51 protein-coding genes (2 of these 51 only partly in view) are annotated in these 56,799 nt (G+C 71.5%); 36 read left to right on the top strand and 15 right to left on the bottom strand.

What is annotated here, in order from left to right:
* From G4G93_RS19610 to G4G93_RS19595, 4 genes are all read right to left on the bottom strand, one after another.
* Positions 1–149, bottom strand: partial view of a phage tail protein gene (locus G4G93_RS19610; protein ID WP_165086522.1) — the start only. It extends 397 nt beyond the left edge of the window; only the first 149 of its 546 coding nucleotides appear in the window; the start codon lies at positions 147–149; the stop codon falls past the left edge of the window.
* A 220-nt stretch (positions 150–369) separates the two neighbouring features.
* Positions 370–888 carry a phage tail protein gene (locus tag G4G93_RS19605; RefSeq protein WP_246736902.1) on the bottom strand — a complete coding sequence of 173 codons (519 nt, stop codon included), beginning with the start codon at positions 886–888 and terminating at the stop codon, positions 370–372.
* A 281-nt stretch (positions 889–1,169) separates the two neighbouring features.
* Entirely contained in the window at positions 1,170–1,715 is a 546-nt protein-coding gene (locus tag G4G93_RS19600; RefSeq protein WP_165086520.1) for a phage tail protein, read from the bottom strand.
* Positions 1,716–2,219: 504 nt separating this feature from the next.
* Complete coding sequence (locus G4G93_RS19595; protein WP_165086519.1) at positions 2,220–2,765, bottom strand: phage tail protein; 546 nt, start codon at positions 2,763–2,765, stop codon at positions 2,220–2,222.
* A 1,243-nt stretch (positions 2,766–4,008) separates the two neighbouring features.
* Here G4G93_RS19595 and G4G93_RS19590 point away from each other — a divergent pair.
* The 3 genes from G4G93_RS19590 to G4G93_RS19580 all read left to right on the top strand — a co-directional run bounded on the left by G4G93_RS19590 (position 4,009) and on the right by G4G93_RS19580 (position 10,640).
* Positions 4,009–6,651 carry a Hint domain-containing protein gene (locus G4G93_RS19590; protein WP_312892128.1) on the top strand — a complete coding sequence of 881 codons (2,643 nt, stop codon included), beginning with the start codon at positions 4,009–4,011 and terminating at the stop codon, positions 6,649–6,651.
* 265 nt (positions 6,652–6,916) lie between these two features.
* Positions 6,917–9,925 carry an FkbM family methyltransferase gene (locus G4G93_RS19585; protein ID WP_165086517.1) on the top strand — a complete coding sequence of 1,003 codons (3,009 nt, stop codon included), beginning with the start codon at positions 6,917–6,919 and terminating at the stop codon, positions 9,923–9,925.
* Positions 9,926–9,965: 40 nt separating this feature from the next.
* On the top strand, positions 9,966–10,640 hold the full coding sequence (locus tag G4G93_RS19580; RefSeq protein WP_165086515.1) for a hypothetical protein: 675 nt from the start codon (positions 9,966–9,968) through the stop codon (positions 10,638–10,640).
* Positions 10,641–10,903: 263 nt separating this feature from the next.
* Here G4G93_RS19580 and G4G93_RS19575 read toward each other — a convergent pair whose 3' ends face one another.
* The 3 genes from G4G93_RS19575 to crtD are packed head-to-tail and all read right to left on the bottom strand — an operon-like array spanning position 10,904 to position 13,873.
* Complete coding sequence (locus G4G93_RS19575) at positions 10,904–11,431, bottom strand: phosphate-starvation-inducible PsiE family protein (RefSeq protein WP_165086513.1); 528 nt, start codon at positions 11,429–11,431, stop codon at positions 10,904–10,906.
* 49 nt (positions 11,432–11,480) lie between these two features.
* On the bottom strand, positions 11,481–12,374 hold the full coding sequence (locus tag G4G93_RS19570) for a carotenoid 1,2-hydratase (protein WP_165086511.1): 894 nt from the start codon (positions 12,372–12,374) through the stop codon (positions 11,481–11,483).
* Positions 12,375–12,376: 2 nt separating this feature from the next.
* The gene (gene crtD, locus G4G93_RS19565) at positions 12,377–13,873 is read right to left on the bottom strand and encodes a 1-hydroxycarotenoid 3,4-desaturase CrtD (protein WP_165086509.1); all 1,497 of its coding nucleotides are present in this window, start codon (positions 13,871–13,873) and stop codon (positions 12,377–12,379) included.
* Positions 13,874–13,971: 98 nt separating this feature from the next.
* Here crtD and G4G93_RS19560 point away from each other — a divergent pair, with 98 nt between their 5' ends.
* From G4G93_RS19560 to G4G93_RS19500, 13 genes are all read left to right on the top strand, one after another.
* On the top strand, positions 13,972–14,844 hold the full coding sequence (locus tag G4G93_RS19560) for a polyprenyl synthetase family protein (protein ID WP_165086612.1): 873 nt from the start codon (positions 13,972–13,974) through the stop codon (positions 14,842–14,844).
* Positions 14,845–15,044: 200 nt separating this feature from the next.
* A complete protein-coding gene (locus tag G4G93_RS19555) occupies positions 15,045–16,199 on the top strand; it encodes a methyltransferase (RefSeq protein ID WP_165086508.1) in 1,155 nt (384 codons plus the stop codon).
* Positions 16,200–16,314: 115 nt separating this feature from the next.
* Positions 16,315–17,250, top strand: coding sequence for a chlorophyll synthesis pathway protein BchC (gene bchC / locus G4G93_RS19550; protein ID WP_165086506.1), 936 nt, complete (start codon positions 16,315–16,317; stop codon positions 17,248–17,250).
* Entirely contained in the window at positions 17,247–18,248 is a 1,002-nt protein-coding gene (locus G4G93_RS19545; protein ID WP_165086505.1) for a chlorophyllide a reductase iron protein subunit X, read from the top strand. Before bchC ends, G4G93_RS19545 begins: the two co-directional genes overlap by 4 nt.
* Before the next feature lie 2 nt (positions 18,249–18,250).
* Entirely contained in the window at positions 18,251–19,798 is a 1,548-nt protein-coding gene (gene bchY, locus G4G93_RS19540; RefSeq protein ID WP_165086504.1) for a chlorophyllide a reductase subunit Y, read from the top strand.
* Complete coding sequence (gene bchZ / locus G4G93_RS19535) at positions 19,798–21,261, top strand: chlorophyllide a reductase subunit Z (RefSeq protein WP_165086502.1); 1,464 nt, start codon at positions 19,798–19,800, stop codon at positions 21,259–21,261. The genes bchY and bchZ overlap by 1 nt, the downstream gene beginning before the upstream one ends.
* Positions 21,262–21,354: 93 nt before the next feature.
* The gene (locus G4G93_RS19530) at positions 21,355–21,564 is read left to right on the top strand and encodes a hypothetical protein (protein WP_165086500.1); all 210 of its coding nucleotides are present in this window, start codon (positions 21,355–21,357) and stop codon (positions 21,562–21,564) included.
* 162 nt (positions 21,565–21,726) lie between these two features.
* On the top strand, positions 21,727–21,957 hold the full coding sequence (pufB, locus tag G4G93_RS19525) for a light-harvesting antenna LH1, beta subunit (RefSeq protein ID WP_165086498.1): 231 nt from the start codon (positions 21,727–21,729) through the stop codon (positions 21,955–21,957).
* Between the two features lie 16 nt (positions 21,958–21,973).
* On the top strand, positions 21,974–22,153 hold the full coding sequence (gene pufA / locus G4G93_RS19520; RefSeq protein WP_165086610.1) for a light-harvesting antenna LH1, alpha subunit: 180 nt from the start codon (positions 21,974–21,976) through the stop codon (positions 22,151–22,153).
* A gap of 120 nt (positions 22,154–22,273) precedes the next feature.
* Complete coding sequence (pufL, locus tag G4G93_RS19515) at positions 22,274–23,098, top strand: photosynthetic reaction center subunit L (RefSeq protein ID WP_165086497.1); 825 nt, start codon at positions 22,274–22,276, stop codon at positions 23,096–23,098.
* A 46-nt stretch (positions 23,099–23,144) separates the two neighbouring features.
* Positions 23,145–24,125: a photosynthetic reaction center subunit M gene (gene pufM / locus G4G93_RS19510; protein WP_165086495.1), complete on the top strand. Its 981-nt coding sequence runs from the start codon at positions 23,145–23,147 to the stop codon at positions 24,123–24,125.
* Positions 24,122–25,168, top strand: a complete 1,047-nt coding sequence (gene pufC / locus G4G93_RS19505) for a photosynthetic reaction center cytochrome PufC (protein ID WP_165086493.1) — start codon at positions 24,122–24,124, stop codon at positions 25,166–25,168. Before pufM ends, pufC begins: the two co-directional genes overlap by 4 nt.
* A gap of 299 nt (positions 25,169–25,467) precedes the next feature.
* The gene (locus tag G4G93_RS19500) at positions 25,468–25,644 is read left to right on the top strand and encodes a hypothetical protein (RefSeq protein ID WP_206289885.1); all 177 of its coding nucleotides are present in this window, start codon (positions 25,468–25,470) and stop codon (positions 25,642–25,644) included.
* A gap of 250 nt (positions 25,645–25,894) precedes the next feature.
* Here G4G93_RS19500 and G4G93_RS19495 read toward each other — a convergent pair whose 3' ends face one another.
* From G4G93_RS19495 to G4G93_RS19460, 8 genes are all read right to left on the bottom strand, one after another.
* Positions 25,895–27,436 (bottom strand): cytochrome c, encoded by a 1,542-nt coding sequence (locus G4G93_RS19495; RefSeq protein WP_165086491.1) that lies wholly within the window; start codon positions 27,434–27,436, stop codon positions 25,895–25,897.
* 35 nt (positions 27,437–27,471) lie between these two features.
* The gene (locus tag G4G93_RS19490; RefSeq protein WP_165086489.1) at positions 27,472–27,756 is read right to left on the bottom strand and encodes a hypothetical protein; all 285 of its coding nucleotides are present in this window, start codon (positions 27,754–27,756) and stop codon (positions 27,472–27,474) included.
* Between the two features lie 234 nt (positions 27,757–27,990).
* Entirely contained in the window at positions 27,991–28,479 is a 489-nt protein-coding gene (locus tag G4G93_RS19485; protein WP_395412133.1) for a TspO/MBR family protein, read from the bottom strand.
* The gene (locus tag G4G93_RS19480) at positions 28,476–29,654 is read right to left on the bottom strand and encodes a geranylgeranyl diphosphate reductase (RefSeq protein ID WP_165086487.1); all 1,179 of its coding nucleotides are present in this window, start codon (positions 29,652–29,654) and stop codon (positions 28,476–28,478) included. The genes G4G93_RS19485 and G4G93_RS19480 overlap by 4 nt, the downstream gene beginning before the upstream one ends.
* Before the next feature lie 45 nt (positions 29,655–29,699).
* On the bottom strand, positions 29,700–31,079 hold the full coding sequence (locus G4G93_RS19475; RefSeq protein ID WP_165086485.1) for a BCD family MFS transporter: 1,380 nt from the start codon (positions 31,077–31,079) through the stop codon (positions 29,700–29,702).
* On the bottom strand, positions 31,076–31,990 hold the full coding sequence (chlG, locus tag G4G93_RS19470) for a chlorophyll synthase ChlG (protein WP_165086483.1): 915 nt from the start codon (positions 31,988–31,990) through the stop codon (positions 31,076–31,078). Before chlG ends, G4G93_RS19475 begins: the two co-directional genes overlap by 4 nt.
* A gap of 93 nt (positions 31,991–32,083) precedes the next feature.
* Entirely contained in the window at positions 32,084–33,496 is a 1,413-nt protein-coding gene (gene ppsR, locus G4G93_RS19465; RefSeq protein WP_165086481.1) for a transcriptional regulator PpsR, read from the bottom strand.
* 80 nt (positions 33,497–33,576) lie between these two features.
* Complete coding sequence (locus tag G4G93_RS19460) at positions 33,577–34,293, bottom strand: B12-binding domain-containing protein (protein ID WP_165086479.1); 717 nt, start codon at positions 34,291–34,293, stop codon at positions 33,577–33,579.
* A 437-nt stretch (positions 34,294–34,730) separates the two neighbouring features.
* Between G4G93_RS19460 and bchF the strand changes: the two genes are divergently transcribed.
* The 20 genes from bchF to G4G93_RS19360 all read left to right on the top strand — a co-directional run.
* A complete protein-coding gene (gene bchF, locus G4G93_RS19455; RefSeq protein WP_165086478.1) occupies positions 34,731–35,222 on the top strand; it encodes a 2-vinyl bacteriochlorophyllide hydratase in 492 nt (163 codons plus the stop codon).
* Positions 35,219–36,517, top strand: coding sequence for a ferredoxin:protochlorophyllide reductase (ATP-dependent) subunit N (locus G4G93_RS19450; RefSeq protein WP_165086476.1), 1,299 nt, complete (start codon positions 35,219–35,221; stop codon positions 36,515–36,517). The genes bchF and G4G93_RS19450 overlap by 4 nt, the downstream gene beginning before the upstream one ends.
* Before the next feature lie 4 nt (positions 36,518–36,521).
* Positions 36,522–38,057: a ferredoxin:protochlorophyllide reductase (ATP-dependent) subunit B gene (gene bchB / locus G4G93_RS19445; RefSeq protein ID WP_165086474.1), complete on the top strand. Its 1,536-nt coding sequence runs from the start codon at positions 36,522–36,524 to the stop codon at positions 38,055–38,057.
* Entirely contained in the window at positions 38,032–41,739 is a 3,708-nt protein-coding gene (locus G4G93_RS19440) for a magnesium chelatase subunit H (protein WP_165086472.1), read from the top strand. The genes bchB and G4G93_RS19440 overlap by 26 nt, the downstream gene beginning before the upstream one ends.
* A complete protein-coding gene (gene bchL, locus G4G93_RS19435; RefSeq protein WP_165086470.1) occupies positions 41,736–42,629 on the top strand; it encodes a ferredoxin:protochlorophyllide reductase (ATP-dependent) iron-sulfur ATP-binding protein in 894 nt (297 codons plus the stop codon). Before G4G93_RS19440 ends, bchL begins: the two co-directional genes overlap by 4 nt.
* Positions 42,629–43,330 carry a magnesium protoporphyrin IX methyltransferase gene (bchM, locus tag G4G93_RS19430; protein ID WP_165086468.1) on the top strand — a complete coding sequence of 234 codons (702 nt, stop codon included), beginning with the start codon at positions 42,629–42,631 and terminating at the stop codon, positions 43,328–43,330. The genes bchL and bchM overlap by 1 nt, the downstream gene beginning before the upstream one ends.
* The gene (locus tag G4G93_RS19425) at positions 43,327–44,733 is read left to right on the top strand and encodes a BCD family MFS transporter (RefSeq protein ID WP_165086466.1); all 1,407 of its coding nucleotides are present in this window, start codon (positions 43,327–43,329) and stop codon (positions 44,731–44,733) included. Before bchM ends, G4G93_RS19425 begins: the two co-directional genes overlap by 4 nt.
* Before the next feature lie 99 nt (positions 44,734–44,832).
* Complete coding sequence (gene puhA / locus G4G93_RS19420) at positions 44,833–45,624, top strand: photosynthetic reaction center subunit H (protein ID WP_165086464.1); 792 nt, start codon at positions 44,833–44,835, stop codon at positions 45,622–45,624.
* Positions 45,621–46,244 carry a photosynthetic complex putative assembly protein PuhB gene (gene puhB, locus G4G93_RS19415; protein WP_165086463.1) on the top strand — a complete coding sequence of 208 codons (624 nt, stop codon included), beginning with the start codon at positions 45,621–45,623 and terminating at the stop codon, positions 46,242–46,244. Before puhA ends, puhB begins: the two co-directional genes overlap by 4 nt.
* Before the next feature lie 9 nt (positions 46,245–46,253).
* Positions 46,254–46,703 carry a photosynthetic complex assembly protein PuhC gene (gene puhC, locus G4G93_RS19410; protein WP_165086461.1) on the top strand — a complete coding sequence of 150 codons (450 nt, stop codon included), beginning with the start codon at positions 46,254–46,256 and terminating at the stop codon, positions 46,701–46,703.
* Positions 46,703–47,002 (top strand): hypothetical protein, encoded by a 300-nt coding sequence (locus G4G93_RS19405; RefSeq protein ID WP_165086607.1) that lies wholly within the window; start codon positions 46,703–46,705, stop codon positions 47,000–47,002. The genes puhC and G4G93_RS19405 overlap by 1 nt, the downstream gene beginning before the upstream one ends.
* Positions 46,999–48,060, top strand: a complete 1,062-nt coding sequence (gene acsF / locus G4G93_RS19400; protein ID WP_165086459.1) for a magnesium-protoporphyrin IX monomethyl ester (oxidative) cyclase — start codon at positions 46,999–47,001, stop codon at positions 48,058–48,060. The genes G4G93_RS19405 and acsF overlap by 4 nt, the downstream gene beginning before the upstream one ends.
* A 7-nt stretch (positions 48,061–48,067) precedes the next feature.
* On the top strand, positions 48,068–48,850 hold the full coding sequence (puhE, locus tag G4G93_RS19395; protein ID WP_165086458.1) for a putative photosynthetic complex assembly protein PuhE: 783 nt from the start codon (positions 48,068–48,070) through the stop codon (positions 48,848–48,850).
* A 45-nt stretch (positions 48,851–48,895) separates the two neighbouring features.
* Complete coding sequence (gene hemA, locus G4G93_RS19390; protein ID WP_165086456.1) at positions 48,896–50,107, top strand: 5-aminolevulinate synthase; 1,212 nt, start codon at positions 48,896–48,898, stop codon at positions 50,105–50,107.
* Positions 50,108–50,445: 338 nt separating this feature from the next.
* Positions 50,446–51,492: a magnesium chelatase ATPase subunit I gene (gene bchI, locus G4G93_RS19385; RefSeq protein ID WP_206289883.1), complete on the top strand. Its 1,047-nt coding sequence runs from the start codon at positions 50,446–50,448 to the stop codon at positions 51,490–51,492.
* Positions 51,489–53,225 carry a magnesium chelatase subunit D gene (locus tag G4G93_RS19380; RefSeq protein ID WP_165086452.1) on the top strand — a complete coding sequence of 579 codons (1,737 nt, stop codon included), beginning with the start codon at positions 51,489–51,491 and terminating at the stop codon, positions 53,223–53,225. The genes bchI and G4G93_RS19380 overlap by 4 nt, the downstream gene beginning before the upstream one ends.
* Before the next feature lie 3 nt (positions 53,226–53,228).
* On the top strand, positions 53,229–54,116 hold the full coding sequence (gene bchO, locus G4G93_RS19375; protein WP_165086450.1) for an alpha/beta fold hydrolase BchO: 888 nt from the start codon (positions 53,229–53,231) through the stop codon (positions 54,114–54,116).
* Positions 54,117–54,201: 85 nt separating this feature from the next.
* Positions 54,202–55,728 (top strand): phytoene desaturase, encoded by a 1,527-nt coding sequence (locus G4G93_RS19370; RefSeq protein ID WP_165086448.1) that lies wholly within the window; start codon positions 54,202–54,204, stop codon positions 55,726–55,728.
* Positions 55,709–56,788 (top strand): phytoene/squalene synthase family protein, encoded by a 1,080-nt coding sequence (locus G4G93_RS19365; RefSeq protein ID WP_165086446.1) that lies wholly within the window; start codon positions 55,709–55,711, stop codon positions 56,786–56,788. Before G4G93_RS19370 ends, G4G93_RS19365 begins: the two co-directional genes overlap by 20 nt.
* Positions 56,785–56,799, top strand: the beginning of a protein-coding gene (locus tag G4G93_RS19360; RefSeq protein ID WP_165086445.1) for a hypothetical protein. 123 nt of this gene lie beyond the right edge of the window; 15 of the gene's 138 nt are visible here — the first part of the coding sequence; its start codon is at positions 56,785–56,787; its stop codon lies beyond the right edge, outside the window. The genes G4G93_RS19365 and G4G93_RS19360 overlap by 4 nt, the downstream gene beginning before the upstream one ends.

The raw sequence follows: 56,799 nt of genomic DNA, 5'->3' as shown, positions 1-56,799 counted from the left end.
ACGCCGTCGCCGCCATATTTGGTGCCGAGGATGGCGAAAAGGGCATGGTAGGCTTGGATCTGCATGGTTTGCCCGAAGCAGAATGCCCAGTCCATCGGTGCCCAGGCGCCGGCAAACATAATGATCTGTCCGACATACGCATCAGCCATGGTCGGTGTCTCCTCCAGGTGTCGTTCATCGTCGCGCGTGGATGGCGGATGGCCCGGTGGAGCGCCGCGCCGATGGCAGGTCGGTCGCTCAGGATTTTCGTCGCGCGCATCCTCGACGAGGGGCGCCGCGCGTCACCGCCCCCGGAGCCGCTGCGGGGTGCCCGCGGGCGCAGGACCACCCGCCTCAGCCCAGGCGTCCGGTGCCCTGAGTGCGGCACCGTCAGTTCCGCATCGGATAATAGCCGTTCACGCAGATGATGTAGTTCAGGACCAGGAAGGGCTGAAGATTCAGGTGGGGCGCCGAGGCACCGGCCGCCGACACGGCGTAAGGGTTCAGGGTGACCGCCCCCGTCGCGGCGGACGGGGCGTAGCTCGGAGCGTTCGGCTGTATCCCGGACGGATCGGCCGTCTGCGCCAGGAAGGCGTTGGACGGGTTGGAGAGGGTACCGAGCACGTTCATCGCCGTGATGTCGTGGGTGTGCGACGGCATCTGGTCCGAGGACAGGGCCACGGTCTCGACCCCGCCCGTCGCCCCCATCGCGTAGGCCGAGAGGCCGGTCCCCTGGCCCTGGCCGACCGGCACCCGGCTGCGCAGGTCGGGCAATTTGAACGTTTGCACGCCGTCGCCGCCATATTTGGTGCCGATGATGGAGTAGAGGGCTGGATTGTCTTGGATGTGCATGGTTTGTCCAGCACAGAATGCCCAGTCTTTCGGGGCCCAGTCGCCGCCATACAGCATGATCTGTCCGATAAACGCTTCAGCCATGGTCGGTGTCTCCTCCAGATGTCGGTCATGCTCGCGCAGGGATAGCCGGGAACTCCAGGAGCGTTCGGCGATCAGGACGAGCGGGGCGATGGGTGAGGGGATCTCTCGGGCGTCTCGTCGCGCCCGCCCTCGACGAGGCGCGTCGCGCGGCATGCCGCCGGAGCTGTCGTCGGCCCGTGCAGGCGGAGGCGCGCGCGGATCCGCCCGGGCGCCCGGCCGCCGCAGCGCGGTCGGCGTCCCTCGGAGCGGCGTCGTCAATTCCGCCCGGGATAGAGGCCGTTCACGCAGATGATGTAGTTCAAGGCCAGGTAAGGCGGCATGTTCGTGTGGGGCGCCGAGGCGCCGGCCGTCGATACGCTGCCCTGATTCAGCGGCACCTTCCCGGTCGTGGCGCTCGGGACGTAGCTCGGCGTGTTGGGATTCATCCCGGAGGGATCGGCCGTCTGCGCCAGGAAGGCGTCGGTCGGGTCGGCCTGGGTGCCGAGCGTGTTCATCGCCGTGATGGCGTGGGTGTGCGACGGCATCTGGTCCGCGAGCAGGGTCACGGTCTCGACGCCACCCGTAGCGCCGATCGCATATGCCCCTAGACCCTCTCCCTGGCCGATGCCGACCGGCACACGGCTTCGCAGGTCGGGCAGGCCGAACGTCTCCCTCCCGTCGCCGCCAAAGCGGATGCCGAGGATGGTGTAGAGGGCAGGGTGATCATGTATCTTCATGATCTTGCCATCGCACAAAGCCCAGTTTTCCGGCGCCCAGTTGCCGCCGAACAAGATAATCTGGCCGACATACGCATCGGACATCGTTCGTTTCTCCCCGTATGGCCAGTCTTGCAGGCAGTCGGCCGACGCGCGGACGACGACGTCCCGCGTCGAAGATCGCCCGATCGATAAGAGGTAAGATCAACGAGAGCGTCATCGGCAGCGAAGTGTGATTCGCCGCGGCGATCGAGGCGTATCATGTGGAGCGACCCAAGATCAATCCTGGTGGAAAGGCTTGATATCGTGTCGTATCTTGTGGGGTCGGACGGAAAATGGTACGAATCAGGGTTGGCATGCGCTGTGGACCCTTCGATAGATCTGCTGCCGCATCAAGGGGGTCTTCCGTGAAAGCCGCCCAATCGGTTCCGAGATCGGCGAAGCGCGGGATCCCCTCTCCCGCACGTCGCAGCGATCCCCGGCAAGCCCGGAATCACCTGGAGACGGGAGGCGCGCTCCGGCTCGCTCCGGGCGATCGAGCGGACACCGTGCGAGCCGCGACCGCCCCTTTCCGTCCAGGACCGCGGCCGGTCCCCCGGGGCGGCGCCGTCAGTTCCGCTGCGGGTAGAGGCCTTGCGTGCAGATGATGTAGTTCAGGGCCTGGTACGGCTGCATGTTCGTATGGGGTGACGAGCCGCCGGCCGCGGTGATGCAGGCCGGGTTCATCGTCACGCCGTGGGTTCCGAGGCTCGCGACGTAGCTCGCGACCGAAGTGCCCATTCCACTGGTATCCGCCGGTTGCGCCAGATAGGCGTTGGCCGGGTTGGCGAGGTCGCCGACGGTGTTCGCGGCGGCCTGCGTGTGGACGTGCGCCGGCATCTGCGCCTGGGTCAGGGTCACGGCCTCGACACCGCCGGTCGCCCCGAGCCGGTAGCCCGAGAGGCCCGGCGACTGACCGGCACCGACCGGCACCCGGCTGCGCAGGTCCGGCAGCGCGAAGGTGAGCTTGCCGTCGCCACCGTAGCTGGTGCCGATCACGGCGTAGAGGGCATTGTACTGGCGGATCTGCAGCATCTGTCCGGCGCAATACATCCAGTTGGCCGGTTCGTAGGGGCCGGCGAACAGGATGATTTGACCGAGGTACGCTTCTGACATGGTATGGTTCTCCTGAATTTTGTGACATCAATATTGTATGGAATCCCCGTATATAAAAATACGCCGTGGCGCCTCGCGTGAGTCAACGTCGAGGCAATACGAAGCAGATATTGATCTATGCCGATCGTTGATTCGCCTCGGCGGATGATGATCTATCATGCAGAACGTGCAGTGATCAATCCTGCCGAGCGAGCATGAATCTTTGAAGGCCTATGGCGAGCGACCTGGGGGCGACTACGGAGAGAAACTGTTTTTCATCCTTCTTCCTCGGGCACACTGGCGTGTGGTGGTGCGTGTGCCTCGCGTGTAGCTCGACGTCCGTCAGCCTGTTGCTGACAGATGTTGCGGCATCGGTGTCGCTGTACGCTTCAATTCGCGGCGTGCCAGATCCGCAATGGGCAATCTGTTAGTTGTATTCTTAGGAATAAAAGTTGCATCAATACCTGTGATATCTCGGTCCTGCGACCCAATAAAGATAATTATATTCGTTGAATACCGGCAAATTTCCATTTGGTTATCGTGGGATCTATAAAATAATATTTCTCTATTTATTTATTTGTACATCATAAAATTACTTCTTAAAAAATTAGTATTTACAAAGTATTAGGACAAACTTATTTGTATAAGCTACAAAATAGCAAAGAATTAGTTTTCAAAAAATACTCGTATAATACTTGTGGAGATTATAAAGGTTGCCGAATTGCAACGTCTGGACGGTAAACTTCGAATTTCGTCGCGTTTGAGCGCTAACGTCCGAGGCTGCGTCGGAATTTCTCTCGACTCGCCTTGGTCGTTTGAGGCATGTCTACGAATGACCTGCGCAATTCCCGCGTTCCAGACCATTACAAAATAATAGGACAGTTACATGGCATACGGAACGATCATAATAAAAGGAAATTACACTCTTAGCACGAGCGCTTCGGCTTCTGTCCAATTTTATATTGGAAATACAGTATTTAATTCTAGTACGTTCATTGGCAATATGCTGAATGCGCGGGAGGCTTATGATCCCACAAATGGACCGGGAAATAATTGGATTTATAGCTTGACGGCCAGTGTCGACACATCGAATACAACCTTCAGTTTATTATTGGGAACCACTGCAACTGTTTCAAATTTTTCAGGTACTATCTATAACGCAAGCGGACAGCCCTACACATTTGCGTCGAACGGGTCGACTGGGACGAATCTAAACTATAGCAACAGCACGGTAACCAGCAATCCTCGATTTACTTGGAGCAATGTGGCCGTCACCACGCCGTCGGGCGCCACCGGTCCGACCGGGCCCCAGGGCGCCCAGGGCGTGACCGGTGCGACCGGTGACACGGGCGCGACCGGCATCCAGGGCGCCACCGGCGTGCAGGGCGCGACGGGTGCACAGGGCGTGACCGGTGCCCAGGGCGTCACCGGTGCGCAAGGCGAGACGGGCGTCCAGGGTACGCAGGGCGTCCAGGGTGCGACGGGCGCGCAGGGCGTAACTGGTGCCCAGGGCGTCACCGGCGTGCAGGGCGCCACGGGTGTCCAGGGTGCGCAGGGCGTCCAGGGCGCGACGGGTGCGCAGGGTGTCACCGGTGCCCAGGGCGCGACGGGCGTCCAGGGCGCCACCGGCGTGCAGGGCGCGCAGGGCGTGACCGGCGCCCAGGGTGTCACCGGTGCCCAGGGCGCGACGGGCGTCCAGGGCGCCACCGGCGTGCAGGGTGCGACGGGTGCGCAGGGCGCGACGGGTGCGCAGGGTGTCACCGGTGCCCAGGGCGCGACGGGCGTCCAGGGCGCCACCGGCGTGCAGGGTGCGACGGGTGCGCAGGGCGTGACCGGCGCCCAGGGCGTGACGGGTGTGCAGGGCGTCACCGGCGTGCAGGGGGCGACCGGCGCGCAGGGTGTCACCGGTGCCCAGGGGGTGACGGGTGCGCAGGGCGCAACCGGCGTCCAGGGAGCCACGGGCATCCAGGGTGCGACGGGTGCCCAGGGCGTGACCGGCGCCCAGGGTGTCACCGGTGCGCAAGGCGCGACGGGCGTCCAGGGTGCGCAGGGCATCCAGGGCGCGACGGGCGTGCAGGGCGTGACCGGCGCTCAGGGCACCACCGGTGCCCAGGGTGCGACGGGCGCGCAGGGTGCCACCGGCGCCCAGGGGGCGCAGGGCGCGACCGGCTCACAAGGCGCGACGGGTGCGCAGGGCGCCACCGGTGCCCAGGGTGTCACCGGCTCGCAGGGTGAGCAGGGCGTGACGGGTTCCCAGGGCACCACCGGCGCCCAAGGCGTGACGGGCGCGCAGGGCGTCACCGGCGTGCAGGGCGCGCAGGGTGTCACCGGTGCCCAGGGCGTGACCGGTGCGCAGGGTGCCACGGGCGTCCAGGGTGCGCAGGGCATCCAGGGCGCGCAAGGTCCGCAGGGCGTCACCGGGGTTACGGGCGCGCAGGGTGTCACCGGTGCCCAGGGCGTCACCGGTGCGCAAGGCGCGACCGGGGTCCAGGGTGCCGCTGGGGACACGGGCGCGCAGGGTGTCACTGGTGCCCAGGGTGTGACGGGTGCGCAGGGCGCGACCGGGGTCCAGGGTGCCGCCGGGGACACGGGCGCGCAGGGTGTCACCGGTGCCCAGGGCGTGACGGGTGCGCAGGGCGCGACCGGGGTCCAGGGTGCCGCTGGGGACACGGGCGCGCAGGGTGTCACTGGTGCCCAGGGCGTGACGGGTGCGCAGGGCGCCACCGGGGTCCAGGGTGCCGCCGGGGACACGGGCGCGCAGGGTGTCACCGGTGCCCAGGGCGTGACGGGCGCGCAGGGTGCCACCGGTGCCCAGGGTGCGACTGGCTCGCAAGGCGCGACCGGGGTTCAGGGTGCCGCCGGGGACACGGGCGCGCAGGGTGTCACCGGTGCCCAGGGTGCGACTGGCTCGCAAGGCGCGACCGGGGTTCAGGGTGCCACCGGCGACAAGGGCGCGACGGGAGCGCAGGGTGCCACCGGTGCCCAGGGTGCGACTGGCTCGCAAGGCGCGACCGGGGTCCAGGGTGCCACCGGTGCCCAGGGCGCGACGGGTTCCCAGGGGGCCACCGGCCTTCAGGGCACGACCGGCGCCACGGGCCCGACCGGCTCGCAGGGCGCGACGGGCGCCACCGGGCCGACCGGCTCGGGCCCGACCGGTGCTCAAGGTGCGACCGGCTCGCAGGGCGTGACCGGCGCCACGGGGCCGACCGGTCCCGACGGCGCGACGGGCGCCACCGGCCCGACAGGGCCGACCGGTCCCGAAGGCGCCACCGGTGCCACCGGCCCGGTCATCTGCTTCGCGTCCGGAACGATGATCCTGACGCCGGAGGGTGAACGTCCGGTCGAGGCCCTGCGGCCCGGCGATGCCGTCGTCACCGCCGCCGGGGAGACGGTCTCCGTCCGCTGGGTCGGTCACCGCCACCTCGACCTGCGGCGTCATCCGCAGCCCGAGCGGGCCCGGCCGGTCCGGATCGCCGCCCACGCCTTCGGCCCCGGCCTGCCGCACCGCGCGCTCGTCGTCTCACCCGGCCACGCGCTCTTCGTCGAGGGCGTGCTGATCCCCGCCGGGGTGCTGGTCAACGGCACGTCGGTGGTGCAGCTCGCCCTGCCGGAGGTCGTCTACCACCACGTCGAGCTGCCGGTGCACGACGTGCTGGTCGCCGACGGGATGCCGGCGGAGAGCTACCTCGATTGCGGCAACCGCGGCACCTTCGAGAACCACGACGGCCCGGTCACCCTGCATCCGGATCTGGTGGCCTCGGCGCTGAACCTGGAACTGGCCTGCGCGCCGGTCGTCCTCCACGGCCCGGTCGTCGAGCGGGTGCGCGAACGCCTCGCCGCACGGACGGTGCTCCCGGCGACCGGGGACCGGCGCTCGCTCCTCGCGCGGCTCCTGCGGCGGGCGTGAGCCGCACCGGCCTCTTGGTCGGCCTCGCGGCTGGACCTCGATCGTGATACCGGCCCGCGGCGCCCCGTCAGGAGTGCCGCGGGCCTTGCGCCGTAAGGAACCGGGCCCAGCCCGGCGGATCGATTCGTCATTACCTCAAGTTTCATCATAAAATCTCAGGTGAGGGGTTGGATCTCGTTCCCGCTCGGACATCCTGCCGGTCGCATGGAAGAGGACGGATCCGCTTCCGCGCCCCGGACGGCCCGCCCCCTCGACAGGACCTCGCATGACCCCGTCCGGCCAGACCCTCTGCCTCGCGATGATCGTCAAGAACGAGGCGGCGGTGATCCGCCGGTGCCTCGATTCGGTGCGCCCAATCATCGATCACTGGATCGTCGTCGATACCGGCTCCACCGACGGGACCCAGGACCTGGTGCGGGCGGCTCTCGCCGACCTGCCGGGGCAGCTGGTCGAGCGTCCCTGGGTCGATTTCGCCCATAACCGGTCCGAGGCCCTGGCGCTGGCGCGTCCGCACGGCACCTACACCCTGATCATCGACGCCGACGACGAGCTGCTCCTGCCCCCGGGCTACGTCCTGCTCGACCTGGATGCGGATTCCTACGAGATCGCCATCGCGGATATCGGGCTCAGCTACCGGCGGACCCAGCTGGTGCGCAGCGCCCTGCCGTGGCGCTACCGCGGGGTGCTGCACGAATTCATCGAGTGCCCGGAGCCGAGCCGGGGCGCGCCCCTCGACCTGACCATGCGGCGCAACCACGACGGCGCCCGCCGCCGCGACGGCGAGACCTACCGGCGCGACGCCGCGGTCCTGGAGGCCGCCCTGGCGACGGAGACGGACCCGTTCTTCGTCGCCCGCTACACCTTCTACCTCGCCCAGAGCTACCGCGATTGCGGCGCGTACGAGCAGGCGGTCGCCGCCTATCTGCGGCGGGCGGATCTGGGCTACTGGCAGGAGGAAGTCTACGTCGCCCTCGTCGCCGCCGCCCGGCTGATGGCCGACCTCGGGCGGCCGCTGGACGACACCCTGGCGGTCTACCGCCGGGCCATGGCCCTCGTGCCCCACCGGGCCGAGGCGTACCACTATGCCAGCCGCACCTGCCGCCTCGCCGAGCGCTACGAGGAGGGCTTCCGCCTCGCCGAGCCGGCCCTGTCCCTCGTTCCTCCGGCCGGCGCGCTGTTCATCGAGCCCTGGATCTACGCCTACGGCCTGCGGGACGAGTACGCCGTCAACGCTTACTGGGCCGGCCATTACCGGCACTGCGTCGCGGCCTGCCTCGACCTGCTGGCCTCCCCCGCGGCGCCGGAGGCCGAGCGCTCGCGCTACGCGGCCAATGCCCGCTTCGCCCTCGAGAGGCTGCCGGTTCCACCGCGCCCGCTCGCCTTCCTGCCCACGGCGCGCTCCGGACTGGCGCCGAGCCCTTTGCCGACCCTCTTGCCGGACGGCCGGCCGACGACCCGGCCGGGCCCTTCGCCGACCGGCCTGTCCCGCACCGGGACCTGGGAGCCGGCGCGGCCGCAGGGCGGCACGGAGCTGATGGCCGAGGGGCTGGTCGCGCGCCTCGGCGTGGGCTTGGGTCCCATCGACCTGCAGCTCAACGGCTACGACCCGGCTCGCGCCGACCCGCGCCCGCTGGTGATCTGGATCCATCACGCCGTCGACCAGCCGGCGGTGGCCTGGCTGCGCGACGCCGCCCGGGTCGCCCGCGTGGCGCGCTTCGTCTTCGTGTCGGAGTGGCAGCGGGCGCAGTTCCTGGCGACCTTCGGCCTGCCGCCGGAGCGCTGCGTCGTGCGGCGCAACGCCACCGACGTGCCGGCGCGCGACCGGGGCCCGGGCCGCCGCGCGCCACTCAAGGTCGCCTATACCAGCACGCCCTTCCGCGGGCTCGCGGTGCTGCTGGAGGCCTGGGCGCAGGCCGCGCCCCGGGACGCGGAGCTCCACATCTGGTCGTCGCACAAGCTCTACGGCCCGGGCGCCGACGACGCGCCCTACGCGGACCTCTACGCCCGCGCAGGCTCGCTGCCGAACGTCCATTACCACGGGCTCCTGCCCAACGCGGAGCTGCGCGCGGCCTTGGCCGACATCGACATCCTGGCCTACCCGAACACCTTCGCGGAGACCTCGTGCCTCGCCGTCATCGAGGCGATGGCCGCCGGCTGCCGGATCCTCTGCCCGAGCCACGGGGCGCTGCCGGAGACGACCGCGGGCTTCGCCCGCCTCTATCCCCACGTCGCCGATCCGGCGGAGCACGCCCGCACCTTCGCCGGCCTCCTCGCCGAGGAGATCGCCGATCCGTGGCAGGGGCAGCCGGAGCGCGCCGCCGCCCAGCAGGCCTATTGCCGCCACACCTACGACTGGCGCGTGCGCGTGCCGGAATGGCGCGCCCTGATCGACGAACTGACGGCGCCAGCGCTTCCTGCCCAGGCGGCACCCGCCCGCCGTTTCACCCCAACCTTCCGGCGGGTCGAGGCGCGGCACGGCACCTTCACGGTCGTCGCGCAGGACTTCATCGGGCAGACGATCGAGCGGACCGGCGAGTGGGAGCCGCATCTGTGCGACCTCGCCGGCCTCGTCCTCGACGAGACGGCGAACGTCGTCGATCTCGGCGCCAATCTCGGCTACCACACGGTCCGCCTCGCCGGCCTGGTGCCGCGGGGCTCGGTCCACGCCTTCGAGCCGCTGAGCCTGTGCTACTCGCAGCTGCAGCAGAACCTGCTCGCGAACCGGTGCGACCATGTCCGCACCTACAAGATGGCCGTCACCGACCGCTCCGGCGACACGATCGAGATGGAGCCGCTGGAGGCGACCCTGACGGCGGGCGGCGCGATCAATCTCGGCCATACCGGCATCGGCCAGGCCGGCGCCGGTCAGGGAGGTGATCTGGCGTTCACGGTCCGGCTCGACGACCTGCCCCTGCCGCCGATCGCCTTCATCAAGATGGACATCCAGGGCGCGGAGGCGAAGGCGCTCGCCGGCATGCGGGACCTCCTCGCGCGGGACCGCCCGGTGCTGTTCGTCGAGATCGAGGAGGAGCACCTGCGCCGGCACGGATCGAGCTCGAAGGCGGTGATCGAGCATCTGCTCGGCCTCGGCTACAGCCTGCTGCGGATCCGCAACGACTGGCCGACCGACCACCTGGCGATCCCCAACGAGCGGACCGACCTGATCGCGCGCTGCCGCGAGCAGACGCCGTACGCCACTGACTGGATCGCCGGCACGCGGGTCGAGCTGCACTTCGAGTCGCCGTACTACTACGCGTCCGTCGTCGCGTCGTGAGACGGGGCGCCCGCATCCCGCTGCGCGCACCGGGGACGCCGTGACGGTCTCCCCGGACTACCGCCTCATCGCGCGCTCGGGCCTGTTCGACCCCAACCACTACCTGCTCGAATCGCCCGACGTGGTCGCGGATGGCTGCGATCCCCTGGAGCATTTCTGCCGGTTCGGCGCCCGCGAGGGCCGCCGCCCGAACCTCTACTTCGATCCGGGCTGGTACGCGTCGCTGTATCTCGGCGGGAACCCGGACGGCGTGAACCCGGTCTGCCACTACCTGCGGACCGGCGAGCGGCAGGGGTTTCGGCCGGTTCCGTATTTCGAGCCGGCCTGGTACGCCCGGACCTACGCCTTGCGCCCCGGCACCTCGCCCTTGCGCCACTACCTGGAGCACCGTCGCAGCCAGCGATACGCGCCCAATTCCCGGTTCGACCTCGCCCACTACCTGGCGTGCTACGGCGCCGAGATCGGGGCGAACCGGGACGCCTTCGCGCATCTCCTGCGCCACGGGGCGCGGCGCGACCTCGACAGCGGGGCGGCGTTCGACGCCGCGGCCTACCGCGTACGCCACGGTCTGTCGCGCAGGCCCGCCTCGCCGCTCGTGGCGGACCAGGAGGCCTGCAACCCCCTGGTCCATTCCCTCGCGCAGCAGGCCCGCGAGGAATTCGACCGCCGGTCGCCCCGGCGGCGTCCGCCCTGGTGGCGGTGGTTCTCGCGCTGAGGCGCGGGAGCCGTCGCCTCAATAAGGTTTCGGCTTCATCAGCGAGCCGCGGCTCGCCACGACCGCCACGGCGATCCAGGGACAGACGAAAACCAGGAAGAACAGCAAGCCCATCGCGAGCCTCCTATTTCTGCGTGTCGCGTGAACCCCATCAATGCCGCGCGGCCGGCGGGGGTTGCATGACGGTCTTCCGCGGGTTCACGAAACCCGATCGATTGCTTCCGGCGATCCTGTCGGACCGCTTTCGCAATGCGGATTTCGTATCACTCCTCCCCCGCCGGCGCGTCGGTATCCTTCGCGCGGTGGAGCAGGAAGATCGACACCACCATCACCAGGATCAGCCCGGCCAGCACCCCGAGCTCGATCATCGAGGCGCGGAACAGCGCCTCCTTCTGCGGGCTCCAGTCGGTGGCGTGCATCTGCTCGGCGGTCTGGAGCGTCAGCACCAGGACGCGCCGGATCGAGGCGATCAGCCCGACGATCAGGAACGGCTCGCAGGTCAGCCTGCCGGAGCGCATCGACACCCGCACCGTGTGCAGGATCTCGACCAGCATCAGCAGGAACAGGAGCCGGTCGACCACGTCGAGGAGCTGCGAGGCGCCGCCGACCGACAGGATCGCCTTCCCGGTCATCCCCGCCGCGTCGACCAGCGCCATCACGGCGGTGAGCGCCAGGAGCACGCCCAGCGCCGCGTAGATCGCGTGCTCGGTGTGCAGGAACACGAAGGCGGAGAGCCGCGTCAGGCGGCCGCCCTCATTCTCGGCCTTCTCCAGCTCCTTGGTCTCGACCATGCTCGTCTCCGGGGGCCTGGCAGTCGCGGATCGTTCGGGGGAGGGGGCCTCAGCGCAGATCGCGCGGCATGCGGAACGGCAGCATCGCCTGCACCAGCGGGTTCCCGAACCGGTCGAGGTCGAGCGCCTCGTGCACCGGCTGCACCGCCTCGCCGCAGATCCGCGCCGAGAGCAGCGAGCGCGAGTAGAACGGCGCGTCCTCGAACCGTCGCAGCATCGCGGCCTGCCCGTCGTCGCTGCGGGTCGCCCGCCTCAGGCGCCAGAGCGTCGGCGGCAGGGCGGCGGGGACCGGCGGCTCGATCGGCTGCGGCGTGCCGTCGGGGTCGAAGCGCAGCGACAGGTCCTGCCGGCTGCCGTCGCGGCGCAGGACGTCGTAGAGGATCGCCGCGCCGCGCTTCAGGGTCGAGCGCGACCAGGTCCAGCTCCGGAACGAGTCCTCGAGGGCGACGTCGCCGTCGTTGGTGTCGAAATAGGCGTGGCCGCTCCAGCGCAGGGACGGTCGGTCGAGCGCCACCTCGATCCGCGACGAGGGTGCGAGCGGCCACCAGCGGTGGCGCCCCTCCGCGTCGAGGGTGAAGGGGCCGGGCGTGATCCCGGAGGGCCGTACCCGGATCGTGCCGGAGAGCCGCGAGGGCAGGGGAGTCGTCACCTCGTCGACCCGGATCGTCAGCACCGTGCCGTCCCAGTGCATCGCACTCGGGCCGATCGACAGCGAGGTGGCGTCGCGGCTCACGCTGCCGCGCCGCCGCTCGGTCATCGCCCAGGCCTTGGGCTTGCCGTACAGGACGACGTTGACGGCGGAATGGTCGATCGGGTCCTTGTGCCGGCTCCAGGCGTAGTAGGGCGAGAACACGCTGCCGAGGAAGGCGATGACGGTGATCCCGTGCTGCCCGTCGTCGCTCACCCCGTCGACGTACCACCAGGCATAGCCGCCGGCGGGCACGTTCAGGTCGAACCGAGGTCCAGCAAGACGCTCGCGGCCGCCAGCCGGCCCGATTGCGCCGCCATCGGCACGCCCGGCCCCGGATGGACGCTCCCCCCCGCGAGGTAGAGGCCCGGCAGCCGCGTCCGCGCCCCCGGCCGGCGGAACGACGCCATCCAGCCGTGCGAGGCTCGGCCGTACAGTGCCCCGCCCGTCGCCGGAAAAAGCCGCTCGAACTCCGCCGGCCCCGTGACCGTTCGCGCCGCCTCCGAGATCGTCAGGCCGCAGGCGGCGAGCCGCCGGCTCATCGTGTCGTGACATCGGGCGATCTCCCCAGGGTTCAGGGCGGCGCCGGAGGCCGGCGCGTTGACGAGGCAGAGCAGGGCTTCGGGAGCGAGGCTGTCCCGGGAATTCGCCGGCACGCCGTCGTCGCCCCGGTCCTGCGCGCAGACATAGACGGTGGGGTCCCGCGGCAGGCGGCCGTGACGGGCGATGTCGGCGAACTCGGCCGCGTAGTCGCCCGAGAAGAAGACGTTGTGGCGCACGAGGTCGAATCCCTCGGGGACGCCCGCCACCGCGAAGGTCACCGCCGAGAGCGAGCGCTCGCCCGCCGGCATCCGCTCGACAGTCCGGGCGGCCTCCCGCCCGAACAGCCCGTCGGCCAGAGCCGCCGCGTCGGCATTGGCCACCACCCGGGTCGCCGGCAGGTGCTCGCCGGTCTCGAGGCGCACGCCGGCGACGCGCCCGCCCTCGACCAGGATGTCGGTCACGGCGGTGCCGTAGCGAAGCTCCGCCCCGTGCTCGCCGGCGAGGTCGGCGACGGCTGCGGCGAGCCGCGACAGCCCGCCCGCCACGGTCCAGACGCCGTCGAGTTCGACATGCGCCACCAGCATCAGGGTCGCCGGCGCCGCGAAGGGCGAGGAGCCGCAATAGGTGGCGTAGCGGCCGAAGAGCTGGCGCAGCCGCGGGTCGCGGAACTGCTCGCAGAGTGCCGTCCAGAGCGTCGTGAAGGGCTGGATGCGCATCAGCCCGCCGAGGCCCGAGGGGCCGGCCCGCAGCGCGAGGTCGACCGGGCTCGGCCGCTGGCCGCGGATGAACGGCCCCTCCAGGGTGCGGTAGATCTCGGCCGCCCGGGCGCGGAAGCGCCGGAACCCCTCCGCCTCCCGCGGGCCGGCGAACTCCGCGATCGCCGCCTCGGAGCGGGCCGGGTCGGCGAACAGGTCGAGGCGCTCGGTCGTGCTCCAGGCGTGGCGGGCCAGCACCGCGGCGGGGGTGAGGGAGACGCGCTCGCCGAGATCGGCGCCGCACTCCGAAAAGATCTCCTCGAAGACCCACCGCATGGTGAAGACCGTCGGGCCGGCCTCGACTTGGCGAGGACCGGCCCGGACCCGGCGCATCTTGCCGCCCGGCGCGGCCTCCTTCTCGACCAGGGTCACCGGCAGCCCCCGGGCGGCGAGCGTCAGCGCCGCGACGAGCCCGCCGATCCCCGCCCCGATCACGACCGCCCGCTCCTGCGCCACGCCGTTGATCTCCTGCCGCGATAGTGTCAATCTAAGTTGACGTTCTGGAATGTTCAAACGAAATGACATTCGGGAGAAGCGCCATGGAGGGATCCCTCATGGATGACGGTCGGCGAATCGAACGGGCCCTGGACATGGCCGTGGCTTTCGCGGAGGCGCCCGGCGCGCCGCCGCTCCTCGCCGAGGCGATCCGCTACGCGGTCTTCCCGGGCGGCCACCGCATCCGCCCGCGGCTCTGCCTCGCCGTCGCCCGCGCCTGCGGCGACGACGACCCCGCCGCCTCGGACGCCGCCGCGGCGGCGATCGAGCTCCTGCACTGCGCCTCGCTGGTCCATGACGACCTGCCCTGCTTCGACGACGCGGCGGAGCGCCGGCGCAAGCCGAGCGTCCATGTCGCCTTCGGCGAGCCCCTGGCGGTGCTGACCGGCGACGCCCTGATCGTGCTCGCCTTCGAGACGCTGGCCCGCGGCGCCGCGCGCTCGCCGAACCGGCTGGCTTCGCTCGTCGGCCTCGTGGCCCGGGCGGTGGGCTCGCCCGCCGGCATCGTCGCCGGCCAGGCCTGGGAATCCGAGCCGCAGGTCGGGCTCTCGGTCTATCAGCAGGCCAAGACCGGCGCGCTCTTCGCCGCCTCCACGGTGACGGGCGCCGCCGCCGCCGGGGTCGAGCCGATGGGCTGGCGGCTGCTCGGCGAATATCTCGGCGAGGCCTACCAGGTCGCCGACGACCTGCGCGACGTCGCCTGCCGCCAGGAGGAGATCGGCAAGCCGGTGGGGCGCGACGTGACCCTCGGGCGCCCCAACGCGGCGGCCTTGCTCGGCATGGACGGGGCGCTCCGCCGCCTCTCCGACCTCGCCCACGAGGCGATGGAGGTGATCCCCGACTGCCCCGGCATCGGCGCGCTGCGCGCCGAGATCCTGGCCCAGACCCGGCTGTTCCTGCCGGAGCGGCTGGCACAGAGCCTGGTGGCTTAGGCGATGGCCGGGGAGGCCCGTGCCCGAACCCTCCCCCCTCTGCGGGGGAGGGTACCCCACGCAGTGGGGCGGGAGAGGGAAGCGCGACGGTGCCGGACGTGGCGCCCTTCAAGAAGCGCGCGACCTTTCCGGATGCGGCGTCCCCGCTCCCGGCCCCTGCCGACGCAGGCGCCACCCTCCCCCGCAGAGGGGGGAGGGGTATGAGGCCCGGTCCGCACGCCCTCCCGGCGGTCCCTGCCGCCCCGTCCTCCTGGCGCGACCGCCTCCTCGCCTGGCGCCATCGCCTGATCGCCGATCCGCGCTTCCAGCGTTTCGCCGCCGCCTTCCCGCTCACCCGGCCGGTCGCGCACCGCAATGCCCGCGCCCTGTTCGATCTCTGCGCTGGCTTCGTCTACGCGCAGGTGCTCGCCGCCTGCCTCCGCCTCGACCTGTTCCTCCTCCTCGCCGACGGCCCGATGACGACGGCGGACCTGTCCCGCCGCCTCGACCTGCCGCCGGACCGGACCCTGTGCCTCCTGCGCGCCGCCGCCTCCCTCGGGCTCCTGACGGATCGGCGCGACGGCCGCTACGCGCTGGGCGATCTCGGCGCGGCCTTGCTCGGCAACCCATCGGTCGCCGCGATGGTCGCCCACCACGCCATGCTCTACGACGACCTGCGCGATCCGGTGGCTCTCCTGCGCGGCACGGCCGGTCCGACGACGCTGTCCGGCTACTGGGCCTATGCGGGGACCGACGACCCGGCGCAGGTGGAGGAGGCGGCGGTGGCGCCCTACGGCGCGCTGATGGGCGCCTCGCAGGCGCTGGTCGCCGGCGACATCCTCGACGCCTATCCGCTCGCCCGCCACAGCCACCTTCTGGAGATCGGCGGCGGGGAGGGCGCCTTCGCGGTCGAGGCGGCGCGCCGCAGCCCGACGTTGCGCGTCACCCTGTTCGATCTGCCGCCGGTGGCGGCCCGCGCCGCGCGCCGTTTCGCGGAAGCCGGCCTCGCCGACCGTGCCGGGACCGTCGGCGGCAGTTTTCACGACGGGCTGCCGCAGGGCGCCGACCTCGCCTCCCTGGTCCGCGTGGTGCACGACCACGACGACGGGCCCGCCCTCGCCCTGATGAGGAGCGCCCGCGCAGCGCTGAAGCCCGGCGGCACGCTGCTCGTCGCCGAGCCGATGGCCGGGACCCCCGGCGCCGCGCCGATCGGCGACGCCTATTTCGGCTTCTACCTCCTCGCCATGGGCAGCGGCCGGCCGCGCAAGGCCGAAGAACTTTCCGCCATGCTGCGGGAGGCCGGCTTCGCGCGGGTGCGCGAGCACCGCACCCGGCGCCCGATGCTGGTGCGCCTGCTCGCCGCCACGACCTCGTGACCGCTCGGTCCGAGGACAAAAGTGTAAAGCAAACTTGACGCACGTCGATGTCCATCTAAGATGACTTATGCCGCATCGAGCGGCACTCATCCGCACCAGGCGGGGGCCGTACCGCATGCACGCGCAGGCCGTGATCCTCGATCGTCCCGAACGGCTCGGCCTCGCCGAACTCGCTCTCGACGCACCCGGTCCCGCCGACGCGACCGTCGAGGTCGCGTGGAGCGGCATCAGCACCGGCACCGAGCGCCTGCTGTGGTCGGGCCGGATGCCCGACTTCCCCGGCATGGGCTACCCGCTGGTGCCGGGCTACGAATCCGTCGGCCGGGTGGTCGAGGCCGGCCCCGAATCCGGCCGCCGCGTCGGAGAGACCGTGTTCGTGCCGGGCGCCCGCTGCTTCGGGCCCGTGCGGGGGCTGTTCGGCGGCGCGGCCTCGCACCTCGTCTCCGCAGGGCATCGGCTGCGGCCGATCCCCGAGTCCCTGCACGAGCGCGGCATCCTTTTGGCGCTCGCTGCCACCGCGCACCACGCCCTGGCGGGCAGCGACGCACAGGGGCGCCAGCTCATCGTCGGGCACGGCGTCCTCGGGCGGCTCCTGGCGCGCATCGCGAGGATCGACGGGCGCGATCCCGTGGTGTGGGAGCGCGACCCCGCCCGGCGCGGCGGGGCTGCCGGCTACACGGTGATCGATCCCGCCCACGACGACACGTCGTATGCCCGGATCATCGACGCGAGCGGCGATGCCGGCCTTCTCGATCGCCTGATCGCCCGGCTGACGCCCGGCGGCGAGGTGGTGCTGGCCGGCTTCTACGAGGCGCCGCTCTCCTTCGCCTTCCCGCCCGCTTTCCTGCGCGAGGCGCGCCTCCGCGTCGCGGCGCAGTGGCAGCCCGGCGACCTCGATGCCGTGGCGGCGCTCGCCGGCAGCGGCGCCCTGTCCCTCGACGGCCTCGTCACCCATCGCCGCCCGGCGGCAGAGGCGTCCGACGCCTACCGCACCGCCTTCGGCGATCCCGACTGCCTCAAGATGATCCTCGACTGGAGAGCACGGCCATGAACGCTTCGCTGAACGGCGCCGCTCTCCGGCAGGCCACGCTCCTGCGCGCCGAGGCCGCGATGCCCCCGGATCCGGTCCCGACCACGGCGACCCGCGAGACCCAGATCATCGCCATCTACGGCAAGGGCGGCATCGGCAAGAGCTTCACGCTCGCCAACCTGTCCTACATGCTGGCGCAGCAGGGCAAGCGGGTGCTGCTGATCGGCTGCGACCCGAAGAGCGACACGACCTCGCTGCTGTTCGGCGGCCGGGCCTGCCCGACGATCATCGAGACCTCGACCCGGCGCAAGCTCGCCGGCGAGTCGGTGGCGATCGGCGATGTCTGCTTCAAGCGCGACGGCGTGTTCGCCATGGAACTCGGCGGGCCGGAGGTCGGCCGCGGCTGCGGCGGGCGCGGCATCATCCACGGCTTCGAGCTGCTCGAGAAGCTCGGCTTCCACGAATGGGGTTTCGATTACGTCCTGCTCGACTTCCTGGGCGACGTGGTCTGCGGCGGCTTCGGCCTGCCGATCGCCCGCGACATGTGCCAGAAGGTCATCGTCGTCGGCTCGAACGACCTGCAATCGCTCTACGTCGCCAACAACGTCTGCTCGGCGGTGGAGTATTTCCGCAAGCTCGGCGGCAATGTCGGCGTCGGCGGCCTCGTCATCAACAAGGACGACGGCACCGGCGAGGCCCAGGCCTTCGCCGAGGCCGCCGGCATCCCGATCCTGGCCTCGATCCCGGCCGACGACGATATCCGCAGGAAGAGCGCGAACTACGAGATCATCGGCCGGCCGGACGGGCGCTGGGGCCCGCTCTTCGCCGAACTCGCCGACAATATCGGCACCGCCCTGCCGCACCGGCCGACGCCGCTCTCCCAGGACGCGCTGCTCGGACTGTTCAAGGGCGAGGCGGTCGGGCGCGGCGTGGTGCTCGACCCGGCGAGCGATGCCGACATGCGCGGCCGCCCCGTCGAGATCCGGCCTTCCCTCGAAGTCGTCTACGAGGCGGTCTGACCATGGGCGCCTCCCTCGATCTCGCGGCGCTTCGCGCTCGAACGCCCATAGAGACACCGGTCAACCTGGATGCGACGCGCCAGGACGGGCTCGGCTGCCATTCCGGCAAGGAGACGATGCGCCAGGCAGCGAAAGCCGCCGGCATGGGCGAAACCCTGGACGCCCTGAAGCGCGACTACCCGGTCGGCCCGCACGACCAGCCGCAGAGCATGTGCCCGGCCTTCGGCTCGCTCCGGGTCGGCCTGCGCATGCGCCGCACCGCCACGATCCTGTCGGGCTCGGCCTGCTGCGTCTACGGCCTCACCTTCACGTCGCATTTCTACGGCGCGCGCCGGACCGTCGGCTACGTGCCGTTCAATTCCGAGACCCTGGTCACCGGCAAGCTGTTCGAGGACATCCGCGACGCCGTCCACGCGACCGCCGATCCGGCGCTGCACGATGCCGTCGTCGTCATCAACCTCTGCGTGCCGACCGCCTCCGGCGTGCCGCTGCGGCTGCTGCCGCGGGAGATCGACGGGGTGCGGATCATCGGCATCGACGTGCCGGGCTTCGGCGTGCCGACCCATGCCGAGGCCAAGGACGTGCTCGCCGGCGCGATGCTGAAGGTCGCGCGGGCCGAGGCGGAGCAGGGCCCCGTCGCAGCGCCGCGCCAAGGCACACCGCACCAGGGCCGCGACGGGCGCCCGACCGTCGCGCTGCTGGGCGAGATGTTCCCGGCCGACCCGATGCAGATCGGCGCGCTCCTCGAACCGCTCGGTCTCGCGGCGGGCCCGGTCGTCCCGACGCGGGAATGGCGCGAGCTCTACGCGGCTTTGGACTGCACGGCGGTCGCGGCGATCCATCCGTTCTACACCGCGTCCCTGCGCGAGTTCGAGGCGGCGGGCCGCCCGGCGGTCGCCTCAGGCCCGGTCGGCCATGACGGCACCGCCGCCTGGCTCGACGCCATCGGCGAGGCCTGCGGCGTCGCGCGGTCCGCGGTCGACGCGGCCAAGAACCGATTCCTGCCGGCGATCCGCGGCGCCTTGTCCGCCAGCCCGATCCGCGGCCGGATCACGCTCAGCGGCTACGAGGGCTCGGAGCTGCTGGTCGCCCGCCTCCTCGTCGAGAGCGGCGCCGAGGTGCCTTACGTCGGCACCGCCTGCCCGCGCACGGCGATGTCGGAGGTGGACCGCGACTGGCTCGAGGCGCGGGGCTGCCGGGTGCAGTTCCGCGCCTCGCTCGAGCAGGATCTCGCGGCGGTGGAGGAGTTCGGGCCGGACCTCGCGGTCGGCACCACGCCGGTGGTGCAGAAGGCCAAGGAGCGGGCGATCCCCGCCCTCTACTTCACCAACCTGATCTCGGCCCGCCCGCTGATGGGCGTCGCCGGGGCCGGCTCGCTCGCGCAGGTCGTCAACGGCGCGATGGCGCAACGCGACCGGTTCGACGCCATGCGGTCGTTCTTCGCCGGCGTCGGCGAGGGCCACGCCGCCGGCATCTGGGAGGATGTGCCGAGGAAGCGCGCCGCCGTGAAGCGGCCCGCGCCGGAGAAACCGATCGGGGAGATGGCCTGATGCTCGTCCTCGATCACGACCGCGCCGGCGGCTACTGGGGCGCCGTGTACGTCTTCACCGCGGTGAAGGGCCTGCAAGTCGTCATCGACGGTCCGGTGGGGTGCGAGAACCTGCCGGTGACCTCGGTGCTGCACTACACCGACGCGCTGCCGCCGCACGAATTGCCGATCGTCGTCACGGGCCTCGCCGAGGAAGAGCTGGGCCGCCACGGCACGGAAGGCGCGATGCGCCGCGCCCACGCGACGCTCGATCCGGCTCAGCCCAGCGTCGTCGTCACCGGCTCGATCGCCGAGATGATCGGCGGCGGCGTCACGCCGGAGGGCACCAACCTCCAGCGCTTCCTGCCCCGCACCATCGACGAGGACCAGTGGCAGGCGGCCGACCGCGCCCTGTCGTGGCTCTGGCACGAATACGGAGCCAAGAAGGCGGCCAAGAAGGGTGTGATCCCGCCGCGGCCGGAGCGCGCCCCCGGGGTCAGGCCGCGGGTCAACCTGATCGGTCCGGCCTACGGCACCTTCAACATGCCCTCCGACCTCGCCGAGATCCGGCGCCTCGTCGAGGGCATCGGGGCCGAGGTGAACCTGGTCTTCCCGCTCGGCACCCACCTTGCCGACATCCCGCGCCTCGTCGAGGCCGACGCCAATATCTGCCTCTACCGGGAGTTCGGGCGTCTCCTCTGCGAAGCCCTCGAGCGGCCCTACCTCCAGGCGCCGATCGGCGTGCACAGCACGACGAAGTTCCTGCGCGCGCTCGGCGAGATTCTCGGGCTCGACCCCGAGCCGTTCATCGAGCGCGAGAAGCACACGACGTTGAAGCCCCTGTGGGACCTCTGGCGTTCGGTGACGCAGGACTTCTTCGCCTCGGCGAGCTTCGGCATCGTGGCGACCGACACCTATGCCCGAGGAATGCGCAACTTCCTCGAGGACGAGATGGGCCTGCCCTGCCGGTTCGCGTTCTCGCGCAAGGCCGGCGCCAAGCCCGACAACGCGGCGGTCCGCAAGGCCATCCGCGAGACGCCGCCGCTCGTCCTGTTCGGCTCCTACAACGAGCGCCTGTACCTCGCCGAGAGCGGGGGCAGGGCGGTGTTCATCCCCGCCTCCTTCCCGGGCGCGGTGGTGCGGCGCCACACCGGCACGCCCTTCATGGGCTACTCGGGCGCGACCTACCTGGTGCAGGAGGTCTGCAACGCGCTGTTCGACGCGCTCTTCCACATCCTGCCGCTGTCGCGCGACATGGACGCCGTCGAGGCGACGCCCGCCCGCGCCCGCCGCGCTCTCCCCTGGGACGACGAGGCCCGCTCGCGCCTCGACGCCTCGGTGGAGGCGAGCCCGGTCCTGGTGCGGATCTCCTTCGCCAAGCGCCTGCGCGACGCCGCCGAGCGCGAGGCGACCCGGGCCGGGTCCGAGAGCGTGACCGCCCCTTGCGTCGAGCGGGCCCGCGCCGCGCTCGCCGCGGCGGCCTGAGGGCTGCGCCGCTCCGGCGCGGCACCCGCCGCGCCGGTCTCGTTGGAATCGCTCGCGAACCTTTCGGTCGCGAGAAGGGAGGAGAGCCGAGACATGTCCCGTCCGTTCGTCACGGTTTCGCGGTCCCGTTCGGAAGCGGTCCAGTTCCGGGCCATCCTGGCGGCGACCTATCCGGTCTTCCTCGTCGCCGCCCTGCTGGAGCGCCTGCGCCCCGGCGCACCGAATGCCGGCCCCCGCCGCTCGGTCTTCGGCGAGGCGCGGGTGATGGCGCTGTCGGCGATCCCCTTCGCCTTCATGGGATAGGGCCCCTGGGGTGAGAACCCCCGGGACGAGGTCCTCGGGCCTCGCTCCCCTCGGAGCCGAGTTTCCGCCGCCGTCACGGGCGGTGGAGAGACCGCCCGTCCGTCGCGGCCGGGCAACCCCGCGCGGGAGTCCCCGCGCGGATCCGCATCCGGAGGTTCGGCAATGGCCAACGGCATGGACAAACCCAGCGTATTATCAGGACTCACCGAAGAGGAGGCGAAGGAGTTCCACGGCATCTTCGTCACCAGCTTCATCATCTTCACGGCGATCGCGGTCGTCGCGCACTTCCTCGTCTGGCTGTGGCGGCCCTGGCTGCCCGGGCCCAACGGCTACTCGGCGCTGGAGAGCGGCGTGAAGGTCGCCGCGAACAGCATCCTGCCCTTCTTCTCGTGAGGATGGAATGAACAACATGCATAAGGTCTGGCTTCTGTTCGACCCGCGCCGCACGCTGGTGGCTCTGTTCACCTTCCTGTTCGTGCTGGCCCTGCTGATCCACTTCATCCTGCTCAGCACCAACCGGTTCAACTGGCTGGAAGGCCCGGCAGCGAAGAGGGCGGAGATCGCGCAGACCCACATCCTGCCGACCTGACCGGCCGGCGGACCGGGCGCCCGTCTCCGGGTCTCTTTGCCCCGGGCACCCTCGCACCGCGGACGGGATCGGTCCCCGCCCGCGGCCACCACATTTTCGCGGACGGGGAGGGCCGCGCCCATGGCCATGCTGAATTTCGAGCGCAAATACCGGGTCCGCGGCGGCACTCTGCTCGGCGGCGACCTGTTCGATTTCTGGGTCGGGCCGTTCTATGTCGGGTTCTTCGGGGTGCTGGGGCTGTTCTTCACCCTGCTCGGCACCGGCCTGATCGTCTGGGGCGCGGCGCTCGGGCCGACCTGGAACGTCTGGCAGATCAACATCGCGCCGCCCGACCTCAAATACGGCCTGGCGCTCGCCCCCCTCCGCGAGGGCGGCCTCTGGCAGATCATCACCTTCTGCGCCGTCGGGTCGTTCTCCTGCTGGGCCCTGCGCGAGGTCGAGATCTGCCGCAAGCTCGGCATGGGCTACCACGTGCCGTTCGCCTTCTCGGTGGCGATCTTCGCCTACGTCACCCTGGTGGTGATCCGCCCGTTCCTCATGGGCGCCTGGGGCCACGGCTTCCCGTACGGGATTCTCAGCCACCTCGATTGGGTGTCGAACGTCGGCTACCAATATCTCCACTTCCACTACAACCCGGCGCACATGCTCGGCGTGACGTTCTTCTTCACGACGACCTTCGCGCTGTCGCTGCACGGCTCGCTGATCCTGTCCTCGACCAACCCGCCGAAGGGCGAGGTGGTCAAGACTCCCGAGCACGAGGACACCTTCTTCCGCGACACGATCGGCTACTCGATCGGCACGATCGGCATCCACCGGCTGGGCCTGTTCCTCGCTCTCTCGGCCGGGTTCTGGAGCGCGGTCTGCATCGTCATCAGCGGCCCGTTCTGGACCCGCGGCTGGCCCGAATGGTGGGGCTGGTGGCTGAGCCTGCCGATCTGGCGCTGAGTTCCACACGCGTTCGAGAACAACCCTTCAGAAGGCATCCGCCGCCATGGGGTACTACCAGAACATCTATACCCAGGTTCAGGTCCATCCGCTCCACCCCGAAGCCGGCGTCGAGATCCCGGAGATCGAGAACCGCCTCGGCAAGGGGGGCTTCAACTACCTCGCCGGCCTGGTCGGCAACGCGCAGATCGGGCCGTTCTATCTCGGCACCCTCGGCACGCTGTCGCTGGCGAGCGGCTTCATCGCCATCGAGATCATCGGCCTCAACATGTGGGCCTCGGTGAACTGGGACCCGATCCAGTTCATCCGCCAGCTGCCCTGGCTCGCCCTCGAGCCGCCCCGACCCGAATACGGGCTCCAGATCCTGCCGCCGCTCGCCGAGGGCGGGTGGTGGCTGCTCGCCGGCTTCTTCCTCACCGCCTCGATCCTGCTCTGGTGGGTGCGCCTGTTCCGGCGCGCCCAGGCGTTGGGCATGGGCTACCACGTGCCCTGGGCCTTCGCCTCGGCGATCTGGCTCTACCTGGTGCTCGGCTTCATCCGGCCGATCCTGATGGGGAGCTGGAGCGAGGCGGTGCCGTTCGGGATCTTCCCGCACCTCGACTGGACCGCGGCGTTCTCGCTGCGCTACGGCAACCTGTTCTACAATCCGTTCCACATGCTCTCGATCGTCTTCCTGTACGGGTCGACGATGCTGTTCGCCATGCACGGCGCCACCATCCTGGCGGTCAGCCGCTACGGCGGCGAGCGCGAGATCGAGCAGATCGTCGATCGCGGCACCGCGACCGAGCGCGCCGCCCTGTTCTGGCGCTGGACCATGGGCTTCAACGCCACGATGGAATCGGTCCACCGCTGGCTGTGGTGGTTCGCGTTCCTCACCACGCTCACCGGCGGCATCGGCATCCTGCTCACCGGTACCGTGGTCGACAACTGGTATCTCTGGGCGGTCAAGCACGGCGTCGCGCCGCACTACCCGCAGATCTACGGCCCGGTGGTGGATCCGCTCGCCAGCCCGGGAGGCACGCCATGAAGCTCGCGCTCCAAATCCTCGGCGTCGTGGTGGCCGTGCTGCTCACCGGCGCGATGTTCGGCACCGCAGGCTGGGAGCGGCCCCCGGTCCGCTCCGAGCAGACGGGCTTTCGCGGCACCGGCATGGTGCAGGTGCAGAATCCCCGCACGCTCGCCGTCAAGCTCGACGAGAACGTCGCACCTGCGCCGCAGGACCCGGTCCCGCCCGGCGGCGAGCCCGCCACGCAGGCCTACCAGAACGTCAAGGTTCTGACGGACCTGTCGACCGATCAGTTCAACCGCGTGATGGCCTCGATCACCGAGTGGGTGGCGCCCGAGCAGGGCTGCGCCTATTGCCACAACGTCGAGAACATGGCCGACGACAGCGTCTACGCGAAGACGGTGGCGCGCTCGATGCTTCGCATGGTCCGCCACATCAACGCGGACTGGCAGAACCACGTCGGTCAGACCGGCGTGACCTGCTACACCTGCCACCGCGGCAACCCGGTGCCGAAGGCGGTCTGGCACGACAATCCGGGCCCCCCGCATGCCCAAGGCTTCGCCGCCCGCGACAACGGCCAGAACCATCCGGCGCCTGAGGCCGGCCTGTCCTCGCTCAACTACGACCCCTTCCAGGGGCTGCTGGACGACAAGGACATCGACCAGAACGCCATCCGGGTCGCGGCCCGCACGGCTCTGCCGACGAGCCCGTCGAAGCCCATCCAGACGGCGGAGAAGACCTATGCCCTGATGATCCACATGGCGGAGGGCCTCGGAGTCAACTGCACCTACTGCCACAACAGCCGCGCCTTCTCCTCCTGGGAGGAGAGCACCCCGAAGCGCGTCACCGCCTGGCACGGCATCCGGATGGTGCGCGACATCAACGGCAACTACATCACCCCGCTGACCCCCGTCCTGCCCGAGGCCCGCCTCGGGCCCGAGGGCGACCCGCCGAAGGCGAACTGCACCACCTGCCACCAGGGCCTGGCCAAGCCCCTCAACGGCGCGCAGATGCTCAAGGACTACCCTGAGCTCGCCGGAGGCCCGATGCCGAAGGCGCAGTAGAACCACCACCCACGATCCGCCACCCATCACCAGGCCCCGGTTCCGAGAGGAGCCGGGGCCTTCTCGTCTCTCGTCTCAACGATGACACGCAATCGATTGCCTGCGATCGAACCATCGATCCGGCCAATATCGGACTGCGAGATCGATGGGTCATCTCACGGCGATTTGCCGCATCGGCACATTGTCAGTTTCGAGGAGTTGGAGTGACACGTGCGACGGCGGTTCGCTGCCCGTGCGCCCGTCAACCCCCGCCCCATGAGCTGCGGCGTCATGAGGGCATTCTCTCGGAGGCAACGGCCATGGGCGATTCCGGCCTGATCTACATGCTCGCCTTCACGACCTTCGCGCTGGTCATCCTGTTCCTGATCTGGCAGCGCATGCGCGTCCAGCGCGCCAAGGAGACCGGCGAGCGCTCCAGCTTCACCGACCATCACGGCGGCACCCCACGGCCGCACCAGGGGGTGGATCCGCGGTGAAGCGAGCGGACGTCTCGAAACGGCTTGTTTGGTAATGCACGGCACGTCGTGCGCGTGACCCTCCCCCCGTCTGCGGGGGGAGGGTGCCCCGCGGATGCGGGGCGGGAGAGGGGCAGCGCGACGCTGATCCAGGGGGCGCCCGTCAGACCGATTCCGCCTCATCCGGAAGCGTCGTCCCCTCTCCCGACCCCTGCTGACGCCGGGGCCACCCTCCCCCGCAGAAGGGGGAGGGTTTGACGACGAGCTTCCCTCACTTCTCCGCCCGGGTCGGGCTCTTGAGCTGCCCGTAGACCACGCCTGCGAAGCTGCCGATCGTCGTCGGCCAGTCGAGCCCGGTCGTCTTGTGGTCGGCCACCTGGCAGAACGTGGCGGTCAGCCCGTTGACCAACTCGGCTGAGGTCGCCTGCGGGGCGGCCTGGCGCACGGCCGGGAGCAGGGTGGTGACGCGGGGCAGCATCTGCTCGGCCTTGAGGTCCTTGAGCTGGCCCGCCGCATCCGCCTGCTTCAGGGCCTCGACGAGGGTCGGATTCGAGACCGTCTCGCAGGGGGCGTTGCCGGCGAGCATCGTCTGGGTCTCGGAGCGCAGGGACGCCACCTGGCCGGGCTCGGCGGTCGGCGGGGCCTGGTTGCCGAAGGTCTGGCGGACGTAATTCGTCACCGCCGCCACCTCCGCGTCGGTCATGCCGACGCCGACCGCCGGCATCGCCGCGTATTCGCCCTTGGCGTCGAGGCCGCCGAGGATCACCCGAATCACCGTCTCGGGGCCCTTGGCCAGCACCGCGCCGTTGCCGGCCAGCGCCGGAATCGCCCCCGGCATGCCCTGGCCGTCCGGCCGGTGGCAGGCGACGCAGCGATTCAGGTAGACGTCGGCGCCGGGCGCCGCGGAGGCCTCCTTGAAGTCCGATTTCACGTCCGGCGTGTAGGTAGGCTTCGGCGCCAGGGTCTTGAGATAGGCGGCGATGGCGCGCACGTCGCCGTCGCTCAGCTTGCTCAGGCTGTCCTCGATCACCTGGCGCATCGGCCCGGCGACCACGCCGGCCCGGCCCGGCGCGGCGCCGGTCTTGAGGTAGGTGAAGAGCTGGTCCTCGCTCCACAGGCCCAGGCCCTCCTTGTCGTCGCCCGACAGGTTCGGCGCGTACCAGCCGTCGATCGTGCCGCCCTCGAGGTATCCGCTCCATTGCGAGGATCCGACGAGCTTGCTGCCGTTGTGGCAGGCGCCGCAATGGCCCGGGCCCTCGACCAGGTAGGCGCCGCGATTGACCTGCTCGCTCGCCTTCGGGTCGGGCTTGAAGCGTCCGTCCGTGAAGAAGGCGAGGCGCCAGGCCAGCAACCCTTCGCGGATGCTGAACGGGAACGCGATGTCGGCGGGTTTGCGCGGCGCGTTCACCGGCTCGAGGGAGAACAGGTAGGCCTTGATGGCCGTCACGTCCTCGTCGGTGATGCGGGTGTACCAGGGGAACGGGAAGGCGGGGTAGAGGTAGCTGCCGTTCTTGGTGATGCCCTGGTGCATCGCGCGCTTGAAGTCGTCGTCGCTCCAAGAGCCGATGCCGGTCTCCTTGTCGGGAGTGATGTTCGGTGTCGCGAGCTTGCCGATGCCGCCCGGGAAGTTGATGTAGAGCCCGCCCGCGAAGGGCTTGCCGCCCGGCGCGGTGTGGCAGGCGACGCAATCGCCCGCGGTGGCGAGGTAGCGCCCCTTCTCCACCAGGTCGGAGGAGGCCGGCTGCGCCAGGGCCGCGCCGGCCGCGAGGGCGAGCGCGCTGGAGCCGAGCAGGACGTTGAGCGTACGACGCATGTGGCTTCCCTCCGAGGAGTTATGGGCCCGAGGAGCTATGGGCGAGGAGTCCGGGGGGCCGCGGAGCGCAGCCGCAGCCAGAGATCGGCGACGTGGGCGGCGCCGGCGCCTGCGAGCGCGACCGCAATCCAGTGTCCGGGCGCGCCCGCCAGCACGGCGCGTAGGCCCGCCATCAGGCAGGCGCCCGAGGCGAGGTTGACGAGGAGGGCGCCCCGGCCCGGCCCGGAGCGGCGGCGCCACAGGAGGAGCAGGCCGGCCTCCGCGGCGACGATCAGCAGCGCGGCGTCGACGATGTGGCCGCTCGTGAGGAGGTCCGGCACGCGTGAATACTCCTGCCCGCTCCGAAGATGCGCAGTCGATCGGGGAAGTAATCTAGGACAGGCGAGGGTCCAGCCCTGCAAACCCGGAAACAGGGTGTGCGATCGCCGAAAACGCGCCACGGTTCACGATGTCGCATCAGCGTCAACCCGGCCTCGTGCAATTCCATCGCCCGCTAGGCGAAGTGTCCGGGCGATGTCGCGGGCGGCCGGCATGCACCGGCCGCCCACGACTGCTCAGAACGGCCCGTTGAGGCGCACGATCGACCAGTTGAGGCAGGCGGCGATCCCGACCCAGACCAGGTAGGGGAGGAGCAGCACCGCCCCCAGGCCGGAATGGCGCCCGACCACGACGATCAGCAGGGCCACCGAGAGCCAGAGCGCCGCCACCTCGACGAGCGCCCAATCGGGCCGCTGCAGGCGGAAGAACACGCCGCTCCAGGCGATGTTGAGCACGCCGTTGAGCGCGAAGGCGGCGAGCAGCCAGGCGCGGGCGGGACCCTCCGGCGCGGCGTTCCAGGCCAGCACCCCGGCGATGGCGGTCAGCGTGAAGATCGTGGTCCAGACCGGGCCGAACGCCCAGTCGGGCGGCTTCCAGGACGGGACCTGCAAGCTCCGGTACCAGGGGCCGAGCGCGGTGAGCCACGCGCCCGCCGCGGCCACGACGATGGCCGAGACGGCCGCCACCAGGATCGGGCCCCAGCGGTCCCCGAGCGCGTCGATCACGGCGAGACCCAGCGGAACAGGTGGGCGAGATCCTTGAAGAAGATCCGCGCGTGTGCGGCGGGTTTTGCCCGCACCAGTTCCTTGTTCATGTAGGCGTCCCAGGTGAGCGATTGCACGTCGGGGTCGCGGCAGATGCTGACGAAGCGTTCGCGCAGGCCGTCATTGCGGTACCAGACGCTCTGCATCAGCCGCAGGATCCAGAATACCCGGCCATGCGCCTTGAGGAAGCGGCGCCGCGCCTGGGCCAGGGCCCGGGCGTCGCCGGTGGCGAGGAAGGCGTGTGCCGCCTCCGCCGCGAGGCGCCCGCCGAACATCGCGTAGTAGATGCCCTCGCCCGAGGCCGGGGCGACGAGGCCGGCGGCGTCGCCGGTGAGCAGCACGTCGCGCCCGTTGTCGAAGCGCGAGAGCGGCTTCAGCGGCAGCGGCGCTCCCTCGCGGCGCAGCGTCTCGCCGCCGTCGAGCCCGGTCGCGGCGCGAAGCCGCCCGACCGCGCCGCGCAGCGAGAACCCTTTTCGGGCACTGCCGGTGCCGATGCTCAGCGTGTCGCCGTGGGGGAAGATCCAGGCGTAGAAATCCGGCGACAGGACGCCCTGGTAGTAGACGTCGCAGCGCGCGCCCTCGAAGGCGCCGGACGCCGGGGTGCGCACGATCTCGTGGTAGGCGAAGACCTGTCGCATCCGGGCATGGGCCGGGATCTCCTGGCGCCCCACCGCCGAGTTGGCGCCGTCGGCCCCGATGACGAGGCGGGTGCGCAGGGCCTCCTCGGTGCCCTCCGTCGTGCGGTAAAGCACCGTGACCGGGCCGTCGCCGGCGCGGGTGAGGCGAAGATACGTGCCGGTCACCCGCTCGGCGCCGGCGAGCGCGGCGCGCACCCGCAGCCACTCGTCGAAGGGCCCGCGATCGACCATGCCGACGAAGCCCTCGCCGACCGGCATGTCGACCGCGCGATCCCGCGGCGAGACCATGCGGGCCGCGCGGATCTTGGCCACCAGGAGGTCGTCGGGGATCGCGAAGTCGCGGATCAGGCGGGGCGGGATCGCGCCGCCGCAGGGCTTGATGCGCCCGGCCCGGTCGAGGAGGACGACCCGGCGCCCGAGCCGCGCCAGATCGGTTGCCGCCGTCGCCCCGGCCGGTCCCCCTCCCACCACCACCGCGTCGAGGATCGTCTCGTCCATGGCCGTGCCTCCCGTCCGGGCCGGGTCCGGCCGGATCGTTGTTCGTCAGATCGCGGATTGTACCGACAGGGAGCCGAGCGGCCGCGCGCTCGTCCCGGGCCGCCCGATCCGGTACGCCAACCCGGCGGCGACGAGGAACAGCGCCGCCTCGGTGACGAAGACCGCCGCGTAGGCCGGCACCACGGTGCCGAAGGCGAGCCGCGCGAGGTCGACGCCCGCCGCGCCCAGGAAACCGCCGAGCCCGAAGGCGAGCCCTTGCGCCGCGCCCCACACTCCCATGCGAGTGCCGTGGCGGCTCTCGCCGTCGGCCGTGCCGCCGGTGCCGGCGAGCGCCATCATCGAGCCGATCGCCGCGACCGCGAAGATGCCGTTGAACAGGCCGAGCCCGGCCACGCAGGCGCGCAACGGCGTGGCGGGGCCGGCAAGGCCGCAGGCCGCGATGCCGGCGAGCGCCACGGCCGAGCCGAGGCAGCCGGTGACGGTCCAGAGGCGCAGGGAGGCCAACGGCCCGCGCCCGTTGGCGGTGACGAGGGCAACCAGTATCATGCCGGCGAGCACCCCGCCGTTCTGCAGGCCGGAGAGCTTGGTGGTGGCCCCCGGCGACATCGCGAAGACCAGGCCGGCGAAGGGTTCGAGGATCAGTTCCTGGGCGCTGTAGGCGAGCATCGCCAGGAACACGAAGACCGTGAAGCGGCGCGCCTCCGGCTCGGCCCAGACCTCGGCGAGCACCTGAGCGAAGGGAGCTTGGGCTAAAGGAGCTTGGGCTAAGGGCGCTCGGGCGATGGGCCGCGCCGGCCCGGGCCGGGCGGGGACGGCGGAGCGGCCCGGCTCGACGCCCCACAGGGCGACCACCGCGACCAGGAAGGCGATCAGCGATACGCCGCCCGAGACCGCGACGAGGCGGGCGGAGGAGAAAGGGTCGAGCAGGTGGCCGGCAGTCGGCGCGGTGACGACGAAGCCGGCGATCATCATGATCCAGACGATCGTCGCGGCGGCACCCCGGCGGTGGGGCGCGACGCCGGTGGAGAGCAGCACCAGGAGCGAGGTGCCGGCCGCCCCGACCCCGATGCCGACGGCGAGGAACGACGCGACGAGGAGCGCGTAGCCCGCGACCGGTTGCGCGGCGACGAGCACCGTGCCGAGGGCGGCGCCGACGCCGCCCAGCGCCAGCAGCGCCATGCCGCCGACGATCCAGGGCGTGCGGCGCCGGCCGAGATCCGAGCCGTAGCCCCAGCGCGGGCGCAGGACCTGCACGGTGTAGTGCAGGGCCACGAGCCCGCCGGGCAAGGCGGCGGGCAGGGCCAGCTCCACCACCATCACCCGGTTGAGGGTCGAGGTGATGAGCACCACGATGGCGCCGAGCGCGGTCTGGACGAGGCCGAGGCGCAGGATGGTGCCCCAGCCGAAAGTGGACGGCGCACTCACGCGAGGCCTCCCCGGAGTGCCAGCGCCGCGGCGAGCATGCCGAGCACGTAGAGGAGCGTGCCGGTGCCGTTGTACCAGGCCGCCCGCCCGCGCGGATCGGCGAGGAAGCGGCGCATCAGCAGGCCCTGGCCCGCGAGGAGCACGGCGACGAGGCCGGCATACCAGGGCGCCCCCCAGGCGACGAGCGCCGCGACGACGACGGCTTGCGGCGCCGCCATCACCCAGCAGGCGAGCCGGGCGGCGGAATCCGCTCCGAGCTGGACCGGGAGCGAGCGGATGCCGGTGCACCGGTCGCCCTCCATCGACTTGAAGTCGTTGAGGGTCATGATGCCGTGGGCGCCGAGGCTGTAGAGACCGGCGAGCAGCAGGATCCGCCCGTCCGGCAGGGCCGATCCCATCACGGCGGCGCCGGTGAACCAGGGCAGGCCCTCGTAGCAGAGGCCGCAGGCCGCGTTGCCCCACCAGCCGTCGCGCTTCAGCCGCACCGGCGGCGCGCTGTAGAGCCAGGCGAGGGCGAGCCCGAACAAGGCCGCCCCGAGCACCCACGGCCCGAGCATGGACGCCACCGCCAGCGACAGCCCGGTCCAGGCCATGGCGATCGCGAGGCCCCAGCGGCCCGGGATGCGTCCCGACGGGATCGGCCGACCCGGCTCGTTGATCGCGTCGACGTGCCGGTCGAACCAGTCGTTTGCCGCCTGGCTGGTGGCGCAGACCAGGGGACCGGCGAGCAGGATGCCGGCGATCACCACCGGCCAGCGCCCCTGGACCGCGACGCCGGAGGAGACCACCCCGCAGGCGAAGGCCCACATCGGGGCGAACCACGTGATCGGCTTCAGCAGTTCCAGCAGCGCCCGGGGCGCCGGAACCGCGTGCGGCGTGATCAGGGGCTTGATCAGAGGCTCGGTCGTCATGCCGAGAGGGTGTGACGCCCCCGGGAAAGTGTCAAGCAAACTTTACACTGGCGCGCCTGCCGTCGCGGGATCGTGCACGCCCGCCCTTCGGGCTTACTCCTCGCGCTCGTCCGGCTCGTCCGCGCCGTCGAGGTCGCCGAGGCCGTAGCGGCGCATCTTGGCGTAGAAACCCTGCCGACTCAGCCCGAGCATCTCGGCCGCCGAGGCGCGGTTGTCGTTGGTGATGCGCAGGGCCGCCTCGATGCACAGCCGCTCGATCAGGTCGGTGGTTTCCCGCACCAGCGCCTTCATCGAGACGCGGCCGACGAGCTCGGTCATGTGCTCGACCGAGCGCGGCAATTCGCGCCCGCCCGGGGTCGCGGCGGCGACGCGCCGGGGCAGGGTGCGCACGGTGAAGCCGAAGCACGGCCGATCCCCGCCCGGCACGGAGACCGCCGCGACCTCGACCTCGTCGACCGCGCCGAACTCGCCGCGCATCACGGTCGCGAAGTGGCGCACCGAGCCGTGCTCGGCGAGCGTCGTGAACAGGGCGCCGATCTCGGCGCCCTCGCGCCCGAGCCAGCGCTCGATCGGTTCGCCCTTGGCCTGGTGCTCGGTCGCGAGCTGCGCGAGGTCGAGGAAGGCGGCGTTGACCCCGATGATGCGCCGGTCGCGGTCGGTGACGACGAAGCCCTCGGGCATCGCCTCGATCACCTCGATGGCGCCCGAGCGCATCGCGGCCGGACTCGCCGCCGGAGCCCGGGCGTTGAGGCGCACCAGGATGCTCGTCCCGGCCTCCTCGCGGAACAGGGTGGCGGAGACCCGCGCCTCGCCGCGCCTCTGCGCCAGGCGGGCGGTGAGGTCCTCGGCCTGGCCGGTGAGGCGCAGGCCGACGAGGAGCGACTGCACGGCGCGGCCGCCCTCGGGCTCGAACAGGTCGACGAGGTCGCGCCCGACGATGCGCTTGACCGCCCGGCCCAGGAGCCGGGCCGCGGCCGGGTTGATCTCGGTGATTCGGCGCGTGCCGGCATCGACGATCAGAATCGGCTCGCCGGCGAGCTGGAACAGCACCCGATAGCGCGTCTCGGCCCCACGCAGGCGGGCGTAATCGCGCTCAAGGGCCTGCTGCGACTCGGCCAGCCGCTGCTGCAGCGCCGAGAGCGCGCGCAGGTCGCGGCCGATCACGATGATGCGGTCGTCGTCGGGGATGCGCAGGGCCGCGTAGCGGATCGGCACGTCGGCGCCGCCCTGCGCGGAAGGGTGGTTGACCTGGCGCCAGCGCGTCACCGCGCCGGGCTCGGCATCCTCCAGCAGGCTCAGCACCTTGGGCCGGCTCTCGACCGTCACGGTGTCGATCCAGCGCCGCCCGAGCCAGGTCTCGCCCGCCTCCTCGGACAGCCCGTCGGCTCCGAAGGCGGCATCGCGGATCACGCCGCTGCCGTCGACGACAAGGGACACGTCGCTGGCAGCAGCGACGAGGCTGCCCGTCGTCCGGGGGTCGAGGCGGGAGACGGCGTCTCGCAGCACCGCGAAAGATTCCTTCGCAGCAGGGCTCACGGGTCTGTTCAAGGGTCACCAACATACACCGACCGCATCGAACAGGTCTTTCAGCAGGCTCTAATCCGTAGATCAAGCAAGCTTTGCACGATTTCGGGCGCATCGCGGGCGTCGTCGACAGCCGCATCGGCGCCGACGAGCCGGACCCGGTCGGGCCGGCCGTGGAAGGCGGGCCCGCCGACGATCACCCGCAGGTCGCGGTTGCGCGAGGCGCGCCGCAGCACCGGGACCGCCGCGACCAGCCGGTCGAGGCAGACGTCGCAGGAGAGCGACAGCCCGACCACGTCGAACCACTCGGCCCGCAGGCGCTCCAGCGCGTCGGCGAGATGGTTGTCGACGCTCGTCGTCACCTCCCAGCCGGCCTCGGCGAAGAAATGCGCCGCCAGGGTCAGCCCGAAGGTATGCGTCTCGGCCGGTGCCGGCACGAGCAGCACCCGCCGGCTCGCGGGATCGACCGGCAGCGGGTCGAGGCAGAGGGTCTCCAGGTCGTGGACGAGGCGGCGCAGCCGCGCCATCGCGGTCGTCACCTGGACGAAGTCGCAGGCATCCTCCTCCCAGAGCCGGCCGATATGCCGGGCGGTCGGCGCCATCAGGCCGACCAGCACCTCCGCCAGCGGCATGCCGCCCTCAAGGAGGTCGCGGATCTCCGGCAGCGCGTTGCGGTCGGCTTGCGCCAGCATCAGGGTGGCCAGCCGGCCGATGTCGTCGGTGTCGGCGAGTCGCCCTGACGGGCGGCGCGGCCTGATCTCGCTGCGATGCGCAAGCATCAGCCGCGGGATGATCTCCGCCTCCACGACCTGCGCGAGGTCGTCCCGCCAGCGCGGTTGTCGATATACTCCACCCAAGTTTCGGCCGAGAATGCACCCCTCGCGAAACGTCCGCTCGCGGGCCTTGGGCCTGTCGCCCGGCAAGGCGCCGGACTGTATTTGATCTCCCACCGGCGCCTCCCCGATGCGCAGGAAAACCGGGCTTGTTCGACGTTGTGTCGGCTTTTCTACGTTGGGAGCGTCGTCGCGAGGGCGACGTCATCCGGATTCATTCCAGGATACAGGTCCGGCGTGCCACCGCAAGGCTCATTCGCATGCCCTCCGCGAGACTGTCATCGGTTTTGAGTGTCAATCCAGATTGACACTTGGAGGCCGCCGGTCCTAGCTTCCTTCATCGGCACCCGCCGCAAGCGCGGGGCGAGACGAGGGCAGGCGCGATGGCGACGTCCATGGACCGGCCGTTTCTCTACAGCGAGGCCGAGCGGCGTCGCCGGGACGCCTCGCCCTGGACCATGGTCCAGGGCGTGCTCGCCCCGCTGCAGTTCGCGGTGTTCCTGGTGAGCCTCGCCCTGGTCCTGCGCACGCTCGCGACCGGGGAGGGAGCGGCGCTCGCCAACGCCTCCGTGGTGGCCAAGACCCTCGCCCTCTACGCCATCATGGTGACCGGCTCCCTGTGGGAGAAGGCGGTGTTCGGGCGCTACCTGTTCGCCTCGGCCTTCTACTGGGAGGACGTGGTCAGCATGCTGGTGCTGGCGCTCCACACCGCCTACCTGGTGGCTCTCGCCACCGGGGCGCTGGGCACCGCCGGGCTGATGCTGCTGGCGCTCTCGGCCTACGCCACCTACCTCGTCAATGCCGGCCAGTTCCTGCTCAAGCTCCGCGCCGCCCGGCTGCAGGCGCCGGCTCATGCCGCGGGGGCTGCGCGATGACGGCGCTGGCTTCCCCCCTCCAGGCGCCGGTCCCCTGCGGGCAAGAGGCCCGCCAACAGACCCGTCATGAGATCCGTCACGAGCGCGGCCAGCGGGCGGTGTTCTGCGGGCTCACCGGCATCGTCTGGCTGCACCGCAAGATCCAGGATGCCTTCTTCCTGGTGGTCGGCTCGCGGACCTGCGCCCACCTGATCCAGTCGGCGGCCGGCGTGATGATCTTCGCCGAGCCGCGCTTCGCCACCGCGATCATCGAGGAGCGCGACCTCGCCGGCCTCGCCGACGCGCACGAGGAGCTCGACCGGGTGGTGCGCCGCCTGCTGGAGCGCCGGCCCGACATCCGGCTCCTGTTCCTCGTCGGCTCCTGCCCGTCGGAGGTGATCAAGCTCGATCTCGGCCGTGCCGCGGCAAGGCTCTCGGGCACCTTCGCCCCGGACGTGCGGGTCCTGAGCTATTCCGGCAGCGGCATCGAGACGACCTTCACGCAAGGCGAGGATGCCTGCCTCGCCGCCCTGGTGCCGGATCTGCCCCGGGGCAGCGACGCGTCGCTCCTCGTCGTCGGGGCGCTCGCCGACGTGGTCGAGGACCAGTTCTCGCGGCTGTTTTCCGATCTCGGCATCGCCGACGTGCGCTTCCTGCCCGGGCGCCGCGCCGCCGACCGGGCACCGGTCGGCCCGAACACCCGCTACCTGCTCGCCCAGCCCTTCCTCACCGATACCGCCCGGGCGCTCGAGGATCGCGGCGCCACCCGCATCCCGGCCCCGTTCCCCCTCGGCGCCGAGGGCACGACCCTGTGGCTCGCGGCGGCGGCCCGCGCCTTCGGGGTGTCGCCCGCCCGCGTCGTCGCGGTGACGGAGGCCGGCCGGGCCCGGGCGGCCAAAGCGCTCCAGGCGCACCGGGCCGGTCTTGCCGGGCGCCGGGTGTTCTTCTTCCCCGATTCGCAGCTCGAAGTGCCGCTCGCCCGTTTCCTGTCGCGGGAGATGGGCGCCGAGCTGATCGAGGTCGGCACGCCCTACCTGCATCGCATCCACCTCGCCGAGGAGCTGGCGCTGCTCCCCGACGGCACGGCGGTGACCGAGGGCCAGAGCCTCGACGACCAGCTCGACCGCTGCCGGGCGGCACGGCCCGACCTCACGGTGTGCGGCCTCGGCCTCGCCAACCCGCTCGAGGCGGAGGACCTGGCGACCAAGTGGTCGATCGAGCTCCTGTTCACCCCGATCCAGGGCTACGAGCAGGCCGGCGACCTCGCCGGGCTGTTCACCCGACCGCTTGCGCGCCGCGCGCGACTGGAGGGCTAGAGACATGCAGCTCACGCTCTGGACCTACGAGGGCCCTCCCCATATCGGCGCCATGCGGGTCGCCACCGCGATGCGCGGCCTGCACTACGTGCTGCACGCGCCGCAGGGCGATACTTACGCCGACCTGCTCTTCACCATGATCGAGCGGCACGGCGCCCGGCCGCCGGTGACCTACACCACCTTCCAGGCCCGCGACCTCGGATCCGACACCGCCGAGATCTTCAAGCAGGCGGTCGCCGCCGCCTATGGCCGCTTCCGGCCCCAGGCGATGATCGTCGGCGCCTCCTGCACCGCCGAATTGCTGCAGGACGATCCGGGCGGGCTATCGAAGGCGCTGGGCCTGCCGATCCCGGTGATCCCGCTGGAACTCCCCGCCTATCAGAAGAAGGAGAACTGGGGGGCGTCGGAGACCTTCTATCGTCTCGTGCGCACCCTGGCCCCTGCCGCGCCCGCCCCGGAGCGGGTTCGTGCGAGCTGCAACATCCTCGGGCCGACCTCGCTGGGCTTCCGCCACCGCGACGACCTGCGCGAGGTGCGCGGGCTCCTCGGCGACCTCGGCATCGCCGTCAACGTGGTGGCGCCGCTCGGCGCGACGCCGGCCGATCTCGGGCGGCTGGGCCAGGCCGCCTTCAACGTCGTGCTCTACCCGGAAGTGGCCCGCAGCGCGGCGCAATGGCTGGAAAAAACCCACGGCCAGCCCTTCGTCGAGACCACGCCGATCGGCGTGAAGGGCACCACCGCCTTCATCGAGGCGGTGGCGGCGCTCGCCGGGATCGATCCCGCGCCGGTCCTCGATGGCGAGGGCTCGCGCCTGCCCTGGTACTCGCGCTCGGTCGATTCGACCTATCTCACGGGCAAGCGCGTCTTCGTCTTCGGCGACGCCACCCATGCGGTCGCGGCGGCCCGGGTCGCGGCGCGCGAGATCGGCTTTTCCGTCGTCGGGCTCGGCACCTATTCGCGCGAATTCGTCCGCGAGGTCCGGGCGGAGGCCGCCACCCACGGCATCGAGGCCCTGATCACCGACGATTACCTGGCGGTCGAGGCGGCGATCGCCGCGGCGCAGCCGGAACTGGTGCTCGGCACCCAGATGGAGCGCCACATCGCCAAACGGCTGGGCGTCCCCTGCGCGGTGATCTCGGCGCCGATGCACGTGCAGGACGTGCCGGCCCGCCACGCGCCGCAGATGGGGTTCGAGGGTGCGAACGTGCTGTTCGACACCTTCGTCCACCCGCTGATGATGGGGCTCGAGGAGCACCTGCTGGCGATGTTCCGGGACGATCCCGAGTTCCACGACGGGGTCGCCCCCTCGCATCTCGGCGGTCGCCCGCGCGAGGAGGCCGGGACCGTCGTCGCGGCCGCGCCAGCCATCGCCGCGACGCCGGTGGTCTGGTCGATCGAGGCCGAGCGCGAGCTGAAGAAGGTCCCGTTCTTCGTGCGGGGCAAGGCTCGCCACAACACCGAACGCTTCGCCCGCGAGCGGGCGCTCCCGCTCATCACCGTCGAGACCCTGTACGATGCCAAAGCGCATTTCAGCCGGTGACGGACCGGGCGCGCTGCCGGAGCTGCGCGTCGTCATCGTCACCCTCGACAACCACCTCGCCGGGGCGGTGGAGCGGGCGCGCCGGGTGCTGGCCGAGAGCGCGCCCACCCTCGTCCTCGGCTTCCACGCCGCCGCCGAGTGGGACACCGATCCGGCGGCCCTCGACGCCTGCCGGGCCGACATCGCCCGAGCCGACATCGTGCTCTCGGCGATGCTGTTCATGGACGAGCACGTCCGGGCGGTGCTGCCGGCCCTCCTCGCCCGCCGCGCCGCGTGCGACGCGATGGTGGGCTGCCTCTCGGCGGCCGAGGTGGTTCGCACCACCCGGATGAACCGCTTTGCCATGGACGGCTCGCAGCGCGGCGCGCTCGACTTCCTCAAGCGGCTGCGCGGCAAATCGGGTCCCGGCGGCGCGAGCAGCGGTGGCGCGCGCCAGATGGCGCTGATCCGCCAGATCCCCCGGATCCTGCGCTTCATCCCGGGGTCGGCCCAGGACGTGCGGGCCTATTTCCTGACCCTGCAATACTGGCTCGCCGGCTCGGACGAGAACGTCGTCAACCTGGTCCGCTTCCTCGCCGGCCGCTACGCCGCGGGACCTCGCGCCGCCTGGCGCCGGCACCTCTCGGCCGCCGAGCCCCTGAGCTACCCGGAAACCGGCCTCTACCACCCCCGCATGACCGAGCGGGTGACCGAGCGCCTCGACCGGCTGCCGGCCTCCGGCAAGGCGGGACGGGTCGGGCTCCTGCTGATGCGCTCCTACGTGCTCGCCGGCAACACGGCGCATTACGATGGCGTGATCGCCGCCCTGGAGGCGCGCGGGCTCACGGTCGTTCCGGCCTTCGCCAGCGGGCTCGACAACCGCCCGGCGGTCGAGAAATTCTTCCTGCGCGACGGCCGGCCGGCCATCGACGCGCTGGTCTCGCTCACCGGCTTCTCCCTCGTCGGTGGGCCGGCCTACAACGACGCCGCCGCGGCGAGCGCGATGCTGGCGCGGCTCGACGTGCCCTACCTCGCCGCGCAGGCGGTCGAGTTCCAGACCCTGGAGCAATGGGAGGCCTCGGCCCGCGGCCTGTCGCCGGTCGAGGCGACCATGATGGTGGCGATCCCCGAACTCGACGGCGCCACCGCCCCGATGGTGTTCGGCGGCCGCGCCGCCGGTGGGGCTGAGTCCCGCGACATGGCGGTGCACCCTGAGCGCGCCGCGCGCCTCGCCGACCGGGTCGCCCGTGTCGTTTCCTTGCGCTCCCGCGCCCGGGCCGAGCGCCGGATCGCCGTGGTCCTGTTCAACTTCCCGCCGAATGCCGGCGCCACCGGTACCGCCGCCTTCCTCTCGGTCTGGGACTCGCTCCACCGCGTCCTGCAAGGGCTGAAGGCGGACGGCTATTCGGTCGAGGTGCCCGAGACCGTCGACGCCCTGCGCGCCCGGGTTCTGGAGGGCAACGCCACCCGCTACGGATCGCCCGCCAACGTCGCCCACCGCATCTCGGCCGACGACCATGTGCGGCGCGAGGCCCATCTCGCCGAGATCGAGGCGCAATGGGGCCCGGCGCCGGGCCGGCACCAGAGCGACGGCTCGTCGATCCTGGTGCTCGGCGCCCAATTCGAAAACGTCTTCGTCGGGGTGCAGCCGGCCTTCGGCTACGAGGGCGACCCGATGCGCCTGCTGTTCGAGCAGGGCTTCGCGCCGACCCACGCCTTCTCGGCCTTCTACCGCTACCTGCGCGAGGACTTTTGTGCCGATGCCGTCCTGCATTTCGGCACCCATGGGGCGCTCGAATTCATGCCCGGCAAGCAGACCGGGCTGTCGGCGGCCTGCTGGCCCGAGCGGCTGATCGGCGCTCTGCCCAACGTCTACCTCTACGCCGCCAACAACCCCTCGGAAGGCACGCTCGCCAAGCGCCGCATCGCCGCGACGCTGGTGAGCTACCTGACGCCGAGCCTCGCCCAGGCCGGGCTCTATCGCGGGTTGATCGACCTCAAGGCCTCCCTGGAGCGCCGCCGCGCCCTGCCGCCGGAGGATGCCGCCGAGCGGGCGAAGCTCGCCGTGCTCATCCACGGCCAGGCTTCCGGCCTCGACCTCGCGGAGGGCGACGGCTGGGGCGAGGACGCCGAGACCCGCATCGCCGATCTCGCGGTCCGGCTGATCGAGCTCGAACACACCCTGATCCCGCACGGGCTGCACGTGGTCGGGCAGGGCACGCCGCCGGAGGAGCGGATCGACCTGCTCCTGGCGCTGGCCGAATCCGTCCACGGCCTCGCGCCGGACCGTGCCGTGATCGCCCGGCTGGTGGCCGGCGCCGCTCCCGAAGACGTCACCGGTCCCGACGCCGACGATGCCACCCAGGCCGCCTTCCGGGCGCTCGCCGAGACCGACCGGCTGCTCGCCGAGGACCACGAAATCCCGGCTCTGCTGCGGGCCCTCGACGGCCGCTTCATCGCCCCGGTCTCCGGCGGCGACGTGCTGCGCTCGCCCGCGATCCTGCCGACGGGGCGCAACCTGCACGGCTTCGACCCCTACCGGATCCCGAGCGCCTTCGCGCTCGTCGATGGCCGGGCCCAGGTCGAGAAGCTGCTTGCCCGCCACGCGGCGGATGGCGGCGCCTATCCGGAGAGCATCGCCTTGGTGCTCTGGGGCAGCGACAATCTGAAGAGCGAGGGCGCGCCGGTCGCGCAGGCGCTCGCGCTCATGGGCGCCGCACCCCGCTTCGACGGTTACGGCCGGCTCTGCGGCGCGGTGCTGATCCCGCTCGAAGACTTGCGCCGCCCGCGTATCGACGTGGTGGCGACCCTCTCGGGAATCTTCCGCGATCTGCTGCCGCTCCAGACCAAGCTGCTCGCGGAAGCCGCCTGGCTCGCGGCCAGCGCCGACGAGCCGGAGGCGATGAACTTCGTGCGCAAGCACGCGCTGGCCCACCAGGCGGCTCAAGGCATCGATCTCGAAACCGCGGCCCTCCGGGTCTTCAGCAACGCCGAGGGCGCCTACGGCGCCAACCTCAACCACCTCGTCGATTCCGGGCGCTGGGAGGACGAGACCGAGCTGTGCGAGACCTTCTCGCGCCGCAAGAGCTTCGCCTACGGCCGCTCCGGCAAGCCCGAGCCGCGCCGCGCCCTGATGCAGGCGGTGCTCGCAGGGGTCGACCTCGCGTACCAGAACCTCGATTCGGTCGAGGTCGGGGTGACCAGCGTCGACCATTACTTCGACGGGCTCGGCGGCATGGCCCGCGCCGTGGCGAAGGCCCGGGGCACTTCGGTGCCGGTCTATATCAGCGACCAGACCCGCGGCGAGGGCCGGGTGCGCTCGCTCTCCGAGCAGGTGGCGCTCGAGACCCGGACCCGGATGCTCAACCCGAAATGGGTCGAGGGGATGCTGGGCCACGGCTACGAGGGCGTGCGCCAGATCGACCAGCACCTCACGAATACCGTGGGCTGGTCGGCCACCACCGATCAGGTCGCGCCCTGGATCTACCAGCGCATCACCGAGACCTACGTCCTCGACGAGGCGATGCGCGAGCGCATGGCGGCGCTCAACCCCGCCGCCTCGGCCAAGGTCGCCCATCGCCTGATCGAGGCGCATCGGCGCGGCTTCTGGACCCCCGACCCCGAGACCCGGGCCGCGCTCGACCGGGCCGAGGAGGCCCTCGACGACCGGCTCGAAGGCATCACCGCGGAGGCTGCCGCATGAACATCGCGATCCGAAACCCCGTCCCGGCGCGCCGGGAAGAAGGCAGCCTTCAGGTCGCCCTCGATCCGGACATCCGCATCGAGACCGCCAAGGTCTTCGCCGTCTACGGCAAGGGCGGCATCGGCAAGAGCACGACCTCGTCGAACCTCTCGGTCGCCTTCTCGAAGCTCGGCAAGCGCGTGCTCCAGATCGGCTGCGATCCGAAGCACGATTCGACCTTCACGCTGACCAAGCGCCTGGCGCCGACCGTCATCGATGCCCTGGAGGCGGTGCAGTTCCATTCGGAGGAGCTGCGCGTCGAGGATTTCGTCGTCGAGGGCTATAACGGCGTGCGCTGCGTCGAGGCCGGCGGTCCCCCTGCCGGCACCGGCTGCGGCGGCTACGTCGTCGGCCAGACCGTGAAGCTCCTCAAGGAGCATCACCTTCTGGAAGACACCGACGTGGTGATCTTCGACGTGCTGGGCGACGTGGTCTGCGGCGGCTTCGCCTCGCCGCTCCAGCATGCCGACCGGGCGCTCATCGTCACGGCGAACGACTTCGATTCGATCTTCGCGATGAACCGGATCGTCGCGGCGATCCACGCCAAGTCGAAGAATTACGGCGTGCGCCTCGGCGGCGTCATCGCCAACCGCTCGGCCGAGACCAACGAGATCGACCGGTTCAACGACGCGGTCGGCCTCAAGCGCCTGGCGCATTTCCGCGATCTCGACGTGGTGCGCCGCTCGCGCCTGAAGAAGGCGACCTTGTTCGAGATGGATCCCTCGCCGGAATTGCTCGCCGTGCAGGCCGAGTACCTGCAACTGGCGGAGCAGCTCTGGGCCGGCGTCGACCCGCTCCCGGCGGTGCCGATGAAGGATCGGGACCTGTTCGAATTTCTCGGGTTCGATTGATGACCAGCCCCACCTACGACACCCGCCGGGCCCAGCTCGAGACCTATTTCGACCGCACCGCCGTCGAGGCCTGGGCGCGCCTCACCTCGGACGCGCCGGTGAGCCGCATCCGCGCCACCGTGCGGGCCGGCCGCGACGCGATGCGGGCGGAACTCCTGTCCTGGCTCCCCGCCGACCTCTCCGGCCGGCGCCTGCTCGATGCCGGCTGCGGCACCGGCGCGCTCGCCGTCGAGGCGGCGCGGCGGGGCGCCGAGGTCGTGGCCATCGACGTCTCGCCGACGCTGGTCGATCTCGCCCGCGAGCGCACCGCGAGCCTCCGGCTCCCGGGCCGCCTCGATTTCCAGGTCGGCGACATGCTGGACGAGGGACTGGGGCGCTTCGACCACGTCGTGGCGATGGATTCGCTGATCCATTACCGCACCCCCGACATCGTCCGCGCCCTCTCGGCGCTGGCCCGGCGCACCGACGCGTCGGTGCTGTTCACGGTCGCCCCGCGCACGCCGCTGCTGACCGTGATGCATGCCGCCGGCCGCCTCTTCCCCCGCGGCGACCGGGCGCCGGCGATCGAGCCGGTCGGGGAGCGTTCCCTGCGCCGCCGCGTCGCCGCCGATCCGGGATTGTCGCCCTTCACGCTGGCCCGCAGCCGGCGGATCAATTCCGGCTTCTACCTGTCCAACGCCCTCGAACTGGTGCGCCGATGAGCACGGCGAGCCGCCTCGCCCGGGCGCTGGCTGAACTCGGGCCCCGCTACCTGCCCTTTGCGGATGCCGCAACGGCGGAACTGCCGCTCGGCCGCTTGCTGCGCCTGTCGCTGTTCCAGGTCACGGTCGGGATGGCGGCGGTGCTGCTGATCGGCACCCTCAACCGGGTGATGATCGTCGAGCTCGACGTGCCGGCCTGGATCGTCGCCGTGATGCTGTCGCTGCCGCTGCTGGCCGCCCCGTTCCGGGCGCTGGTGGGCTTCCGCTCCGACAGCCACCGCTCGGTCCTCGGCTGGAAGCGCGTCCCCTACCTGTGGTTCGGCACGCTGCTGCAATTCGGCGGCTTCGCCATCATGCCGTTCGCGCTGCTGATCCTGTCGGGGGACACGACCGGCCCGATCGTCGTCGGGCAGGTCGCGGCGGCCCTCGCCTTCGTGCTCGTCGGCGCGGGCTTGCACACCACGCAGACGGTGGGGCTGGCGCTCGCCACCGACCTCGCGCCGCCCCATGCCCGCCCGAAGGTGGTGGCGCTCCTGTGCGCGATGCTGCTCGCCGGCATGATGGCGAGCGCCGTGGTGTTCGGGCTGGCGCTCCACAACTTCTCGGCGATAAGGCTGATCCAGGTGATCCAGGGCGCGGCGCTCGCCACCCTCGTCCTCAACGGCATCGCCCTGTGGAAGCAGGAGCCGCGCGACACCTCCCGCAAGTCCGCTCCGGCGCGCCGCTTCGGCGAGGCGTGGGAGTCCTACGCGACCCAGCCGCAGGCGCGGCGGCGCCTGATCGCCACCGGTCTCGGGACGGCGGGGTTCAGCATGCAGGACATCCTGCTCGAACCCTATGGCGGCCAGATCCTGCACCTGCCGGTCGCCGCGACGACGGCGCTCACCGCCGTGCTCGCCATCGGCGGCGGCATCGGGCTGCTGACCGCGGCGCGCTGGCTCAACCGCGGCGGCGATCCGTTCCGGGTGGCGGCCGCCGGGGCCGTCGTCGGCATCGCGGCCTTCTCGGCGGTGGTCTTCGCCGCGCCCCTCGGCTCCGGCGGGCTGTTCGCCTGCGGCGTCGCGCTGATCGGCCTCGGCGGCGGGCTCTTCGCCCACGGCACGCTGACCGCCTCGATGGCCGGCGCGGCCCCCGAGCAGACCGGCCTCGCGCTCGGCGCCTGGGGCGCCGTCCAGGCCTGCGCCGCGGGCCTGGCCATCGCGGCGAGCGGCATCCTGCGCGACGCGGGCTCGGCGCTGGCGGTCTCGGGCCGCCTCGGCGAGGCGCTCTCCGAGGCGTCCACCGGCTACCTCGTCGTCTACCACATCGAGATCGGGCTGCTCTTCGCCACCCTGGTGGCGATCGGGCCGCTGGTGCGCCGGCCCGATCGCGCCCCGCTCTCCGCTCGTCCGGCCCTGCCCTAGAGCAGCGCCCGCGCGCCGCTCCAGGTTTCTGATTTGACCGCATTTTCTTCGACGAACCGGTGTCCACTTCGCCGGAAAATGCTTTGGAAGGAGACCATCATGCCCAAGGGTGCCCTCACAGGCTATCTCGACGTCGCGCAAGTGGTGCTCTACGCCTTCTGGATCTTCTTCGCAGGCCTGGTCTTCTACCTGCGCCGCGAGGATCGCCGCGAGGGGTATCCACTCGAATCCGAGACCCATGGCGGCCTCAAGGGCTGGGACTGGCTGTTCCTGCCGTCCCCCAAGACCTTCCTGCTGGCCGACGGCTCGGCCGTGCTGGCGCCCCGCCCGCACGAGGGCCCGGTCGGGGAGCTCAAGGCCGTCAAGCTCGAACCCTGGCCCGGCGCCCCGATCGTGCCGACCTCGACCGACGATTCGCGGCTTGCCGACGGCGTCGGCCCGGGCGCCTATGCGCTCCGCGCCGAGCGGCCGGACCTGACCTGGGAGGGCAAGACCCGCATCGTGCCGATGCGCGTCGCCGACGAGTTCACGGTCTCGGCGGACGATCCCGATCCGCGCGGCATGCCGGTCTACGGCGCCGACGGCGTGCTGGCCGGCACCGTCACGGAGATCTGGATCGATCGCGGCGAGTCGCTGCCGCGCTACTACGAGATGGAACTGGACGGCGCCCGCGACCGCACCGTGCTGATCCCGGTGACCTTCGCGGACGTGAAGCGCTTCAGCCGGGACAAGAAGATCGTCGTCGCGGCCCTGCTCGCTCGCCAGTTCGCCGGCGTGCCGCAGCCGCGCGACCCCGACAGCATCACCCTGCGGGAGGAGGAGCGGGTCATCGCCTATTACGGCGCCGGCACGCTCTACGCCACCGACAGCCGCCAGGAGCCCCTGCTGTGACGGACCTGCTTCCTCACGGGCTGCCCGGCCCGCTGCCCAAGGGCGAGCGCCTGCTGTGGCAGGGCCGCCCGGCGTTCTTGAGCCTCGCGCGCCGCGCCTTCCACGTCGACCTCGTGGCGCTCTATTTCGGCGGGCTCGCGGCCTTCCAGGCGTTCTCCGCCGGACGGGCCGCCGCGGCCTGGCCGGTGCTGCTCGCCGGAGCCCTGGCGCTCGTCATCCTGTTCGCGCTGGCCTGGGGCGCCTGCCGCACCACGGTCTATACCTTGACCGACAAGCGGCTGATGCTGCGCATCGGCATCGCGCTGCAGATGGACATCAACCTGCCGCTGAGGGAGATCGAGGGCGCTGCCTTCCGCCGGCTCCGTGACGGCAGCGGCGACCTGCCCCTGCGGCTGAAGCCCGGCGTGCGGCTCGCCTACCTGCATCTCTGGCCGCATGCCCGGCCCTGGCGCCTGACCCGGCCCGAGCCGATGCTGCGCTGCGTGCCCGAGGCGGAAGCCGTGGCCAAGCGCATCGCCACGGCGCTCGCCGAGGCGAACGGCCAGCCGGTTCAGGCACTTCCGCCGGCACCCGTCGCCAGCCCCGTCCTGCCGGGCCGCCTCGCGGCGGCGGGCCACTAGGAGGCCGCGATGGCACACGACATTCCGGTCTCGCGGCCGCTCCTGCGCAGTGCCGGCCTCCTCGTCGCCTTCTCGCTCGCCGCGGTGGCGTTCGGGCGGTCTAGCGGCGTCGGGGTCACGCAGATGCCGCCGGCTTCGGCCGTCCAGGTGCTCGACCTCGCGGTCGAGGACCGGCCGGACGGCCGCGTCGATCTCCGCAACGCCGAGAGCGGGCGCCTCGTCGCCGAGGTGCAGCCCGGCGCGGACGGGTTCCTGCGCGCCACCTTGCGGGTGATGGCCCAGGCGCGCCTGCGCGAGGGCCTGTCGCGCGACCCGCCGTTCCGGCTCACCCGCTGGGACAACGGTACGCTCACGCTCGACGACGTCGCGTCGGGCCGGCGGATCAACCTCGAAGCCTTCGGGCTCGACAACGCGGTCGCCTTCGCGCGGCTGCTCCAACAGGGGAGGGGCGCATCGTGATGCACTGGTTGGGCGGCAAGCGCCGCATCGAGGTGCCGTGCACGGTCGAGATCGAGCAGACCGCCGAGAGCCTGCACGCCCATGTCACGCTGGACGGCGGGCTTCTCATCGCCCCGGGCGACGAGGTGACGGTGCACGACGCGCCGACCTCCGTTCCCTACGGCGACCGGATCGTGGTGCGCCGCACCGCGACCGTGGTGCGTGCCGGCGCCATGGAGCGCCTGTGGACCCGCATCGCGGGCCATTTCGAGCTCACCGAACTCTACGAAGTCAGCTTCTCGGAAAGGACGCGGCTATGAGCGCGACGACCCTGAAGACCCCGAACGAGAGCACCCAATCGGCCCAGGAAACTACGTTCCTGAGCCCGCGCTTCTACACCACCAACTTCGAGGAACTCGACCGCACCAATGTCGAGCCGGTGCGGGCCGAGTGGGACGTGCTCATCGCCGAGATGCGCGCCGACCCCAACAAGCGCCACTTCGTGCGCAATTCCGACTTCGACCTCGACCTGTCGGGCCTCGACCCGGAGCTGCGCAAGGAGTTCCTCGACTTCCTGGTCTCGTCCATCACCGCCGAGTTCTCGGGCTGCGTGCTCTATGCCGAGATGCGCAAGCGCGCCAAGAACAAGGACATTCGCGAGCTGTTCGGCTTCATGAGCCGCGACGAGGCCCGTCATGCCGGCTTCATCAACGACACGCTGAAGGATTTCGGGGTCGGCATCGATCTCGGCTTCCTGACTAAGGCCAAGAAGTACACCCACTTCCGGCCTAAATTCATCTTCTACGCGACCTACCTGTCGGAGAAGATCGGCTATGCCCGCTACATCACGATCTTCCGCCACCTTGAGCGCCATCCGGACAAGCGCTTCCACCCGATCTTCAAGTGGTTCGAGAAATGGTGCAACGACGAGTTCCGGCACGGCGAGGCCTTCGCGCTGCTGATGCGCGCCAACCCGAAGCTGCTGACCGGCATCAACTATTACTGGATCAAGTTTTTCCTGCTCGCCGTGTTCTGCACCATGTACGTGCGCGACCAGTGCCGGCCGGCCTTCCACAAGGCGCTCGGGGTCGATCCGAAGGAGTACGACTTCCAGGTCTTCGCCATCACGTCCGAGATCTCGCGCCAGGTCTTCCCGCTCACCCTCGACATCGACCATCCGGGCTTCCGGGCCGGGCTCGAGCGGCTGCTCTCCTGCGCTCGCGGCATCGAGGAGGCGAAGGCGCGGGGCGGGCTCGTCGGCAAGCTCAAGCATGCCGGCCATGCCGCCAGGGCGGCCTTGGCCTTCGGGCGGCTGATGGTGATGCCCGCCAAGGCCAACCCGATGCCCGCGCAGATCCGCCTCAGCCCCGCCTGGTAGCGCCCGAATGTCCGACTACGCCGCGCCGATCGTCTATGCCGTCGTGATCTGGTGGTTTCTGACCGGGGCGATCCTCTGGCTGAACCACCGGCCGCGCCGGACCCATGCCTGGAGCTTCGGCGCGACGACCGTAGCGCTCTTCGGCGCGCTGTGGGTGATCGCCTGGAGCACCAACCAGGAGAGCGAGGCGGGGGCCTACGCGGCCTTCACGGCGGCTTTGATCGTCTGGGGCTGGCAGGAGATGGCCTTCTACATGGGCTATGTCGCCGGCCCCCGGCGGACCCCGGGGGCGCCCACCGACCGGGGCCTCGCCCGCTTCGGCGCGGCGGCGGCGACCAACCTCTGGCACGAGGCGGCGATCATTCTGGGGTTTGCCGCCATCGCCTGGCTGACGGCGGGCGGCCCGAACCGGATGGCGTTGTGGACCTACCTGGTCCTGTGGGGGATGAACCTCAGCGCCCGCCTCAACCTGTTCCTCGGCGTGCGCAACCTCAACGCCGAGTTCCTGCCCGAACACCTGCGCTATCTCGGCAGCTTCTTTCGGCGCGCGCCGATGAATGCGCTTTTCCCGGTGGCGATGATCCTCGCCACCGGCTTCCTCCTGGTGCTGCTGCACCCCGCCGTCACCGAGAGCGCCTCGGCCTTCAAGCGCTCCGGCCACACCATGATGGCGACCCTGATGGCGCTCGCCATCCTGGAGCACGGCTTCCTGATGCTGCCGCTGCCCTCCGCGGCGCTCTGGGGCTGGGGGCTGCCCGCCCGCCGCCCGGGAGCCGACGCCGCACCCTGAGCCAGACGAACACGATCAGAAAAGCACCGTACAAGGGGACGTTCGATGGACTACGAAGCGCACTTCTCCGCCGCTCTCCAAGGCCTGCACCGCGAGGGACGCTACCGGGTCTTCACCGACCTCGAGCGGCAGGCCGGCCGGTTCCCCTACGCCACCCAGCACGGCGCCCACGGCACCCGCGAGGTGACGGTGTGGTGCTCGAACGACTATCTCGGCATGGGCCAGCATCCGGCAGTGACGAGCGCGATGCACGAGGCGATCGACCGCTGCGGCGCCGGCGCCGGCGGCACCCGCAACATTTCTGGCACCAACCACTACCACGTGCTGCTGGAGCGGGAACTCGCCGACCTGCACGGCAAGGAGGCGGCCCTCCTCTTCACCTCGGGCTACGTCTCGAACTGGGCCGGGCTCGGGACGCTCGCCTCCAAGCTGCCGGGCTGCGTGGTGTTTTCCGACGAGGGCAACCACGCCTCGATGATCGAGGGCATCCGCTCCAGCCGGGCCGAGCGCCACATCTTCCGCCACAACGACCCCGACGACCTCGACCGCAAGCTCAGCCTCGTCGATCCCAGGCTGCCCAAGCTCGTCGCGTTCGAGTCGGTCTACTCGATGGATGGCGACATCGCGCCGATCGCCGAACTCTGCGACGTGGCGGAGGCGCACGGCGCCATGACTTATCTCGACGAGGTCCATGCGGTGGGCCTCTACGGACCGCGCGGCGGCGGCATCGCCGAGCGCGAGGGTCTGATGCACCGCCTCACGGTGATCGAGGGCACACTGGGCAAGGCCTTCGCGGTATCGGGTGGTTACATCGCGGCCTCCAGCGCGCTCTGCGATTTCGTGCGCAGCTTCGCCTCGGGCTTCATCTTCACCACCTCGCTGCCCCCCGCCGTCGCGGCCGGTGCGGCGGCCAGCATCCGCCACCTCAAGGCGAGCGGGGCGGAGCGCGAGCGGCATCAGGACCGCGTCGCGGCGGTGCGCCGGCGCCTCGCGTCGATCGGCATCCCGCTCCTCGACAACCCGAGCCACATCGTACCGGTGATGGTGGGTGATCCGGTCCAGTGCAAGCAGATCAGCGACACGCTGCTCGACGAGTTCGGGATCTACGTGCAGCCGATCAACTATCCGACCGTGCCCCGCGGCACCGAGCGCCTGCGGATCACCCCGTCGCCGCTCCACAGCGACGCCGATATCGATCACCTGGCGCTGGCCCTCGGGACGATCTGGGGCCGGATCGGGCTGGCGCGGGCGGCGTAGCTCCAAACCCGCCCCCCTCTGCGGGGAAGGGTGCCCGGCAGAGCCGAGCGGGAGAGGGGCGGTGCGACGCTGATCCCGGTGGCGTCCATCATCGCGGTCGCGACACTTACGGAAGCGGGGTGCCCCTCTCCCGGCCCCTGCCGACGCAGGGGCCGCCCTCCTCCGCAGCGGGGAAGGGCTTTTTTCGTGCCACCGTCGTCAACTCAAACGGCCGTCAATTTCATTAGACATTCCTGCTCCCCCGGCCGATCCTGGCACCCACCCCTCACGGACGAGGATCCAACGTGGCGCCCACCCAATCGGCCCTGTCCCGGCGGGCTCCGAAGCCGGGATTCGTGATGCCGACCGTGCTCCCCGAGGCGACGCCCCGGCCGCCCTATCCGTTCTCGGCGATCGTCGGGCAGGATGCGATGCGACGCGCGCTGCTGGTCGCCGCGGTCGATCCGGCGGTGGGCGGGGTGCTGGTCTTCGGCGACCGCGGCACCGGCAAGTCCACCGCCGTGCGGGCGCTCGCCGCCCTGCTGCCGCCGATGCGGGCGGTGGCGGGCTGCGCCTATTCCTGCGATCCCGTCGATGCCGCCGCGCTCTGCCCGGCCTGCGCCGCCCGCCGGGGGCAGGGACTGGCCGTCAAGACCGTGCCGGTGCCGGTGGTCGACCTGCCGCTCGGCGCCACCGAGGACCGGGTCGTCGGGGCGCTCGATATCGGCCGGGCGCTCGGGGCCGGCGAGAAGGCGTTCGAGCCGGGGCTGCTCGCCCGCGCCAATCGCGGCTTCCTCTACATCGACGAGGTCAACCTGCTCGAGGACCACCTCGTCGACCTGCTCCTCGACGTAGCGGCCTCGGGCGTGAACACCGTGGAGCGCGAGGGCCTGAGCCTGCGCCACCCGGCGCGCTTCGTCCTCGTCGGCAGCGGCAACCCGGAAGAGGGCGAGCTGCGCCCGCAACTCCTCGACCGCTTCGGCCTCGCCGTCACGGTGACCACCCCGACCGACCTCGCGACCCGCGTGGCGATCGTGCGCCGCCGCGACGCCTACGAGCGCGATCCGGCGGCCTTCGCGGCGGAATGGGCCGCCGAGGAGGCGCGGCTCGGCGGGCAGATCCTCGCGGCCCGGGCCCGCCTCGCCGAGGTCGAGGTGCCGGACGCGATCCTGGAGGCCGCCGCCCGCCTGTGCCTGGCGCTCGGTACCGACGGGTTGCGCGGCGAACTGACCCTGATGCGCACCGCCCGGGCGCTCGCGAGCCTCGACGGCGCCGCGACCGTCACCCTGGACCACCTGCGCGAGGTCGCCCCGGGTTCCTTGAGTCACCGCCTGCGCCGCAACCCCCTGGACGAGGCCGGCTCCGAGGCGCGGATCGCCCGGGCGCTCGCCGAGGTCCTCGGGTGAGCGCCGCGCCGGACCCGGTCTGGATCCAGGCCTGCCTGGCGGCCGCGCTCGTCGCCCTCGATCCCACCGGGACCGGAATCGTGGTCCGCGCCCGGCCCGGCCCGGTGCGCGAGGCCTGGCTCGCGCATCTGCGCGCCCTCCTGCCCGACGACGCGCCGGTGACGCGCCTGCCCGCTTCCATCGCCGACGACGCGCTCCTCGGCGGGCTCGACCTGCCGGCCACCCTGCGGACCGGCCGGCCGGTGGCCCAGGCGGGGCTGCTCGCCCGCGGGCACGGCGGCGTGATGGTGGTGCCGATGGCCGAGCGCCTCGGCGCCGGCACCGCGGCGCGGATCGCCCAGGTGCTCGACACCGGTACCGTCGAGGTCGCCCGGGACGGCATCGCCGCCCGGCACCCGGCGCGGGTCGGCCTGGTGCTCCTCGACGAGGGGGAGGGCGAGGACGAGGCCCCGCCGGCCGGCCTCGCCGACCGCGCGGCGATCCATCTCGACCTCGACGCCGTTCCGTCGGCTGCGCTCGCCGCCACGCCGACGCCGCCCGACCTTGCCGCGGCCCGCGCGGCGGCTTGGCCCTCGGCCGACGGGGAGGCCGCCGAGATCGTGTGCGGCGTCGCGGCCCGGCTCGGCATCGCCTCCTTGCGCGCACCGCTCCTCGCCCTGCAGGTGGCGCGGGCGCACGCGGCCTTCGCCGGCCGGGACGCGGTGACGGATGCCGATCTCTCCGCCGCCATCGGCCTGGTGCTGGCGCCGCGGGCGCGCAACTGGCCGCAAGATACGGGGCAAGAGACGGGGCAAGACACCGAGGATGCGCCGGCCGAGCCGCCGCCGGAGGAGGAGGGCGATCGGGCCGGGCCGACCGGCCCGATGGGGGACGAGGACCGCATCCTCGCGGCCGTCGCGGCGAGCCTGCCGCCCGGTCTCCTCGCCCGTCTGGCCGCGGGCGAGGCGCCCCGCACCCGTTCGCCCGGTGCCGGACGGACCGGAGCCGCCGCGGCGGCGCGAGCCGGTCGTCCGGTCGGGGCGCGGCCGGGCGATCCGCGCCGCGGGCGGCTCGCCCTGATCGAGACCCTGCAGGCCGCCGCGCCCTGGCAGCGCCTGCGCCGGGGGGAGGGCGAGGCCGGCTTGCGCATCACGGCGGACGACCTGCGCATCCGCCGCCTCGTGCAAAGGCGCGAGACCACCACGATCTTCGCGGTCGACGCCTCCGGCTCCGCGGCCCTGGAGCGGCTGGCCGAGGCCAAGGGCGCGGTCGAGTCGCTGCTCGCCGAGTGCTACGTGCGCCGCGACCGGGTCGCCCTCGTGGCGTTCCGGGGCAAGGAGGCCGACCTGCTCCTCGCCCCGACCCGCTCGCTGGTGCGCGCCAAGCGCGCGCTGGCCTCCCTGCCCGGCGGCGGCGGCACGCCGCTCGCAGCCGGCATCGAGGCGGCCGGCAAGCTCGCCGCCGCCGAGCGCCGCGGCGGCCGCAGCCCGGTCGTGCTGCTCCTCACCGACGGCCGCGCCAACATCGCCCGCTCCGGCCAGCCGGGCCGGGCGCAAGCCGCATCGGACGCCCTGGCGGCGGCCCGGCTTCTCGCGGCGGAGGGCACCCGCGCCCTGGTGATCGATACCGCCGCCCGCCCGCAGGAGGCCGCCAGGGCCCTCGCCGCCGCGATGGCGGCGCGCTACCTCGCCATGCCGCAGGCCGACGCCGCGCGCCTGACCCGGGCCGTGCGCGAGGCTGCCCCGACGGGTTGAGCCATGTCCCCTTCCGACGACAGGCCCGCCTTCGCCCGGGAAGGCCGCGACTGGCCGAACCGCGAGGCGAGCCGCTTCGTCAGCGCCGGCGGCCTGACCTGGCACGTGCAGGAGGCCGGCGCGGGGCCGGTCCTGCTCCTCGTCCACGGCACCGGCGCGGCGACCCATTCCTGGCGCGGGCTGCTGCCGCTCCTTGCCCGCGACTTCCGGGTGATTGCCCCGGACCTGCCCGGCCACGGTTTCACCGATCCGCTGCCGACGCCCTCCCTGCCGCGCATGGCCCGGTCGCTCGCCGACCTCCTGCGCGTCCTCGACGCGAAGCCCGACGTCGCGGTCGGCCATTCGGCGGGTGCGGCGATCCTGGCGCGTCTCCGTCTCGACGGCGCGGTGTCGCCGCGCCTCCTCGTCGGGCTCAACGCGGCGCTCAAGCCGTTCCCGGGCATGGCCGGCTTCATCTTCCCGGCGATGGCCCGCGCCCTGTTCCTCAACCCGGTGACGCCGCGGGTCTTCGCGTGGTCGGCCGACCGCGCGGCGGTGGAGCGGCTGATCGGCGGCACCGGCTCGACCCTCGACCGCACCGGCCTCGATCTCTACCGCCGCCTGTTCCAGACCCCCGGCCACGTCGCCGGGGCGCTGGGCATGATGGCGAACTGGGACCTTGCCGCCCTCGACCGCGACCTGCCACGCCTCGCGGGCCCGCTGCTGCTCATCGTCGGCGGCAAGGACCGCACCATCGCGCCCGACATCTCCTTCGGCCTCGCCGACCGCCTCGGCGGACGGGCGCGGGTGGAGCTGCTGCGCGGCCTCGGGCATCTGGCGCACGAGGAGAAGCCCGACGTGGTGGCGGGGCTGATCCGGGCCGGGGCGGCGCGGGAGGGCATCGTGGCGTGAGCGCCTGCGCGCCTTTTCGAGGATGATGCGCGACACCCGCTTTCCCGCTTGCCACCCGCCCCGACCGCGATGATAGTGTCAACTTATGTTGACACTCGACGACGCGCCGCCGCGGGTCACCGCCGCCCGGCGCCGGCCCCGCGCAGTGGTGATCGGCAGCGGCTTCGGCGGGCTCGCGGCGGCCGTGCGGCTCGGCGCGCGGGGCTACCGGGTCAGCGTGCTGGAGCGGCTGGAGCAACCGGGCGGGCGGGCGCGGGTCCACCGGCAGGACGGCTTCACCTTCGATGCCGGGCCGACCATCGTCACCGCGCCGTTCCTGTTCGAGGAGCTTTGGGCCCTGTGCGGGCGTCGTCTCGCCGACGACGTCACCCTGGTGCCGATGCACCCGTTCTACCGCATCCGCTTCGACGACGGCACGACCTTCGCGATGAGCGGCGATGCGGAGGTGATGCGCGCGGAGGTGGAGCGCCTGAGCCCCGGCGAGGCGCCGGCCTATGACCGCTTCATGGCGCTCTCGGACGAGCTGTGCCGGGTCGGGTTCGAACAGCTCGGCGCGGTGCCGTTCGGGCGCGTCACCGACATGCTGCGCATCGCCCCCGACCTGGTGCGCATCGGCGGCCATCGCAGCGTCTACGGCCTGGTCTCGTCGGTGTTCCGCGACGAGCGCCTGCGCACCGCCTTCAGCTTCCACCCGCTGCTGATCGGCGGCTCGCCGTTCCGGGCGAGCGCGCTCTACTGCCTGATCGCCGCGCTCGAGCGCCGCTGGGGCGTGCATTCGGCGCTCGGCGGCACCGGCGCCCTGGTGCGCGGGATGGTGTCGCTCATCGAGGGGCAGGGCGGCGAGGTGCGGTGCGGCGCCGAGGTCGCGCGCATCCTCGTCACGGACGGCACCGCCTGCGGCGTGGCGCTCGCCGACGGTACCGAGATCGCCGCCGACGTGGTGGTGTCGAACGCCGATTCCGCCGTCACGGCTCTCGACCTGCTGCCGCCGGAGGCGCGGGGCTGGCGCGAGCGTCGGCTCGCCCGGGCGCATTCCTCCATGGGGCTGTTCGTCTGGTATTTCGGCACGCGGCGCCGCTATCCGGATTTGGCCCACCACACGATCCTGCTCGGTCCGCGCTATCGCGGGCTCCTCGACGACATCTTCGGCGCCAAGGTGCTGGCCGAGGACATGAGCCTCTACCTCCACCGCCCGACCGCGACCGATCCGAGCGTGGCGCCGCCGGGCCATGACGCATTCTACGTGCTCGCCCCGGTGCCGAACCTCGCCGGGGGCCAGGACTGGGCGGCTCTGGCCGAGCCGTACCGGCAGCGCATCGCCGCACGCCTCGAATCCACCGTCCTGCCGGGCCTGTCCGGTTCCCTCGTCACCTCGCGGGTGACGACGCCGCAGGACTTCTCCGACGATTTCCTGGCCTATCGCGGCTCGGGCTTCGGCCTCGAGCCGATCCTGACTCAGAGCGCGTATTTCCGCCCGCACAACCGCAGCAGGGCGGTGCGCCACCTCTACCTCGTCGGTGCCGGCACCCATCCGGGGGCCGGGCTGCCGGGCGTGCTGTCGTCCTCGAAGATCCTCGATCGCGTGGTGCCCGATGCTGCCGTCTTCGCCTGATGCGCGTCGCCAGACGCCCTTTGCCGCGTCCCTCGCCCGCTCCGCCGACCACGCCGCCTGCCGGGCGGCGATCCGCACCGGCTCGCGCAGCTTCTACGCCGCCTCGTGGCTGCTGCCTCAGGATGTCCGCCGGGACGCCTACGGGCTCTACGCCTTCTGCCGCCTCTCCGACGACGCAGTCGACGGAGCGGGCGCCCGGGCCGACGCGGTGCCGCGGCTGCGGGCGCGCCTGGCGCTCGCCTATGCCGGCCGGCCCGCCGACGCGCCCGCCGACCGGGCGCTCGCCGAGATCGTGACCCGCCACGCGATGCCCCAGGCCCTGCCGGCCGCCCTCCTCGAAGGTCTGGACTGGGATGCCGCCGGGCGGCGCTACCCGGATCTCACGGCGCTCTGCGCCTACGCGACCCGGGTCGCCGGCTCGGTCGGGGCGATGATGACGCTCCTGATGGGGGTGCGCTCGCCCGAGGCCCTGGCCCGGGCCTGCGACCTCGGCATCGCCATGCAGCTCACCAACATCGCCCGCGACGTCGGCGAGGATGCGAGGGCCGGCCGCCTCTACCTGCCGGAATCCTGGCTGCGCGAGGCCGGGATCGATCCCGACGCCTTCCTGGCCCGGCCGGAGCCGAGCCCCGCCCTCGCCGGCGTGGTCGCCCGCCTGCTGGAGGCCGCCGACCTGCTCTATGCCCGCGCGGATTCGGGCATCGCGCTGCTGCCCGCCGCCTGCCGCCCTGCGGTGCGCGCCGCCGGGCTGATCTATGCCGAGATTGGCCGCGACCTGACCCGGGCCGGGCTCGACCCGGTCAGCCGCCGCGCCCGGGTGCCGGGCGCCCGCAAGGCCCGGCTCCTCGCCCGCGCCCTCGTCACACCCTCGATCCGCCGCGCCGACCGGCCGGCCCTGCCGGAGGCGGCGTTCCTGCTCGATGCCGTGGCGGCGATGCCGGTCCCGGCCGCCGCGACGCGGCCGGCCTGGTGGAACCTCAGCGGCCAGGTCGTGCGCGTCCTCGACCTGATCGAGACCCTGCGCGAGCGCGAACGCCTCGGTGGCGCGGCCTCCCCATGAGCGAGACGCTG

It is taken from the genome of Methylobacterium sp. DB0501, from assembly GCF_011043735.1.
Lineage (GTDB): Bacteria > Pseudomonadota > Alphaproteobacteria > Rhizobiales > Beijerinckiaceae > Methylobacterium > Methylobacterium alsaeris.
The sequence above is the reverse complement of the archived record's forward strand: the minus strand, read 5'-3'. Positions and strand labels throughout refer to the sequence as shown.

Excerpts from the sequence above, each read along its gene's own strand:
- G4G93_RS19605 (WP_246736902.1), bottom strand. The coding sequence starts at position 888 with ATGCTGTATGGCGGCGACTGGGCCCCGAAAGACTGGGCATTCTGTGCT.
- G4G93_RS19600 (WP_165086520.1), bottom strand. The coding sequence starts at position 1,715 with ATGTCCGATGCGTATGTCGGCCAGATTATCTTGTTCGGCGGCAACTGG.
- G4G93_RS19595 (WP_165086519.1), bottom strand. The coding sequence starts at position 2,765 with ATGTCAGAAGCGTACCTCGGTCAAATCATCCTGTTCGCCGGCCCCTAC.
- G4G93_RS19585 (WP_165086517.1), top strand. The coding sequence starts at position 6,917 with ATGACCCCGTCCGGCCAGACCCTCTGCCTCGCGATGATCGTCAAGAAC.
- G4G93_RS19575 (WP_165086513.1), bottom strand. The coding sequence starts at position 11,431 with ATGGTCGAGACCAAGGAGCTGGAGAAGGCCGAGAATGAGGGCGGCCGC.
- G4G93_RS19560 (WP_165086612.1), top strand. The coding sequence starts at position 13,972 with ATGGATGACGGTCGGCGAATCGAACGGGCCCTGGACATGGCCGTGGCT.
- G4G93_RS19555 (WP_165086508.1), top strand. The coding sequence starts at position 15,045 with ATGAGGCCCGGTCCGCACGCCCTCCCGGCGGTCCCTGCCGCCCCGTCC.
- bchC (WP_165086506.1), top strand. The coding sequence starts at position 16,315 with ATGCACGCGCAGGCCGTGATCCTCGATCGTCCCGAACGGCTCGGCCTC.
- G4G93_RS19545 (WP_165086505.1), top strand. The coding sequence starts at position 17,247 with ATGAACGCTTCGCTGAACGGCGCCGCTCTCCGGCAGGCCACGCTCCTG.
- bchY (WP_165086504.1), top strand. The coding sequence starts at position 18,251 with ATGGGCGCCTCCCTCGATCTCGCGGCGCTTCGCGCTCGAACGCCCATA.
- bchZ (WP_165086502.1), top strand. The coding sequence starts at position 19,798 with ATGCTCGTCCTCGATCACGACCGCGCCGGCGGCTACTGGGGCGCCGTG.
- G4G93_RS19530 (WP_165086500.1), top strand. The coding sequence starts at position 21,355 with ATGTCCCGTCCGTTCGTCACGGTTTCGCGGTCCCGTTCGGAAGCGGTC.
- pufB (WP_165086498.1), top strand. The coding sequence starts at position 21,727 with ATGGCCAACGGCATGGACAAACCCAGCGTATTATCAGGACTCACCGAA.
- pufA (WP_165086610.1), top strand. The coding sequence starts at position 21,974 with ATGCATAAGGTCTGGCTTCTGTTCGACCCGCGCCGCACGCTGGTGGCT.
- pufL (WP_165086497.1), top strand. The coding sequence starts at position 22,274 with ATGGCCATGCTGAATTTCGAGCGCAAATACCGGGTCCGCGGCGGCACT.
- pufM (WP_165086495.1), top strand. The coding sequence starts at position 23,145 with ATGGGGTACTACCAGAACATCTATACCCAGGTTCAGGTCCATCCGCTC.
- pufC (WP_165086493.1), top strand. The coding sequence starts at position 24,122 with ATGAAGCTCGCGCTCCAAATCCTCGGCGTCGTGGTGGCCGTGCTGCTC.
- G4G93_RS19500 (WP_206289885.1), top strand. The coding sequence starts at position 25,468 with ATGGGCGATTCCGGCCTGATCTACATGCTCGCCTTCACGACCTTCGCG.
- G4G93_RS19495 (WP_165086491.1), bottom strand. The coding sequence starts at position 27,436 with ATGCGTCGTACGCTCAACGTCCTGCTCGGCTCCAGCGCGCTCGCCCTC.
- G4G93_RS19480 (WP_165086487.1), bottom strand. The coding sequence starts at position 29,654 with ATGGACGAGACGATCCTCGACGCGGTGGTGGTGGGAGGGGGACCGGCC.
- chlG (WP_165086483.1), bottom strand. The coding sequence starts at position 31,990 with ATGACGACCGAGCCTCTGATCAAGCCCCTGATCACGCCGCACGCGGTT.
- G4G93_RS19460 (WP_165086479.1), bottom strand. The coding sequence starts at position 34,293 with ATGCTTGCGCATCGCAGCGAGATCAGGCCGCGCCGCCCGTCAGGGCGA.
- bchF (WP_165086478.1), top strand. The coding sequence starts at position 34,731 with ATGGCGACGTCCATGGACCGGCCGTTTCTCTACAGCGAGGCCGAGCGG.
- G4G93_RS19450 (WP_165086476.1), top strand. The coding sequence starts at position 35,219 with ATGACGGCGCTGGCTTCCCCCCTCCAGGCGCCGGTCCCCTGCGGGCAA.
- bchB (WP_165086474.1), top strand. The coding sequence starts at position 36,522 with ATGCAGCTCACGCTCTGGACCTACGAGGGCCCTCCCCATATCGGCGCC.
- G4G93_RS19440 (WP_165086472.1), top strand. The coding sequence starts at position 38,032 with ATGCCAAAGCGCATTTCAGCCGGTGACGGACCGGGCGCGCTGCCGGAG.
- bchL (WP_165086470.1), top strand. The coding sequence starts at position 41,736 with ATGAACATCGCGATCCGAAACCCCGTCCCGGCGCGCCGGGAAGAAGGC.
- bchM (WP_165086468.1), top strand. The coding sequence starts at position 42,629 with ATGACCAGCCCCACCTACGACACCCGCCGGGCCCAGCTCGAGACCTAT.
- G4G93_RS19425 (WP_165086466.1), top strand. The coding sequence starts at position 43,327 with ATGAGCACGGCGAGCCGCCTCGCCCGGGCGCTGGCTGAACTCGGGCCC.
- puhA (WP_165086464.1), top strand. The coding sequence starts at position 44,833 with ATGCCCAAGGGTGCCCTCACAGGCTATCTCGACGTCGCGCAAGTGGTG.
- puhC (WP_165086461.1), top strand. The coding sequence starts at position 46,254 with ATGGCACACGACATTCCGGTCTCGCGGCCGCTCCTGCGCAGTGCCGGC.
- G4G93_RS19405 (WP_165086607.1), top strand. The coding sequence starts at position 46,703 with ATGCACTGGTTGGGCGGCAAGCGCCGCATCGAGGTGCCGTGCACGGTC.
- acsF (WP_165086459.1), top strand. The coding sequence starts at position 46,999 with ATGAGCGCGACGACCCTGAAGACCCCGAACGAGAGCACCCAATCGGCC.
- puhE (WP_165086458.1), top strand. The coding sequence starts at position 48,068 with ATGTCCGACTACGCCGCGCCGATCGTCTATGCCGTCGTGATCTGGTGG.
- hemA (WP_165086456.1), top strand. The coding sequence starts at position 48,896 with ATGGACTACGAAGCGCACTTCTCCGCCGCTCTCCAAGGCCTGCACCGC.
- bchI (WP_206289883.1), top strand. The coding sequence starts at position 50,446 with ATGCCGACCGTGCTCCCCGAGGCGACGCCCCGGCCGCCCTATCCGTTC.
- bchO (WP_165086450.1), top strand. The coding sequence starts at position 53,229 with ATGTCCCCTTCCGACGACAGGCCCGCCTTCGCCCGGGAAGGCCGCGAC.
- G4G93_RS19370 (WP_165086448.1), top strand. The coding sequence starts at position 54,202 with ATGTTGACACTCGACGACGCGCCGCCGCGGGTCACCGCCGCCCGGCGC.
- G4G93_RS19365 (WP_165086446.1), top strand. The coding sequence starts at position 55,709 with ATGCTGCCGTCTTCGCCTGATGCGCGTCGCCAGACGCCCTTTGCCGCG.